Annotated in this window: 53 protein-coding genes and 1 riboswitch (2 of these 54 only partly in view); of the genes, 23 read left to right on the top strand and 30 right to left on the bottom strand. The window is 71.9% G+C overall.

The window, feature by feature from the left end:
- Nucleotides 1-30, bottom strand: the 5' portion of a protein-coding gene (locus F4558_RS29045) for an NUDIX hydrolase (protein ID WP_167946843.1). The gene continues 804 nt to the left of window position 1, outside the view; the window shows 30 of its 834 coding nt (coding positions 1-30); it begins with the start codon at nt 28-30; its stop codon lies off the left edge, out of view.
- A 151-nt stretch (nt 31-181) separates the two neighbouring features.
- Here F4558_RS29045 and F4558_RS29040 point away from each other — a divergent pair, with 151 nt between their 5' ends.
- Entirely contained in the window at nt 182-1,150 is a 969-nt protein-coding gene (locus tag F4558_RS29040; protein ID WP_167946841.1) for a Gfo/Idh/MocA family protein, read from the top strand.
- Nucleotides 1,151-1,219: 69 nt separating this feature from the next.
- On the opposite strand, the gene F4558_RS29035 is transcribed toward F4558_RS29040, so the two are convergent.
- From F4558_RS29035 to F4558_RS29025, 3 genes are all read right to left on the bottom strand, one after another.
- Nucleotides 1,220-2,227, bottom strand: a complete 1,008-nt coding sequence (locus tag F4558_RS29035) for an inorganic phosphate transporter (protein ID WP_053655018.1) — start codon at nt 2,225-2,227, stop codon at nt 1,220-1,222.
- A 10-nt stretch (nt 2,228-2,237) separates the two neighbouring features.
- Nucleotides 2,238-2,864 (bottom strand): DUF47 domain-containing protein, encoded by a 627-nt coding sequence (locus F4558_RS29030; RefSeq protein ID WP_053655020.1) that lies wholly within the window; start codon nt 2,862-2,864, stop codon nt 2,238-2,240.
- 126 nt (nt 2,865-2,990) lie between these two features.
- The gene (locus F4558_RS29025; RefSeq protein WP_167946839.1) at nt 2,991-3,929 is read right to left on the bottom strand and encodes a PPK2 family polyphosphate kinase; all 939 of its coding nucleotides are present in this window, start codon (nt 3,927-3,929) and stop codon (nt 2,991-2,993) included.
- A 199-nt stretch (nt 3,930-4,128) separates the two neighbouring features.
- Here F4558_RS29025 and sigJ point away from each other — a divergent pair, with 199 nt between their 5' ends.
- A complete protein-coding gene (gene sigJ / locus F4558_RS29020) occupies nt 4,129-5,094 on the top strand; it encodes an RNA polymerase sigma factor SigJ (protein WP_053654310.1) in 966 nt (321 codons plus the stop codon).
- Nucleotides 5,095-5,106: 12 nt separating this feature from the next.
- On the opposite strand, the gene F4558_RS29015 is transcribed toward sigJ, so the two are convergent.
- On the bottom strand, nt 5,107-5,613 hold the full coding sequence (locus F4558_RS29015; RefSeq protein ID WP_167946837.1) for a DUF402 domain-containing protein: 507 nt from the start codon (nt 5,611-5,613) through the stop codon (nt 5,107-5,109).
- A 102-nt stretch (nt 5,614-5,715) separates the two neighbouring features.
- Between F4558_RS29015 and F4558_RS29010 the strand changes: the two genes are divergently transcribed.
- Entirely contained in the window at nt 5,716-7,920 is a 2,205-nt protein-coding gene (locus F4558_RS29010) for an ATP-dependent DNA helicase (RefSeq protein ID WP_197281490.1), read from the top strand.
- Nucleotides 7,921-7,998: 78 nt separating this feature from the next.
- On the opposite strand, the gene F4558_RS29005 is transcribed toward F4558_RS29010, so the two are convergent.
- A complete protein-coding gene (locus tag F4558_RS29005) occupies nt 7,999-9,303 on the bottom strand; it encodes an AI-2E family transporter (RefSeq protein ID WP_312877410.1) in 1,305 nt (434 codons plus the stop codon).
- 152 nt (nt 9,304-9,455) lie between these two features.
- On the opposite strand from F4558_RS29005, the gene F4558_RS29000 reads away from it, so the two are divergent.
- Complete coding sequence (locus tag F4558_RS29000) at nt 9,456-9,794, top strand: GroES family chaperonin (RefSeq protein WP_053654316.1); 339 nt, start codon at nt 9,456-9,458, stop codon at nt 9,792-9,794.
- A 103-nt stretch (nt 9,795-9,897) separates the two neighbouring features.
- Nucleotides 9,898-10,065, top strand: coding sequence for a hypothetical protein (locus F4558_RS28995; protein ID WP_167946833.1), 168 nt, complete (start codon nt 9,898-9,900; stop codon nt 10,063-10,065).
- Nucleotides 10,066-10,108: 43 nt separating this feature from the next.
- Here F4558_RS28995 and F4558_RS28990 read toward each other — a convergent pair whose 3' ends face one another.
- Both F4558_RS28990 and F4558_RS28985 read right to left on the bottom strand, forming a co-directional pair.
- Nucleotides 10,109-11,620 (bottom strand): PrsW family intramembrane metalloprotease, encoded by a 1,512-nt coding sequence (locus F4558_RS28990; protein WP_167946831.1) that lies wholly within the window; start codon nt 11,618-11,620, stop codon nt 10,109-10,111.
- 39 nt (nt 11,621-11,659) lie between these two features.
- Entirely contained in the window at nt 11,660-12,895 is a 1,236-nt protein-coding gene (locus F4558_RS28985; RefSeq protein ID WP_167947727.1) for an FUSC family protein, read from the bottom strand.
- Nucleotides 12,896-13,002: 107 nt separating this feature from the next.
- Between F4558_RS28985 and F4558_RS28980 the strand changes: the two genes are divergently transcribed.
- Complete coding sequence (locus tag F4558_RS28980; protein WP_167946829.1) at nt 13,003-13,659, top strand: HD domain-containing protein; 657 nt, start codon at nt 13,003-13,005, stop codon at nt 13,657-13,659.
- Here the strand turns inward: F4558_RS28980 and F4558_RS28975 are convergent.
- Complete coding sequence (locus tag F4558_RS28975; protein ID WP_167946827.1) at nt 13,631-13,915, bottom strand: DUF4031 domain-containing protein; 285 nt, start codon at nt 13,913-13,915, stop codon at nt 13,631-13,633. The genes F4558_RS28980 and F4558_RS28975 overlap by 29 nt on opposite strands.
- A gap of 67 nt (nt 13,916-13,982) precedes the next feature.
- Here F4558_RS28975 and F4558_RS28970 point away from each other — a divergent pair, with 67 nt between their 5' ends.
- Nucleotides 13,983-15,386 (top strand): FAD-binding oxidoreductase, encoded by a 1,404-nt coding sequence (locus F4558_RS28970; protein WP_053654322.1) that lies wholly within the window; start codon nt 13,983-13,985, stop codon nt 15,384-15,386.
- Nucleotides 15,387-15,404: 18 nt separating this feature from the next.
- Here F4558_RS28970 and F4558_RS28965 read toward each other — a convergent pair whose 3' ends face one another.
- Nucleotides 15,405-15,941, bottom strand: coding sequence for a hypothetical protein (locus F4558_RS28965; RefSeq protein ID WP_167946825.1), 537 nt, complete (start codon nt 15,939-15,941; stop codon nt 15,405-15,407).
- Between the two features lie 86 nt (nt 15,942-16,027).
- On the bottom strand, nt 16,028-17,842 hold the full coding sequence (locus tag F4558_RS28960; RefSeq protein WP_197281504.1) for a glycerol-3-phosphate dehydrogenase/oxidase: 1,815 nt from the start codon (nt 17,840-17,842) through the stop codon (nt 16,028-16,030).
- 79 nt (nt 17,843-17,921) lie between these two features.
- On the opposite strand from F4558_RS28960, the gene F4558_RS28955 reads away from it, so the two are divergent.
- The 3 genes from F4558_RS28955 to F4558_RS28945 all read left to right on the top strand — a co-directional run bounded on the left by F4558_RS28955 (nt 17,922) and on the right by F4558_RS28945 (nt 21,957).
- The gene (locus tag F4558_RS28955; protein WP_167946823.1) at nt 17,922-20,555 is read left to right on the top strand and encodes a S8 family serine peptidase; all 2,634 of its coding nucleotides are present in this window, start codon (nt 17,922-17,924) and stop codon (nt 20,553-20,555) included.
- Between the two features lie 136 nt (nt 20,556-20,691).
- Nucleotides 20,692-21,630, top strand: a complete 939-nt coding sequence (locus F4558_RS28950) for a GNAT family N-acetyltransferase (RefSeq protein ID WP_053654330.1) — start codon at nt 20,692-20,694, stop codon at nt 21,628-21,630.
- An 87-nt stretch (nt 21,631-21,717) separates the two neighbouring features.
- Entirely contained in the window at nt 21,718-21,957 is a 240-nt protein-coding gene (locus tag F4558_RS28945; RefSeq protein WP_167946821.1) for a hypothetical protein, read from the top strand.
- 70 nt (nt 21,958-22,027) lie between these two features.
- Here F4558_RS28945 and groL read toward each other — a convergent pair whose 3' ends face one another.
- The 3 genes from groL to F4558_RS28930 form a co-directional block, all read right to left on the bottom strand.
- Nucleotides 22,028-23,650, bottom strand: a complete 1,623-nt coding sequence (groL, locus tag F4558_RS28940; RefSeq protein WP_167946819.1) for a chaperonin GroEL — start codon at nt 23,648-23,650, stop codon at nt 22,028-22,030.
- Nucleotides 23,651-23,921: 271 nt separating this feature from the next.
- Nucleotides 23,922-25,199, bottom strand: coding sequence for a hypothetical protein (locus tag F4558_RS31335; RefSeq protein ID WP_209273435.1), 1,278 nt, complete (start codon nt 25,197-25,199; stop codon nt 23,922-23,924).
- A gap of 128 nt (nt 25,200-25,327) precedes the next feature.
- Nucleotides 25,328-25,531 carry a cold-shock protein gene (locus F4558_RS28930; RefSeq protein WP_053654337.1) on the bottom strand — a complete coding sequence of 68 codons (204 nt, stop codon included), beginning with the start codon at nt 25,529-25,531 and terminating at the stop codon, nt 25,328-25,330.
- A 359-nt stretch (nt 25,532-25,890) separates the two neighbouring features.
- Between F4558_RS28930 and F4558_RS28925 the strand changes: the two genes are divergently transcribed.
- Nucleotides 25,891-26,421, top strand: coding sequence for a GNAT family N-acetyltransferase (locus F4558_RS28925; protein WP_167946817.1), 531 nt, complete (start codon nt 25,891-25,893; stop codon nt 26,419-26,421).
- A 161-nt stretch (nt 26,422-26,582) separates the two neighbouring features.
- Here F4558_RS28925 and paaN read toward each other — a convergent pair whose 3' ends face one another.
- The 6 genes from paaN to F4558_RS28895 all read right to left on the bottom strand — a co-directional run bounded on the left by paaN (nt 26,583) and on the right by F4558_RS28895 (nt 35,703).
- Complete coding sequence (gene paaN / locus F4558_RS28920) at nt 26,583-28,256, bottom strand: phenylacetic acid degradation protein PaaN (protein WP_167946815.1); 1,674 nt, start codon at nt 28,254-28,256, stop codon at nt 26,583-26,585.
- A gap of 50 nt (nt 28,257-28,306) precedes the next feature.
- Nucleotides 28,307-29,326, bottom strand: a complete 1,020-nt coding sequence (locus F4558_RS28915) for a GNAT family N-acetyltransferase (RefSeq protein ID WP_053654344.1) — start codon at nt 29,324-29,326, stop codon at nt 28,307-28,309.
- Between the two features lie 289 nt (nt 29,327-29,615).
- Nucleotides 29,616-30,902, bottom strand: a complete 1,287-nt coding sequence (gene thrC / locus F4558_RS28910; protein ID WP_053654345.1) for a threonine synthase — start codon at nt 30,900-30,902, stop codon at nt 29,616-29,618.
- A gap of 10 nt (nt 30,903-30,912) precedes the next feature.
- Nucleotides 30,913-31,048: riboswitch (SAM riboswitch) on the bottom strand.
- A gap of 156 nt (nt 31,049-31,204) precedes the next feature.
- The gene (locus F4558_RS28905) at nt 31,205-31,654 is read right to left on the bottom strand and encodes a DoxX family protein (RefSeq protein WP_053654347.1); all 450 of its coding nucleotides are present in this window, start codon (nt 31,652-31,654) and stop codon (nt 31,205-31,207) included.
- Nucleotides 31,655-31,942: 288 nt separating this feature from the next.
- The gene (locus tag F4558_RS28900) at nt 31,943-32,839 is read right to left on the bottom strand and encodes an ABC transporter permease (RefSeq protein ID WP_053654349.1); all 897 of its coding nucleotides are present in this window, start codon (nt 32,837-32,839) and stop codon (nt 31,943-31,945) included.
- A complete protein-coding gene (locus tag F4558_RS28895) occupies nt 32,839-35,703 on the bottom strand; it encodes an alpha/beta fold hydrolase (protein ID WP_167946813.1) in 2,865 nt (954 codons plus the stop codon). The genes F4558_RS28900 and F4558_RS28895 overlap by 1 nt, the downstream gene beginning before the upstream one ends.
- Before the next feature lie 373 nt (nt 35,704-36,076).
- Here F4558_RS28895 and F4558_RS28890 point away from each other — a divergent pair, with 373 nt between their 5' ends.
- Genes F4558_RS28890 through F4558_RS28860 form a run of 7 tightly spaced genes read left to right on the top strand, consistent with a single transcriptional unit; the run spans nt 36,077 to nt 44,461 of the window.
- On the top strand, nt 36,077-37,270 hold the full coding sequence (locus F4558_RS28890) for a hypothetical protein (RefSeq protein WP_053654353.1): 1,194 nt from the start codon (nt 36,077-36,079) through the stop codon (nt 37,268-37,270).
- Nucleotides 37,257-39,932 carry a sensor histidine kinase gene (locus F4558_RS28885; RefSeq protein WP_167946811.1) on the top strand — a complete coding sequence of 892 codons (2,676 nt, stop codon included), beginning with the start codon at nt 37,257-37,259 and terminating at the stop codon, nt 39,930-39,932. The genes F4558_RS28890 and F4558_RS28885 overlap by 14 nt, the downstream gene beginning before the upstream one ends.
- Nucleotides 39,929-40,402: a roadblock/LC7 domain-containing protein gene (locus F4558_RS28880; RefSeq protein ID WP_053654358.1), complete on the top strand. Its 474-nt coding sequence runs from the start codon at nt 39,929-39,931 to the stop codon at nt 40,400-40,402. Before F4558_RS28885 ends, F4558_RS28880 begins: the two co-directional genes overlap by 4 nt.
- Complete coding sequence (locus tag F4558_RS28875) at nt 40,399-40,872, top strand: DUF742 domain-containing protein (protein WP_053654360.1); 474 nt, start codon at nt 40,399-40,401, stop codon at nt 40,870-40,872. Before F4558_RS28880 ends, F4558_RS28875 begins: the two co-directional genes overlap by 4 nt.
- Nucleotides 40,850-41,608 (top strand): GTP-binding protein, encoded by a 759-nt coding sequence (locus tag F4558_RS28870; RefSeq protein ID WP_197281491.1) that lies wholly within the window; start codon nt 40,850-40,852, stop codon nt 41,606-41,608. The genes F4558_RS28875 and F4558_RS28870 overlap by 23 nt, the downstream gene beginning before the upstream one ends.
- 45 nt (nt 41,609-41,653) lie before the next feature.
- On the top strand, nt 41,654-42,175 hold the full coding sequence (locus tag F4558_RS28865) for a hypothetical protein (protein WP_167946809.1): 522 nt from the start codon (nt 41,654-41,656) through the stop codon (nt 42,173-42,175).
- A gap of 36 nt (nt 42,176-42,211) precedes the next feature.
- Nucleotides 42,212-44,461, top strand: a complete 2,250-nt coding sequence (locus F4558_RS28860; protein ID WP_167946807.1) for an AAA family ATPase — start codon at nt 42,212-42,214, stop codon at nt 44,459-44,461.
- 52 nt (nt 44,462-44,513) lie between these two features.
- On the opposite strand, the gene F4558_RS28855 is transcribed toward F4558_RS28860, so the two are convergent.
- The 9 genes from F4558_RS28855 to F4558_RS28815 all read right to left on the bottom strand — a co-directional run bounded on the left by F4558_RS28855 (nt 44,514) and on the right by F4558_RS28815 (nt 51,417).
- Entirely contained in the window at nt 44,514-45,023 is a 510-nt protein-coding gene (locus F4558_RS28855) for a GNAT family N-acetyltransferase (RefSeq protein ID WP_157552408.1), read from the bottom strand.
- 140 nt (nt 45,024-45,163) lie between these two features.
- Nucleotides 45,164-46,060: a hypothetical protein gene (locus tag F4558_RS28850; protein ID WP_167946805.1), complete on the bottom strand. Its 897-nt coding sequence runs from the start codon at nt 46,058-46,060 to the stop codon at nt 45,164-45,166.
- On the bottom strand, nt 46,029-46,682 hold the full coding sequence (locus F4558_RS28845; protein ID WP_167946803.1) for a DUF3618 domain-containing protein: 654 nt from the start codon (nt 46,680-46,682) through the stop codon (nt 46,029-46,031). Before F4558_RS28845 ends, F4558_RS28850 begins: the two co-directional genes overlap by 32 nt.
- 23 nt (nt 46,683-46,705) lie before the next feature.
- Nucleotides 46,706-47,101 carry a phage holin family protein gene (locus F4558_RS28840; protein WP_053654373.1) on the bottom strand — a complete coding sequence of 132 codons (396 nt, stop codon included), beginning with the start codon at nt 47,099-47,101 and terminating at the stop codon, nt 46,706-46,708.
- Nucleotides 47,098-47,745 (bottom strand): hypothetical protein, encoded by a 648-nt coding sequence (locus F4558_RS28835; RefSeq protein ID WP_053654375.1) that lies wholly within the window; start codon nt 47,743-47,745, stop codon nt 47,098-47,100. Before F4558_RS28835 ends, F4558_RS28840 begins: the two co-directional genes overlap by 4 nt.
- Before the next feature lie 187 nt (nt 47,746-47,932).
- Nucleotides 47,933-48,367, bottom strand: a complete 435-nt coding sequence (locus F4558_RS28830; protein ID WP_053654378.1) for a DUF3263 domain-containing protein — start codon at nt 48,365-48,367, stop codon at nt 47,933-47,935.
- Nucleotides 48,368-48,487: 120 nt separating this feature from the next.
- Nucleotides 48,488-49,504, bottom strand: coding sequence for an ABC transporter permease subunit (locus F4558_RS28825; protein ID WP_053655030.1), 1,017 nt, complete (start codon nt 49,502-49,504; stop codon nt 48,488-48,490).
- Nucleotides 49,501-50,511 carry an ABC transporter ATP-binding protein gene (locus F4558_RS28820; RefSeq protein WP_167946801.1) on the bottom strand — a complete coding sequence of 337 codons (1,011 nt, stop codon included), beginning with the start codon at nt 50,509-50,511 and terminating at the stop codon, nt 49,501-49,503. Before F4558_RS28820 ends, F4558_RS28825 begins: the two co-directional genes overlap by 4 nt.
- A 120-nt stretch (nt 50,512-50,631) precedes the next feature.
- Nucleotides 50,632-51,417, bottom strand: a complete 786-nt coding sequence (locus F4558_RS28815; protein WP_053654382.1) for a DeoR/GlpR family DNA-binding transcription regulator — start codon at nt 51,415-51,417, stop codon at nt 50,632-50,634.
- 195 nt (nt 51,418-51,612) lie between these two features.
- Between F4558_RS28815 and F4558_RS28810 the strand changes: the two genes are divergently transcribed.
- Genes F4558_RS28810 through nagA form a run of 3 tightly spaced genes read left to right on the top strand, consistent with a single transcriptional unit; the run spans nt 51,613 to nt 54,669 of the window.
- Nucleotides 51,613-52,542 carry an SIS domain-containing protein gene (locus F4558_RS28810; protein WP_167946799.1) on the top strand — a complete coding sequence of 310 codons (930 nt, stop codon included), beginning with the start codon at nt 51,613-51,615 and terminating at the stop codon, nt 52,540-52,542.
- A 55-nt stretch (nt 52,543-52,597) separates the two neighbouring features.
- Nucleotides 52,598-53,563, top strand: coding sequence for an ROK family protein (locus F4558_RS28805; protein ID WP_312877409.1), 966 nt, complete (start codon nt 52,598-52,600; stop codon nt 53,561-53,563).
- Nucleotides 53,560-54,669: an N-acetylglucosamine-6-phosphate deacetylase gene (nagA, locus tag F4558_RS28800; protein ID WP_167946797.1), complete on the top strand. Its 1,110-nt coding sequence runs from the start codon at nt 53,560-53,562 to the stop codon at nt 54,667-54,669. Before F4558_RS28805 ends, nagA begins: the two co-directional genes overlap by 4 nt.
- A gap of 13 nt (nt 54,670-54,682) precedes the next feature.
- Here the strand turns inward: nagA and F4558_RS28795 are convergent, their stop codons facing one another.
- Complete coding sequence (locus F4558_RS28795) at nt 54,683-55,906, bottom strand: DUF4032 domain-containing protein (RefSeq protein ID WP_053654390.1); 1,224 nt, start codon at nt 55,904-55,906, stop codon at nt 54,683-54,685.
- A 119-nt stretch (nt 55,907-56,025) separates the two neighbouring features.
- On the opposite strand from F4558_RS28795, the gene F4558_RS28790 reads away from it, so the two are divergent.
- Together F4558_RS28790 and F4558_RS28785 are read left to right on the top strand one after the other, a co-directional pair.
- On the top strand, nt 56,026-56,763 hold the full coding sequence (locus tag F4558_RS28790; RefSeq protein WP_197281506.1) for a phosphatase PAP2 family protein: 738 nt from the start codon (nt 56,026-56,028) through the stop codon (nt 56,761-56,763).
- 11 nt (nt 56,764-56,774) lie between these two features.
- Nucleotides 56,775-56,887: the start of an APC family permease gene (locus tag F4558_RS28785; protein ID WP_053654392.1), read on the top strand. The gene runs 1,135 nt beyond the window's last position; 113 of the gene's 1,248 nt are visible here — the first part of the coding sequence; the start codon lies at nt 56,775-56,777; the stop codon falls past the right edge of the window.

Raw genomic sequence — 56,887 nt, 5'->3', positions numbered from 1 at the left:
TGCGGCGAAGCCGTCGCTGTCGATCGTCATGGCGCGAGCCTAGTTGCCCGACGCGGCGACGCCGATCGACAGGTGTGCCGGCCGGGCACGCTCGACCGCCGACCAACCACCCGATCCCGCTGGATGCGCTGGCGGCGACCGGACATCGGGGCAGCGCACCGGCTCGGCTAGCGTTGCTGACATGACTCGTTGGGGCATCCTCGCCACCGGCCAAATCGCCAGCCGTTTCGCCGAAGACCTCCGGCTGGTGCCGGACGCCGAACTGGTCGCTGTCGGCTCCCGCAGCGTCGAGACCGCCAAGCTCTTCGCCGAGCGGTACGGCGCACAGCGCGCGCACGGTTCGTGGGTGGAGTTGGCCGCCGATCCGGACGTCGACGTGATCTACGTGGCGACTCCGCACGCCGCGCATCACGAGGCAGCCCTGACCTGCCTGACCGCCGGCAAGCCGGTGCTGCTGGAGAAGCCGTTCACCCTCGATCTCGCCACCAGCACCGACGTGGTGGACACCGCCCGCGCCGCCGGGGTCTTCCTCATGGAGGCCATGTGGATGCGGGTGAATCCGCTGATCCTGCGGGCGGTACAGCTCATCGGGGACGGGGCGATCGGCACGGTGCGCAACGTCCGCGCCGACTTCGGGGTGGCCGGGCCGTTCCCGCCGGAGCACCGCATGCGCAACGCGGCGCTGGGCGGAGGTGCGCTGCTCGACCTGGGGATCTACCCGATCAGCTTGGCCCACCTGCTGCTCGGCGTGCCGCAGCACGTCCGTTCGTGGGCGAAGCTCGGCCCGGAGGGCACGGACGAGAACACCGGCATCCTGTTCGGCTACGACAGTGGGGCGCTTGCCACCCTGAGCTGCGGCATGGTCGGCGCGAGTGAGCTGACCGCCTCGATCACCGGCAGCACCGGCCGCATCGACCTGCCGGAGCCCTTCTTCCGGCCGGGTTCGTTGACCCTGCACCGGGACGGCGTCGAGCCGGAGACGATCACCACCGAGATCGTCGGCAACGGCTACCAGCACGAGGCGATCGAGGTGCAGCGCTGCCTGGCCGCCGGGCTGACCGAGAGCCCGCTGGTGCCGCACACCACCACCCTCGAGGTGATGGCCCTGCTGGACGCGATCCGCGAGCAGATCGGCGTGCGCTACGAGTGAGTGAAAGGAAGGGCCCCTTCCTAACGCTATGCGTTAGGAAGGGGCCCTTCCTTTCACGAGCGGCGGGGATCAGCCGAAGATCGGCCGGACCAGCAGGTAGGCGACGCAGGCGATGAGCGCGGCCGCCGGGAACGTGATGATCCAGGCGAGCACGATGTTGCCGGCGACGTTCCAGCGGACCGCGGAGAGCCGCTTCGTCGCGCCCACACCCATGATCGCCGAGGTGATCGTGTGGGTCGTGGAGATCGGCGCCTTCAACACAAGCGCGTTGAAGTAGAGCACCGCGCTGGCCACCGTCTCGGCGGCGAAACCCTCCGGGGGGCCAAGGTCGATGATCTTGCGACCGAGCGTGCGGATGATCCGCCAACCACCGGCGTACGTCCCCAGTGCCAGCATCGTCGCCGAGGTCCAGAAGACCCAGCCGGGGATGTGCGTCTTGCTCTCCTGGAAACCGCCGGTGTAGAGCGCGAGCACCACGATGCCCATGGTCTTGGCGGCGTCCTGCATGCCGTGGCCGACCGACATGGCGGCGGCCGAAGCGGTCTGCGCCCAGCGGAAGCCCCGGTTGAGCTTGCCCGGCTGCCCCTTACGGAACAGCCAGAGGATGGCGAGCATCACCAGGTAACCGAGGGTCAGACCGACGATCGGCGACAGCACCATCGGCAGGATGACCTTCTCGCCGATTGTGACCCACTGGACGATGCCGCCGGTGGACAGCAGGGTCGCGCCGACCAGACCGCCGAAGAGCGCGTGCGAGGACGACGACGGCAGGCCGAAGTACCAGGTGATCAGGTTCCAGGCGATGGCACCGAGCACCCCGGCGAACACCACACCGAGACTGCTGACCCCGGTGGGCAGGGTCACCAGGCCGTCGCCGACGGTCTTCGCCACCCCGGCGCCGAAGTGGGCGCCGATGAAGTTACCCACCGCGGCGAGCCCGAGGGCGATCCGAGGTGTCAGCGCCCGGGTGGAGACGCTTGTCGCGATCGCGTTGGCAGCGTCGTGGAAGCCGTTGGTGTAGTCGAACACCAGGGCCACCGCGATCACCGCCAGCACGGCGATGAGTTCGGGCGTCAGAGTCACCGGCTCAGGACTCCTTGACCGCGATGGTCTCTACGGTGTTGGCCACGTGCTCGAAGGCGTCGCAGGCGGCCTCCAGTTCGTCGGCGACCTCCTTCATCTTGAGCACCGTCAGCGCGTCGTACTCGCCGGAGAAGAGCCGGACGAGCAGCTGCCGGTTGATCCGGTCGCCCTCGTTCTCCAGCCGGTTGCACTCGATCCAGTAGTCCTCGAGGTCCTTCATCGACTTCAGCCGGGGCATCGCGTCGGCGGTGAGCTTCGCCTGCTGGTCGAGGACGTTGACCATCTCGTGCAGCTCGCGGGGCAGCGCCGGCAGCTCGGTCAGCCCGTACAGGTAGAGCAGGTCGCCGACGGCCTCGAGGTGGTCCATCACGTCGTCGAGCAGCGAGCCGAGCCGGTAGATGTCCTCCCTGTCGAACGGCGTGATGAACGTCGAGTTGATCTTCTTGTAGAGATCGTGCGTGATCTGGTCGCTGTCGTGCTCGACCTCGGTCAGCCGCTCGCTGACCGACTGGACGTCGACACCTGGAAGGGCCAGTTCGTTAAGCAGCGCCGTGCCCCGGACCAGGTTCTGCGCAGCCCTGGTGAAGAGCTCGTAGAAGGCGCCCTCGGTGGGGCGGAAGGAAAACTTCACAGCACAGACCTCGTCGTGTCGGTGGAAGGTGGCGGCGTCCATCGGCGTCCGCCTGGTGAATGCTAGGAAACGCTCGAAGCGTGAATGCGTCGGCCCACCCCTGGTCAGACCTGATTCACCGCTCGTTCACCTGCTGTTCATCTGCGGTCCCGACCGCCCCGCTCCCCCGACACTCAATCGGTCGCGCTCGTGCGCCACGTCGAAATCGGCAGGCGGATACCCGAGATTCAGCGTGTCGAACGTCTCTCTCAGCAGGTGGGCCACCGCCCAGTCCCGGTACCACTTGCGGTCCGCCGGCACCACGAACCAGGGCGCGGCGTCCGTGCCGCACCGGCTCAGGGCCTCGGCGTACGCAGCCTGGTAGTCGTCCCACTGCGCCCGGGCATCGACGTCCGACGGGTTGTACTTCCAGTGCTTACGCGGGTCGGTGAGCCGCTCCAGCAGGCGCTCGCCCTGCTCGGCGTACGAGATGTGCAGCATCACCTTCACCAGGGTCACCCCGCCGTCGGCCAGCTCCCGCTCGAAGGAGTTGATTTCGTCGTAGCGGGCTCGCCAGGTGGCCTCCGGCACCAGCGAGCCGACCCGGGCGATCAGCACGTCCTCGTAGTGTGACCTGTTGAACATTCCGACGTACCCGGGCGGCGGCAGCGCCCGACGGATCCGCCACAGGAAGTCGTGCCGTAGCTCCTGCGGCGTCGGCGGACCGAACGACCGGATGTGCAGGCCCAGCGGGTTCATCGCGCCGGCCACCCGCTTGATCGTGCCGTCCTTGCCGCCGCAGTCCATCGCCTGGAGCACCAGCAGCACCCGGTGCGCCGGACGGTCCGAGGCGGCCGTGGCCATCGCGTACAGCATCTCCTGCTGCCTGCCCAACTCGCCGCCGACGAGTTCGACCTGGTCACGGGCCCAGGTCTTGGGGCGTTCCCCGGTCACCTCGGTCGGCGGCAGCCCGGGGGTGGACCGGGGGTCGATCGCCGCGAGGTCCACCGGCGCGGTGACCCGCAACAGCTTCCGCACGGATCCGCCGTCCGGCGCCACGATCTGCCCGTGCTGGGGTGCGCTCATCCTCGGATCATCGCCCACCCGCCGGTCGTCCGCCCGTCGAGGGCCGCCCCAACCGCCGGGACCGGCGGAGCCGTCAGCACACCCCGACCGGGCCCGCCCGGTCACCGGGCCGTCATCAGTGGCGGCGGGGCTGCCCGTTCGTCCGGTTGGCGGGAGGATGGGCTCCGGGACACGTACCGGTCGGGGAGGGTGGTGGGTCGTGCGGGACCTGGCGACGGAGTTCGAGGCCGAGCGACGCCGCCTGCTCGCGGTGGCCAACCGGATGCTGGGCAGCCGCAGCGAGGCCGAGGACGCGGTGCAGGAGACCTGGCTGCGCTACGCCGGGGCGCTCGCCGATCCGACGGCCCGTGCCGAGATCCGCGACCTCTCCGCCTGGCTGACGACCACCTGCGCCCGGATCTGCCTCGACGTCCTCCGCTCGGCGAGGGTCCGGCGCGAGGCGTACCCCGGGCAGTGGCTTCCGGAGCCGGTGGTGAGCCCGCTGGACGCCAAGCCGCCGACCGACGGGTACGCCCCCGACCCCGCCGAGCGGGCGGTCCGCACCGACCAGGTCGGCACCGCGATACGGGTGATGCTGGAGCGGCTCGCGCCCGAACAGCGGGTCGCACTCGTGCTGCATGACGTGTTCGCTGTGCCGTTCGCCGGGATCGCCGACGTGCTCGGCACCACCGAGGCGGCCGCCCGGCAGCTCGCCTCCAGGGCGCGGCGGGCGGTCACCGCACCGGACGCGCCACGGCACACCGCCGATCCGGCCGAGCAGCGGCGGGTGCTGGAAGCGTTCGTTGCCGCCACCGAGTCCGGCGAGCTGGATCAACTGCTGCGGGTGCTCGCCCCGGACGTGATCCTCCTCGGCGACTCGGGTGGGCACTTCCCGGCTGCCCGCCGGCCGGTGGTCGGCGCGGACGCTGTGGGTCGCTTCATCCTCGGCCTGTTCGGTCGGGCCGGCCGGTACGGGCAGCGGGTGACGTCCCGGCCGGTGCTTGTCGACGGTGTGCTCGGCCTTCAGATGGAGACGGTGCACAGCGACGGGCGACCGATCCGCCTTGTCGTCGCCTTCGCCGTGCACGAAGGCCGGATCACCGGCGTGTTCAACCAGCTCAACCCGGAGAAGCTTGGCGACGTGCCGCCGCTGGGCGACGACGACGGGTGGCCGCCACGCCTGTGAGCCGGCGCCGGCTCAGACCACAAGCGCCAGCCATTTCCGGTACGCGGTGGCGAACGGCTCGGTGCCGTCACCGAGCGCCCCGAACAGCCAGCGGGCGGCCGCCTCGGCCTCGACGACCAGGTCCTCCGGGTATCCGAAGCGCGCCCGATGCTCAGCGAACTCGTCCTCGTCGAGCAGTTCCACAACGCCGGTGGCGCGACGGCGGACGACATCCAGGTCCAGGTCGATGAGGTGGACCGTGTCGTCGGACTCCCAGCGGGCCGGGGTTGCTATGTCGCAGTAGACCTCGCTGGTGCGCGGCGGCGGGTTGAACATGCACGTCCACCAGGCGTGGTGCGGCACCAGCAGGACGAAGGGGATCTTCTCCACCGACGGCCGGCCGTGGTAGACGGACTCGGTGCCGAACGGGACGCCGAGCCAGATGCCCAGGTCGTCCTCAGCGAGGCGACGAGCCGGGTAGTCACGGTGCGCTCTGCCGTCGTACTTGCGGTAGATCACTCGGACCACGTCGCTCGGCATGATTCGCACCTTAACCGATACCGCCCACGCCTCGTAGTGCCGCCGTAACCGGACGGCTACCACCGAAACGACCTACCGGTCGGCTGCGCGCCACGCGGGCGGATGGGCGCAGCCGGTGTCGGGCGCGGCGGGTACCGTCGCACGGTGACTCCGCCCCGCACCGCCACCGGTTCCGCCACCCCGTCGGCCCGTGCCGGAAGCCGGCGGCGGGGTGCCCGGCCCAGCGGCACCGAGCTGCTGGCGGCGGCGGTCGGCGCGGTCCCCGGCGGCGCGGCGCGCCCCGGCCAGCAGCAGATGACCACCGCTATCGAGGAGTGTGTGACGAGCGGCGAGCACCTGCTCGTCCAGGCCGGCACGGGCACCGGCAAGTCGCTCGCCTATCTCGCGCCAGCGCTCACCGTGGACGGCCCGGTCGTGGTCTCCACGGCCACGCTGGCGTTGCAGTCCCAACTCGTCGACCACGACCTGCCCCGGCTGGCCGACGCGGTCGAGCCGCTGCTCGGCCGCCGGCCCACGTTCGCGGTGCTCAAGGGCCGGCACCACTACCTCTGCCTGGCCCGACTGGACAACTCCACCGAGGACGAGCCGGAGGACACCCTCTTCGACACCCCGCCCGCCCGGCCCGGCGGCGGAACGAAATGGCTGGGCGAGGCGAGTCGGCTGGGCAAGCAGATCGAGCGGTTGCGCGGCTGGGCCGAGCGGACCGCCACCGGCGACCGCGACGAGCTGGACCCGGGCGTCGACGATCAGGCCTGGCGGCTGGTGTCGATGCCGGCCCGCGAGTGTGTCGGGGCGACCCGCTGCCCGTTCGGGCAGGAGTGCTTCGCCGAGGCGTCCCGGGCGCGCGCCCGGGAGGCCGACATCGTTGTGACAAACCACAGCCTGCTCGCCGTCGACATGCTCGCCGAACGCCACATCGTGCCGCCGCACAAGCTGCTCATCGTCGACGAGGCGCACGAGCTGGCCGACCGGGTCTCGTCGGCCGCCCAGGCGGAGCTGGTCCCGGAGCTGATCGACAGGTCCACCCGCCGCGCCCGCCCGCTGCTGCGACCGGAGACCGCCGAGGCGCTCACCGCAGCCGGTGACGCGCTCGCCGTCGGGCTGGCCGAAGCACCGGCCGGGCGCCTCACCGCCGGGCTGCCGACGCCGCTACGGGAGGCGTGCACGCTGCTCGACGCGGCCACCCGCGCCGCCCTGGACGCCATCGGCGACGTCAAGTCCGACGACCCCGACCCGGTCCGCAAGCAGCAGGCCAAGGCCGCGTTGGACGACCTGTCGACGACCGCCCAGCGGCTGCTGGAGGAGGCCGACCACGACGTGGCCTGGGTGGAGAAGAACGACAGCGGCAGCCGCCGGGCCCTGGTGGTCGCGCCGCTGTCGGTGGCCGGCACGCTCGCCACCCACCTGTACGACGAGCGCACAGTGGTCGCCACGTCGGCCACACTGGCGCTCGGCGGCCGGTTCGACACCGTGGCTCGCGCCCTCGGCCTGGACGCGCCCCCGCCCGCACCGCCGACGCCGGCCGCCGCCGCGCTGGCCGCCCGCACCGCACCCGGCCGCCCCGCCGCCGAGGCGCCAGGCCGTCGCCTGGCCGGCGACACCAACCCGGGCGCGGTAGTGCCGGCCACCGAAGGTCCGGGCTGGCGGTCGCTGGACGTGGGGTCGCCCTTCGACTACGCCCGGCAGGGCATCCTGTACGTCGCTGCGCACCTGCCCCGCCCCAGCGTCTCCGGGCTGCCCGAGGCCGCCGGGGAGGAACTGCTCGGGCTCGTCGAGGCGCTCGGTGGACGTACCCTCGGGTTGTTCTCGTCGCGGCGGGCCGCGCAGCAGGCGGCGGAGCTGCTGCGCGCGCGCACCGACCTGCCGGTGCTGTTGCAGGGCGAGGAGGCGTTGCCGCTGCTGGTGCGTCGGTTCCGCGAGGAGCGCTCCAGCTGCCTGTTCGGGGTGATGTCGCTGTGGCAGGGGGTGGACGTGCCGGGCGACGCCTGCCAGTTGGTGGTCATCGACCGGCTGCCCTTCCCCCGGCCGGACGAGCCCCTGGCGGCGGCGCGTGCCGCAGCAGTCGACGCGGGCGGCGGTTCCGGCTTCGCCGCGGTAAGCGTGCCGATCGCGGCGGTCCGGCTGGCGCAGGGCGTGGGCCGGCTCATCCGGGCGACAGGCGACCGGGGGGTCGTCGCGGTGCTCGACTCCCGGCTGGAGACGGCCCGGGGCTACGGGCCGTTCCTGCGTCGTTCGCTGCCACCGTTCTGGTACACGACACGCCCCGAGGTCGCCCGCGGCGCCCTGGAACGCCTAGCCAGCTCCTGACGGCGCGCCCCGCCCACTGCACGCCCCGCGGCCGCGCGACGCGCGCGTCGGGCTTGTGCGGCCGGCGCGGCGCCGGCCTCAGGGAGCTTGTGAGGCGACGACCACGGCGTCCGGTGGGGTGTCCGGCACGGTACGGGCGGCCAGTCGGCGCACGGCCGTGTTGAGGACGGCGATCAGGGGCACCGAGACCAGCGCGCCGGTGATGCCGGCCAGTACCACGCCGGCGGCGATACCGATGATCACCGCGAGCGGATGGATGGCCACCGCCCGACCCATGATCAGCGGCTGGAGCACGTGCCCCTCCACCTGCTGCACACCGATCACCACACCCAGGATGATCAGCGCGGTGACCGGCCCGCTGTCGACAAGCGCCACCAGCACCGCCACACCGCCGGAGAGCGTGGCGCCGACGATCGGGATGAACGCGCCGAGGAACACCAGCGCCGCCAGCGGGAACGCGAACGGGATGTCGAAGATGACAAGGAAGATGCCGATGCCGACCGCGTCGATGAACGCCACGAGCACTGTCGCGCGGACGTACGCCACGAGGGTCTGCCAGGAGGCCCGACCGGCGTCGTCGACCTTCCAGCGGGCGGCCACCGGCAGCAGCCGTACGAGGAAACGCCAGATCCGGCTGCCGTCACGCAGGAAGAAGAACGTGGCGAAGAGCACCAGCAGGGCGCCGGTCAGCACCTCCGCCAGCGTCGCGGCGGTGCTCAGCGCGCCGCTTGTGAACTTCGAGGTGTTGTCGTTGATCCAGCTCTGCGCCTCGGCGATGTAGCGGTCGAACTGGCTGTCGGAGAGGTGCAGCGGGCCGGTCTTGAACCAGTTCTGGATCTGCCGGACGCCCTCGGAGGACTTCGCGCTCAACTCCGGTACACCCTGAATGAACTCGTTGACCACGAAGGTCAGCGTGCCGATGACAGCCGCCAGGCCGCCGACCAGCACCACCGCGGTCGCCAGCGACCGGGGCAGCCGGGCCCGCAGCAGCCAGCCCACCGCCGGCGCGAGCAGCGCCGACAGCAGCAGCGCGATGGCCAGCGGAATGATCACGATCTTGATCGTGCCGACGACCCGGAGCAGCGCCCAGGCCACCACCCCGATGACGATCAGGCGCCAGCACCAGGCCGCGGCGATCCGCAGCCCGTGCGGCACATCCGCGTCATCGCGGCTGGACGTCGAGCTGTGCAGGTCCATCGCGGGCTCGGCACCGACGACCGTGGCTGCCGGCGGCGCGACCGGCCCCGGTACGGCGGGCGAGGCCACCCCGGCCGTCTCCGGCACGTCGCTCGGCTTCTGCTGGTCGGAGCGTACGGAATCCCGGCTCGACTGGTAGGCGCGGCGGAGCCGCCCGCGTACCTGCTCGAAGCGGCTCAAGCGCACCTCCTGGCAGAAAAGTCCGGCCCGCCCACGGTGACAGGTCGCACAGCATACGTCCGTCCCGACACCCTAGGACAGTTCCGCCACACAGTGCCCCCGCCACCTCTGGCGTAACCATCGGCGGCGGGTCGCCGGCGACACGGTAGCGTCTCCCCGTGACCGCCGACCAGGATTTCGACTCCGGCCTGCCGATCCGCCTGCTGCACGACCGCGTGCTGGTACGGATGGACGGCAGCGAGGGCGAGCGGCGCTCCACCGCTGGCATCGTCATCCCGGCGACAGCGGCGGTCGGCAAGCGTCTCGCCTGGGCCACCGCCGTCGGTGTGGGGCCGAACGTCCGCGCCATCGTCTCCGGCGACCGGGTGCTCTTCGACCCCGACGACCGCTCCGAGGTCGAGCTGCACGGGCGCGGGTACGTGCTGCTGCGCGAGCGCGACGTGCACGCCGTGGCGGCCGAGCGCGTCGAGAACGACTCGACCGGCCTCTACCTCTAGGCACTTTTCGGCCACCGAGCCGCGCAGGCACTCTGCACCCTGCACCGTTTGCCCGGCCCCACGTGGGGAAGCCAGCCGGCGACCGTTGCCCTGGGGAGGGACGATGCCGGTATTCGTAAAGAAGCTGCTGACCTGGGGCAGCGTCGCGTTCCTGATCTACTTCATGGCGTTCCGGCCGGATGGCGCCGCGCAGTTGTTCAAGGCGATCGGGGCCGCGCTGATGGCGATGGCCCAGGGGCTCGGTGACTTCCTCACCACCCTGATGACCTGAGCGCCGCTCGCCGCCGCACCGACCGCCGCCGCACCGACCGCCGTCAGCGGTGAGCGGGCGGCCAGGGCGCCGGCGGGCGTGCACCGGGCCAGCCGGGCGGCGCGTACCCGGGCGGTCCGTATCCGGGCGGTCCGTATCCGGGCGGAGGCGGCGGCGGGGCCAGCACCACGGGAATCGGCACCACCGGCTCGTCGGGAGCGTCCACCGGTCGCTGCGTACCGTCCGGGAAGCGCAGGTGGTAGCGGCTTCCGTCCCAGACCCCTACCGGTGCCTGCGGGTCCCGGCCCACGAAGAACGACCGGTACGCGGTGATCTGCTCCAGCAACTGCCGCTCCTCGGCGGCGGTCCGCTCCTGGTCGGCGGGCTTGCGGTCCAGGCCCCGCAACGTGCCGTCGCGCAGCAGAGCCAGTCGGGTGGCGGCGAACTGGTACCCCCGCATCGCCCGTACACCGGCGTCTCCGGCGACCCGGCGTGCCCAACTGCGGGCCGCGTGGCGACGGCCGAGGCTGCTGAGCGCGGCCACCTCGGGTGGGCTGAGCCAGCCCGCGCGCACGTAGTCAGGCAATCTCCGCTCGGTGAGCCGGCCCTCCCACGCACGCAGCCACAGCGCGAGCCCGACCATGCCGAAGAACACCGGGACCATGAGGCTGAGGAAGCCGTACAACATGATCACCACCTCGCCGGTGGCCTGGGTCAGCGTGGGCAGCAGGTTCCAGGTGCCGTGCAGGATCATCGCCAGCAGCAGGCCGGCGATGGGGGCGAGCACCCGGACCCGACGGTCGGCGGTACGGGCCGCGATGCCCAGCCCCACACCGGCCATCGAGGTGAAGAGCGGATGGGCGAACCCGAACAGGAGGATCCGGACGATGAAGATGGCGATGACCTGTTGGGTGCCGGTCGCCGGGCCGTACTGGTCGGCGCCTGCCGCATAACCGTGCCCGCCCAGGTAGAGGATGTTCTCCACCATGGCGAAGCCGACAGCGGAGAGCCCGCAGTAGACGAGGCCGTCGGTGATCCCGGACCACTCACGGCGGCGGAACACCAGCAGCAGGATCGGGCCGAGGGCCTTCGTCAACTCCTCGATGAACGGCGCCACAAGCACCCCGGTGAGCGCGACCGGCAGCCCCCTGTCGGCGAACTGGGCGGCCGAGAACTCGTTCACTGTGAGCGAGGCGGCGGTGGAGACGAAGGCTCCCCAGGTGAAGCAGAAGATCAGGTACTTCAGTGGTTCGGGCTCGTACCGGTCCAGCCAGAGGAAGCAGGCGACGAGCACCGGCACCGGCAGGATCGCGGCGACCACACCGATCAGCAGCGCCTGCGCGCCGAGCGACTGCCCGAGCGTGAAGAGCATGAAGACCGCGCACGCGGCGATGAGCAGCACCACCCCGGCCAGCACCAGGAACCGTCGCCAGCCAAGTCGGCGCAACGGCATCCGGGGCGCCTCGCCGCCGGGTGGGGTCGCGGGCGCGGGCGGCAACGACGGCAGGGGTGCACCGGGCGGGGTGTCGGCCATGCGGTCAGCGTAGCCATCCGCCGCCTGCTGTTCCGGTCGCATCCACAGCCATGCGGCCGGCACTGACGCCGGGCTGCGCGCTCAGCCGATGGGCGGCGCGGTGGGTGGCTTCGGTGCCTCGCCCGGCTCGGCCGGCTCACCGACCGGCCTCTCCTGCTCGCCGAACGCGGTGCGGATCCACCGGTTCGCCTCGTCCTGCTCGATCCCGGACGCCACGAGCAGGTCACTTGCCGTCGTACGGATCTGCGCGACAACCACGCTGCCGGAGAAGCCCACCCCGGCGCCGTACGCCCGGCCGGCCTCGCTTACCGCCCGCAACGACCGCTCCCGTGCCTTCTGCGGCTCCTGGCTGGACGCGAACTCATGCTTGAGCAGCCGGACCGCCTCGGCGAGGTGCTCGATGCCGTCCGGCATCGGCTCCGGCACGGGCTCGTCGTCCTCGATAAGCGTGACGGACCGGCGGATGAGTGTGCCGGTGTTGCGCATCGCCCGGTCGATCGGGTCGGCCGCCTCCGCGTAGTGGGTCAGCTCGCTACGGCGGTGCCAGCGGGCCGGCGAGAGGGTGGCCGTCTCCTTCGCGCCCTCGATCGCCTCGGCCAGGGTGGCCAACTCCTCCTTGTTGTTGCGCATCCGGTCCAGTGCCCGTTGGGTGGCGTCGCGGTCCCGTTTGCGCAACCCGTCGGCGGCGGCGTCGAGTTGGTCGGCGAGCAGGTCCAGCGCCGGCCGGGCGGCGCGATTGATCACCCGCAGCGGGTTGAGCGGCAGCAGGACCGCCGTCACCAGCAGCGCGACCCCGCCGCCGAGGAACGCGTCGATGAAGCGCGGGATCTCCAGATCCTCCGTGGAAGGGCTCAGCGTCACGATCAGCACCGCCGTGGCCGCCGCCTGGATGACGATGGCCATGCTGGCGCCCGCGAAGATGGTGAGCAGGATCGCCACCGTGACCACCAGGCCGAGCTGCCACGCCCCGGTGCCGACCAGGTAGATCAGGATGTCGCCGATCGCCACCCCGATCGCCACTCCGAGGATCAGCTCCACGGTCCGGCGGAATCGTTGCCCGACAGACGCGGCCAGGGTGCCGACTGCGGAGATCGGCCCGAAGACCGGCTGCGGGTTGCCGAGAAGCTTGTGCGAGATCAGGTACGCCAGTCCGGCGGCCAGCCCGGCCTGGACGGCCAGCCCACCGGCCATCCGTACCCGGTGCAGCCGGTCGTGCAGTGTGGCCCGGCTGCGGTGGCGCAGTTCCTCGGTGACCTCGGCGATGCGGGCACCGTCGACGTCCACCAGACCTTCCCGCAACGGGGCGCGGCGCACCATCGGCGGTCTCTTGTCGCGGGCCACTGCCATGGGCGCGACTACCCGTGGCGGGCGCGCTGAATCCTCCCGCCCCGCGCACCGGGGACGGATTGCGGCAAACTCGGACGGTGACCGATCTGCTGGGCCGGTGGCGGGCGGCAGCCCGGGGTGCCGGGGCGACCTGTGACGATGCCGCGGCCCGGGCCGGGGAGCAGCTGCTCACCCGGTGGCGGGAACCGCACAGGCGCTACCACACTGTGGCGCACCTGACCGCCGTACTCGATGTGGTGGACCGGCATGCCGCGCTGGCCGAGCGGGCCGACCTGGTCCGCCTGGCCGCCTGGTGCCACGACGCGATCTACGATCCCCGGGCCGCTGGCGACAGCAACGAGCGGGCCAGCGCCGAGCTGGCCGCAGACCTGCTCAGCGGGCTCGGGGTGCCGGAGGCGGCCGCGGCCGAGGTACGGCGGCTCGTGCTGCTCACCGCCGGGCACGCGGTGGGGCCCGCCGACTCGAACGGCGCCCTGCTCTGCGACGCGGACCTCGCCGTGCTGGCCGCGCCGCCGGCCGCCTACGACCGCTACGCGGCGGCGATCCGCCAGGAGTACGCGCACGTGCCCGAGCCGGCCTTCCGGGCGGGTCGGGCCGGCGTCCTCACCGCGCTGCTGGCGCTGCCCGAGTTGTTCCGGCTGCCGCCTCTCGCCGACCGATGGGAGCAGCCGGCACGGGACAACCTGCGCCGGGAACTGGCCAGCCTCAACGGGCCGTCGATGCTCGCGGACTGACCAGGTGCTTCGGGCGGCGCAGGCCGGCGTCGCGGAGCAACCGGACCACCTCCCGGCTCGGCACCACCCGCGCTCCGAGCCACACCGCCGACTCGAACCGGTCGGCCGGTATGTCGTAGTGGTCCCGGTCGAAGCCACGCCGGGGTGCGCCCAACACCTCGGCGAAGGCGTGCAACTCGGCGTAGGAGACGTCGCTGATCAGGTGTGACCAGAGTCGGTCGCGCCACGGCCAGGCGGGCTGGTCCAGGTAGAGCATGTGCCCAAGTTATCCCGCAGAGTTGATCATGTTGATGATCGGCCACCGGCGACCTAGCCTCGGCTGCATGGCCTCCACCACCGGACTCCTCGACGACCTTCGCGCCGCTCTGGGCGAGAACGCCGTGCTCACCGACCCGGACCTGCTGCGCATGCACCAGCGCGACGAGGCCGACCTCTGCGCCGCCGGGATGCCGCTTGTGGTGACCCGCCCGAGCAGCACCGAGCAGGTCGTCGCTGTGGTCCGGGCGGCGGCGCGGTACGGCGTACCTGTGGTGCCGCAGGGCGCGCGGACCGGCCTGGCCGGCGCGGCGAACGCCGTGGACGGCGCGGTGGTGCTCAGCACCGTCGCGATGAACGAGATCCGGGAGATCGACCCGGTGAGCCGGATCGCGGTGGTCCAGCCGGGGGTGGTCAACGCGACGCTTGCCGCGGCGGTGGCCAAGCAGGGGCTCTGGTACCCGCCGGACCCCGGCTCCTGGGAGTCGTCCACCATCGGCGGCAACGTGGCCACGAACGCGGGCGGCATGTGCTGCGTCAAGTACGGGGTGACCACCGAGTACGTGCTCGGCCTTGAGGTGGTGCTCGCCTCCGGCGAGGTGCTGCGCACCGGCCGGCGTACCGCAAAGGGGGTTGCCGGCTACGACCTGACGCGGCTCTTCGTCGGCTCGGAGGGCACCCTCGGGGTGATCACCGAGGTGACTGTCTCTCTCCGGCCCGCACCGGCGGAGTCGTTGACCCTGGTGGCGGTCTTCCCGTCCACGGCGGCGGCCGGCGCGGCGGTGGCCGAGATCGCGGCCCGCGGGCTGACCCCCAGCCTGCTGGAGTTGCTGGACCAGACCCACCTGCGGGCGATCGAGGCGTACCAGCCGATGGGGTTGCGGACCGACGCCCAGGCACTGCTGCTGGCCGCCGCCGACACCGGCAGCCGGGCGGCCGACGACCTGGCCGCCCTGGCCGAGGTGTGCGAGGCGGCCGGCGCCGACGAGGTGTACGCGGCCACCGACGCGGTGGAGGCCGCAGCCCTGCTCCAGGCCCGACGGTTGGCGCACCCGGCGATGGAGAAGTTCGCGGCCGACGCCTACCCGGGCGGCAACGGCGGCCTGGTGATCGACGACGTGGCGGTGCCGCGCGGATCGCTCGCCGCGCTGCTGGACGGGGTGGCCCGGATCGCTGCTGAGTGCGCGGTGCCGATCGGCGTGGTGGGGCACGCCGGGGACGGCAACATGCACCCGAACATCGTTGTCGACCGGGCCGACCCGGCGAGCGTGGAGCGGGGCCGGCGGGCGTTCGACGAGATCATGCGGCTCGGCCTGGACCTGGGTGGCACCTGCACCGGCGAGCACGGGGTGGGGTTGCTCAAGCGGGACTGGCTGGCCGCGGAGATCGGGCCGGTCGGCGTCCGGGTGCACCAGGCGATCAAGTCGGCGCTGGACCCGGCCGGGCTGCTCAACCCAGGCAAGGTGCTCTGACCCGCGCAGAGCGGTGGATCAGCCCTCGACCTCGGCCGGGGTCGCCTGGGTGAGCAACAGCAGGATCTCCCCCGCCACTGTCGTGCGCTCCTCACCCGGGCAGTCCTGCGAGGTGATCAGCCCGGAGGAGGTGAGCAGGCTCGAGGTGAGCGCGTCGATGCAGGTCGTCCGGTACCGCCGGACCTGGTCGGTCTCGTTGGCCAGCGCCGGATCGGCCAGCAGCACCTGAAGCCGTGCGGTCTGCTCCGGCGCGAGCCTGCCCCGCGAGGTGACCCCGTCGCCGGCACAGTCGAGGCACCGCCAACTGCCGTCCCGCTCGACGCTCAGGGTGCGCAGCGGACCATCCGCGCCGAGCCGTTGCAGCAGGCTGACCTGTCCCACGGCGACAGTTGTCGGGATCTCGGGCTCCGACCCACCCGCCGCCGTACCGGCTGGTGGTTGCGCGGCCGGCCCGGCGGAGGCGTCCCTGTCGAAAAGCGAACAACCGGTCAGGATGCTTGTGAGCACCGCGGCGAGCAGGAGCGGAAGTAGGCGGGGGTGCGCACGGTAAGGCACGCGCGGAACCTACCCCACCGTAGGTAGGGTCCGAAACCGCCATTGGGGGGAGAATCGATAGTTACCCCTCGGTAACGTATTTTTCATCACCGAGCGGACGGACGCAACTCTGCCTGATCATCGCCACCCCGATCCGCGGCGTAACCCCTGACGTCCGGTGCGCCCAACCGTGCCGCGTCGGCGGCGGCGTCGTCAGGCATCAACTGGGACTGCCGCTCCGCCTGCACCCGCACGCGGTAGTGCTCGACCTCGCGGGCCCGGGTCGCCGCGTCCCAACCGAGCACACCGCCCATCAGCTCGGCGGCGTGCTCCGCCGACTCCAGGCCACGGTGACTCGTCTCGAAGGAGATCCGGGTCCGCCGGGTCAGGACATCCTCCAGGTGCAGCGCACCCTCGGCCCGAGCCGCGTACGCGACCTCGGCGGCCAGGTACTCCGGAGCCCCGGCCAGCGGCGACGCGAGCAACGGATCGGCGTCGATCATGGCGAGCAGGTCCAGTGTGAGGCTGCCGTACCGCTCGAGCAGGTGCTCCAGGACACCCACCGGCACACCGTGCCGGCGCGCCAGGTCGGCACGGTCGCGCCACAGCGCCGGATAGCCGTCCGCGCCGAGCAGCGGCAGATCGGCGGTACGCGACGCACGGCCGCCACCCAACCGGCGTACCGCCCTGTCGACAACGTCCGAGGCCATCACCCGGTACGTCGTGTACTTGCCCCCGGCGACAAGCATCAGCCCGAGCATCGGCTCGAACACGGCGTGCTCGCGGGAGAGCTTCGAGGTGGAGTCGGCCTCACCGGCCAGCAACGGCCGCAGCCCGGCGTAGACGCCCTCGATGTCGGCGGTGGTCAACGGCCTGTCGAGCACGGTGTTCACCTGCTGCAACAGGTACTCGATGTCGCTGGCCGAGGCCGCCGGGTGGGACCTGTCCAGTCGCCAGTCGGTGTCGGTGGTGCCGATGATCCAGTGCCCGCCCCACGGGATGACGAAGAGCACCGAGCGCGCCGTACGCAGGATGAGCCCCGTCTCACCGGTGATCGCCGAGCGCGGCACCACCAGGTGCACCCCCTTCGAGGCGCGTACCCGGATGCCGGGCCGCAGTCCCACGTCGTTGAGCATCCGGGACATGTCGTCGCTCCACACGCCGGTGGCGGCGATCACCGTACGGGCCTGCACCTCGAACTCGGCATCCGGCGACCCGGCCGGCGCCTCAAGGTCACGCACCCGGACGCCGGTGACCTCCCGCGCCTGCCGGATCAACCCGACAGCACGGGTGCTGCTGACCACCGTGGCGCCGAGGCTGGCGGCGGTACGGGCCAGGGTGACCACCAGCCGGGCGTCGTCGACCTGCCCGTCGTAGTAGCGGATCGCCCCGGCCAGCGCATCGGCCCGCAGGCTCGGGAAGATCCGCCGAGCACCCTCCCGGGTCAGGTGCCGGTGCAGCGGCATGCCTCGGCCACCGCCGAAGAGACCGGCGAACGCGTCGTACGTGGCCACACCGGCGCCGTAGTACGAGCGGCGGAAGATCCGGGCGGGCAGGTCCCGCAGACCTCGACCCGCCGGCAGCGGCACCAGGAACGGCACCGGGCGAACGAGGTGTGGCGCGAGCCGGGTCGCCAGCAGACCGCGCTCGGTAAGCGCCTCGTGGACCAGGTGGAACTCCAACTGCTCCAGGTAGCGCAGCCCGCCGTGGATCAGTTTGCTGGAACGGCTGGACGTGCCGGAGGCGAGATCGCGTGCCTCGACCAGGGCGACCTTGAGCCCTCGGGACGCCGCGTCCAGAGCCGCGCCCGCACCTGTCACTCCGCCTCCGATGACCAGCACGTCGAAGCGTTCCGCGCGCAGTCGGCGCAGGTCAGCGGTGCGGCGGGCCGGGGAGAGCTGTCCGGCGACCGATCGGGAGATGTTGGGGTCACGCACCCGTCCACCGTAACCGCCGTGGTCACCGGTCGACATGCGGCGCTCGCCCCGTACTGTGCGAGTCATGCAGGTCGGCTCTGCGTCACCCGCTGGTCAACCACCGCCCTACCAGCCGTGGGCGGCGCCCCGGCCCAGCCCGTGGCCGGTCGTCGCGGCCGTGCTGGCGGGCTGCTGGACGGTAGCGGTCACCGTGGGAACCCAGGCCGGTGGCTGGGTCACCGACCAGGTGCTGCTGGCCTTCGGGCTGGACCGGGTCGGCTGGCTCTGGCCGGTGCTGGGTCTGGCAACCGTCGTGCTGGTGGGCACACCCGCCCTGCTGTTGACCGTGTTGCCCCGCTCTGCCGCGGTCCGGGCCACCGGATGGGTCTGGCTGGTCGCCGCGCTGGCCAGTGGGGTGTTCACTGTGCTGCGGGTAGTGCCGCCGGTGCACCACGAGGCGTACCTCGCCGGGCTTGCCGGCTCGGCGCTGCTCGGCGCGTTCGCCGTGCGCTGGTCGGCGCGCCGTCGGGCGTACCCCAGGGATTCCGACCCCGTCGCCGTCGCGGCGCCCCACGGAGACGCCGACGCCACGCGGCCCGAGGTCGCCGACGCCGTTCCCCACGGCGACGTTCACAGCGCGCGGCCCGGGGTCGCCGACGCCGCTCCCCACGGAGACAGCCACACCGCGCGGCCCGAGGTCGGCGGCGTCGCGGAGCCGGTCGGGCGGCGGCGGGAGTCGCGCCGCCCCGGGCCGGTGCCGCTGCTCGCGGTCGCCGCCGGCTTGGCGCTGCTGCTGCCGTGGGTCTGGCTGGGCGCGCTCGGCGGGCTGCTGGAGACGGTGCTCGCCGTGCTGGCGGCAGCCGCAGTGGGTGTGCTGGCCGCGACGCTGTTCGACGCTGCGTTCTGGTCGACGTTCGCTGTCGGTAGGCCGCCCCGCCCAACCCGGTTGGTGCTTGTCGGTGGGCTGGTAGCCGGGGTGGCGTTGCTGCTGCTGGCTGCCGGCGTCGGTCAGTCCGGTGCGCAGTTGCCCGCCCTGCTGACCCTGCCACCTGCGGGTTTCGCGTTGGCCGCGCTGTGGGCGGCGACCTGGCGACCTACCGCCGACCCGGCCGACGCCACGCGCGCCGGTCGGGCCGCGACCGGGTGGCTGGTGGGCCTGGCCGTGCTCGGCCCGCGGGCGTTCACCGACCCGGAAGAGATCAGCCTGCTGCTGGTCGGCACCCGCGACGTTCCGTACTGGGTGGCGGTCGCCGCTGGTGCCGGGCTCGCCGTCGCGGTCCTGGTCGCCATCGGGTACGCGGTGCTGCTCGCCCGGCCGAAGGCACGCACCCCGAGCCGCCGGGTCGCGGCGGTGGCAGCCGTGGTGCTGCTGGTGACGGCGGTCGTCGTGGACGTCGGCCCCGGCCAGCCCGGCCTGCACGGCGAGCGGCTGCTCGTGGTCCTGCGCGAGCAGGCCGACCTGAGCGACCTGCCGGCCGCCACGCCTGGGAGGGCCGGGCGGGACGCGCGGGCGGTGGAGGTCTACCGGCGGCTGGTGGCCACCGCCGAGCGGACCCAGGCCGACCTGCGCCGCGACGTCAACCGGCTACGACTCGACCCCGTCTCGTACTACCTGGTGAACGCCGTGGAGGTGGACGGCGGCCCGTTCGTGCGGGCCTGGCTGGCCCGGCGGCCCGAGGTGGCCCGTGTACTGGTCAGCCAACAACTGCGACCGCTGCCCGCCCCGGCGGGACAGACCCGGGGCACCGCACCGGCGCCCACCGGCCCGGAGTGGAACATCAGGCAGATCGGCGCCGACAAGGTCTGGTCGCAGCTCGGGGTGACCGGCTCGGGCATCGTGGTGGGCAGCTCCGATTCCGGCGTGGACGGTGGCCATCCGGCGCTGCGAGCCGGGTTCCGTGGCGGGGACGACTCCTGGTACGACCCGTGGAACGGCACCCGCACCCCCACCGACAAGGGCGGGCACGGCACCCACACGACCGGTAGCGCTGTGGGACGGGCCGGCGTCGGGGTGGCCCCGGACGCGCAGTGGGTCGGCTGCGTCAACCTGGACCGTAACCTGGGTAGCCCCGGGCACTACCTGGACTGCCTCCAGTTCATGCTGGCCCCCTTCCCGGCCGGCGGCGATCCGTTCACCGACGGCCGTCCGGAACGCGCACCGCAGGTGCTTACCAACTCGTGGGGCTGCCCGCCCATCGAAGGCTGCGACCCGGCTGCGCTGCTGCCGGCCGCCACGGCGCTCGATGCCGCAGGCATCTTCGTGGTCGCCGCAGCTGGCAACACCGGCCCGTGGTGCGCGTCGATCGACGACCCGCCCGCGCCGTACGCGAGCGTGCTGACCGTGGGTGCTGTCGACGCGCAGGGGCGGGTGGCCGAGTTCTCCTCGCGCGGACCGGTTCCGGGCGGCGACGGCAAGCCGGATGTGGTGGCGCCGGGGGTGGGTGTGGTGTCGGCAATGCCCGGCGGCGGCTACGCGGCGCTGGACGGCACGTCGATGGCGACCCCGCAGGTCGCGGGAGTGGTCGCGCTCATGTGGTCGGCGAACCCGGCGCTGGTCGGTGACCTGCCCCGGACCCGGCAGATCCTGCGCGACACTGCCACACCGGTGACGGCGACCTACCGTTCCGGCAACCCGGCCGACGCCTGCGGCGGCGCGGCCAACGTTACGGGCGCGGGGCAGGTCGATGCCTTCGCTGCTGTCCGCGCCGCCCAGCCCTAAGGAAGGGCACCTTATTAACGCCTGGTGTATAGGAAGGGGCCCTTCCTAACGCGGCGGGCGGGAACGCGGCGGGGCGGGGCGGGAAGGCGGCGGGCGGGAACGCGGCACGACGCGCGGTGATCTAGGGTCGGCCACCATGACCGCCGAGATCGTCGTCACCGAGCTGACTCCCGACCTGGCTCCCAGCGTGGTACGCCTCTGCGCACAGGCTCTCGACCTGGCGGAGGACGCCACCGAGGCGGCAGCCATCGTGGACGTGCTGTGGCCCCGGGCCGCCACAGCCGGCCGGCCGGTGGTCGGGCTGGGCGCGTACCAGGGTGCTGACCTGGTCGGCGTGCTGCTCTGCTCGGTGTCGTCGAGCGACCCGTCCCTCGGGCACGTCGACCTGGTGGCCGTGCTGCCGGAGCAGCGTCGCCGAGGTGTCGGTCGCGCGCTCCTGAGGCGGGCCGAGCGGGTGCTCGCCGAACGCGGCGCGACCGAGGTGCTGCTTGCCGGCAACCCGCCGTACTACGCGTGGCCGGGCATCGACGTCCGCTACACGCCGGCGATCTGTGCCGCCCTCGCGCTGGGCTACCGGCAGGACCGGACCGCCTGGAACATGACGGCCGACCTGTCGTACGACGGTTCGCCGGCACTGCGGTCCACCGAGGCGGCGGAGCGGCGGCTTGCCGAGCAGGGCGTCACCGTACGCCGGGCGGAGCCGGCGGACCTGCCGGCGCTGACCGAGTTCGCCCGGTCCACCTTCGGCGGCACGTGGGACGGCGAGTTGGCAGGGTCGGTGGGTCGCGAGGGCGCCGGTTGCCACATTGCGGAGCGGGACGGCGAGGTGCTCGGTTTCGCCGCGTACGGGTCGTCCCGTCCGAGTTGGTTCGGGCCGATGGGCACCGCGCCGGCTGCTGCGGGTTCGGGCATCGGCGGGGTGCTGCTGCGGCGTTGCCTGCGTGACCAGCGGGCGGCAGGGCTGGACCGGGCGCAGATCGGCTGGGTGGGGCCGGTGCCGTTCTACTCGGGCAGCGCGGGTGCCCGGATCGAGCGGGTCTTCTTCCTGTACCGGCGGACACTCGATGTCGGTTAAAGGGCGAACAGGATATAGATCCATATAACGCGATTCGCCCGCATCGGTGATCGACACCCCCTACCGTTTCGGTAAGAGGAGGCAGCCATGACCACGGATGATGACCAGACCGAGGACGGCCCGCCGATCACCTGGAAGCCTGTCGCCGAACTGCCCGGCCAACTGCCGTTCGACAGGCTCGACTACGGCGACGCCGAACAACTGGCCGAGATGGCCACCGACGACCCGGCGGCGGAGTCGCACGAGATGGTGGACGCGCCGATCCAGCTGCCTCCGCCGTACGACCAGGCGAAGAAGCGGCGCAACCAGCGGCCACTGCCCACCTGACGACAAGGGCCAAACGACGAACGGGGCGGACCGCGTCAGCGGCCCACCCCGTTCGGTGTCGGGACTGGACTCAGAAGTCCATCTCTCCGCCACCCGGGCCAGCCGGGGCAGCCGGGTTCTTCTCCGGCTTGTCCGCGACGACGGCCTCGGTGGTGAGGAAGAGCGCCGCGATGGAGGCGGCGTTCTGCAGCGCCGAGCGCGTCACCTTGGCCGGGTCGATGATGCCCGCGGCCAGCAGGTCGACGTACTCGCCGTTGGCGGCGTTGAGTCCGTGACCCGCTTCGAGGTTACGGACCTTCTCCACCACGACGCCGCCCTCGAGGCCGGCGTTGACGGCGATCTGCCGCAGCGGGGCGTCCAGCGCGACCTTGACGATGTTGGCACCGGTCGCCTCGTCGCCGACCAGGTCCAGCTTGTCGAAGGCGGTCTTGCCGGCCTGCACCAGCGCGACGCCACCACCCGGGACGATGCCCTCCTCGACGGCCGCCTTCGCGTTGCGAACGGCGTCCTCGATGCGGTGCTTGCGCTCCTTGAGCTCGACCTCGGTGGCCGCGCCGACCTTGATCACCGCGACGCCACCGGCCAGCTTGGCCAGCCGCTCCTGCAGCTTCTCACGGTCGTAGTCGGAGTCGCTCTTGTCGATCTCGGCCCGGATCTGGTTGACCCGACCCTGGATCTGCTCGGCGTCACCGGCACCGTCGACGATCGTGGTCTCGTCCTTGGTCACCACGACCTTGCGGGCGCGGCCCAGCATGTCGAGGCCGACGGCGTCGAGCTTGAGGCCAACCTCCTCGCTGATGACCTGACCACCGGTGAGGATGGCGATGTCGGCGAGCATGGCCTTGCGGCGGTCACCGAAGCCCGGCGCCTTGACGGCGACCGACTTGAAGGTGCCCCGGACCTTGTTGACGACAAGGGTGGCCAGGGCCTCGCCCTCGATGTCCTCGGCGATGATCAGCAGCGACTTGCCCGACTGCATGACCTTCTCGAGGATCGGGAGCAGGTCCTTGACCGACGAGATCTTGCTGTTGACGATCAGGAGGTAGGGGTCGTCGAAGACGGCCTCCATGCGCTCCGGGTCGGTCATGAAGTAGGCCGAGATGTAGCCCTTGTCGAAGCGCATGCCCTCGGTGAGCTCAAGCTCCAGCCCGAAGGTGTTGCTCTCCTCGACGGTGATGACGCCTTCCTTGCCGACCTTGTCCATCGCCTCGGCGATGATCTCGCCGACGGTGCTGTCACCGGCGGAGATGGAGGCGGTGGAGGCGATCTGCTCCTTGGTCTCGACGTCCTTGGCGAGCTTGGACAGCTCCTCCGAGACGCTCGCGACAGCAGCCTCGATGCCCCGCTTCAGGGCCATCGGGTTGGCGCCAGCGGCCACGTTGCGCAGACCCTCGCGAACCAGAGCCTGGGCCAGGACGGTCGCCGTCGTCGTGCCGTCACCGGCAACGTCGTCGGTCTTCTTGGCGACCTCCTTGACCAGCTCGGCGCCGATCTTCTCGTACGGGTCCTCGAGCTCGATCTCCTTGGCGATGCTCACACCATCGTTGGTGATGGTGGGGGCACCCCACTTCTTCTCGAGCACCACGTTGCGGCCCTTCGGGCCGAGGGTCACCTTTACGGCGTCGGCGAGCTGGTTCATGCCTCGCTCGAGGCCGCGGCGAGCCTCTTCGTCGAACGCGATCATCTTGGCCATACGGCGTTGTCCTCCTGGACACTCACGGGCCACCCGAGATTGTGCCCCGGATGGGCCGCCTGGTGTACGCACCTTGGGACGTCGCCACCTGGCGACGACGACGTCCTTCGGCCGGGCCGGATAGCCCGCGACGACCGGCCATGTGCCGCCCCGGTGTCTCCACACCGGTGCAACCTGGCCCCACCGTCCCGACCATTGGCACTCACAGTGTGCGAGTGCCAATGCCTTTTTTAGCACTCTCACCTGCCGAGTGCAAGCACGATGGGGCCGCTCAGCCGAGTTCCGCGGCCAGTCCGGCGCTGTTCACCGGCCCCTCATGGGCCCGCTGCTCGGTGTACGTGACCAGCAGGCCGACCAGCTGGACGAGGTAGGCCGGCAGGGCCAGGACCGAGGTGACCGCGATCACGACCACCACGCCCACTGCGGAGCCCGGCGACCCGAATGGATCCGTACCGAAGGGGGCGGTGCCCACCGACTCCAGGGCACCGGAGATCAAGCTGACGACGAGCACCACGCCGCCCACCAGCGCCACCCGGCCGAGCATCATCCCGAACCGGTCGTGGAACATCCGGAACGACCGGCCGATCGGGTTCTGCCGTTCGAAGAGGTAGACCGGGCCGGCCATGCTCAGCGCAAACGCCAGATAGATGCCCGGCAGTAGGCAGAGACAGAGACCCACACCGACGAGCAGGCCCATCACCAGCGTCCAGCCCCACAGACCGAGCGCCCGGCGTACGCCGTACCCCAGCGCCGCGTCGAGGCTGGCCGGCCTGCCGGCGGCCTGCTGGGTGATCACCCAACTGCCTGCGGCCCACCCGATGGCCTGCACCGCACCGATAAGCAGGCTGCCGACGATCAGCACCACGGCGAAGGTCAACAGCTCTGTACCGAAGTTGTCCGGCAGCCCGGCAGCCGGGTCAGGGGGCTGCGTGTCCCACCCGGCTGACGGGTCCAGGGCCAGCGAGATGATCGCCAGGGCGGCTGCGGGCAGCACCTGGGTGAGCAGCAGAATCGGCACCAACTGCCGCCAGCCCCGCCGCAGCCCGCCGTTGAACCGTTGAAGCCAGCCCGGAAGACCGGCACCCGGTGGCGTGACCAGCGGGTCGTTGGGGTCGATGCCGGGTGGGTACCAGCCGACCTGCGGCCCCGGATACCAGTACTGGCCGCCGTAGGGACCAGCGCCGGGCGGGTAGCCGCCGGTGGGCGGGAAGACCCAGCCCTGCGGGGGTGGACCAGCCTGCGGACCCCAGCCGGCCTGCGGGTCACCCCAGCCCTGCGGCGGCGGACCGGCCTGCGGACCCCCGCCCGCCTGCGGGGCACCCCAGCCCGCCGGCTGACCCCACCCACCCTGCGGGGCACCCCACCCTGGCGGCGGGCCGGCGGGCAGCTGACCTGCCGGTTGGCCCCAGCCACCCTGGGCGGCGTCCCACCCGGGCTGCTGACCGGGGTACGCGCCGGATGTGGGCGTCGCACCGGGCTGGAGCGGATCGGACGGACCCGGCTCCCCCGGCCCGATGGGCGGGTTGGGCGGGGGCGGCTGGTCAGTCATGAACCCTCCTCAGCATTGGCTGGAACGGTTCACGATCTTCCAGGGTGGGCTTCGTCGGCGCAGCCCCGACCCGCCGACGACCGGGCATGATTCAGCGCCCGGCCGGGCGGATGGGTGCGGGGCTGCGCTCAGGCGACGACGCGCACGTGCTCGGCCTGCGGACCCTTCTGACCCTGGGCGATCTCGAACTCCACCCGCTGACCGTCGTCCAGCGCCTTGTAGCCGTCCATCTCGATCGCGGAGAAGTGGACGAACACGTCCTGACCGCCGTCGACGGCAATGAAGCCGTAGCCCTTTTCGGCGTTGAACCACTTCACGGTGCCCTGTGCCACGGTGCACTTCCTCACTCTGCGCGGCGTTGCCTGGCCCCGGCGCACGGCAGGGCCGGACGCCTCCGGCCCACCGCTTCAGCGATCGACGACGGCCGCTGAAGGGGGTGACCGAAATCGCACGCTACACGAGGAGTGACGGCCGCGCACGACCACAAATCGGGCATATTCCTGACCCTTCCCTCAGCACGCCTGACGGTGGCGACAACCCCCGCTTGATTTACGCCCGTCGTTGCGCAGGTGGCCGCTGCCGGCCCTGATCAACCACCGCGGGATGCGCGTGGGCCTGCCGAGGATCCGGGTGGGAACGGGTCAGGCGCGGTCCGGAAAACGGCTTCTGCCCCTGTGGTAGGCATGCAGACATGACCACCGACACCGACTCGGCCGCCGTTCGACAGGCGAAGATCCGTCGGGTCCGGCCGGAGGATGCCGGCCGGATGCGGGCCCTGCGCCTGGAGATGCTCGCCGACGCGCCGTTGGCCTTCCTGGAGACCCTGGCGGAAGCGGCGGCCCGGCCGCACGCCGAGTACGCGGCCCGGATCGCGTACACCTCGATCGGGTCCGACACCGCGCAGTTCGTCGCCGATCCCGGAGGTCGGCTGGTCGGGCACGCCGGTGGCACTGTGGCGCCGCGCGAGGCCGACCTGACAGTGATCTACGCGGTCTATGTCACGCCGACCTGGCGGGGCAGCGGCCTGCTCGGTGATCTGATCGACGAGGTGGCGGCCTGGTCGCTGGCCTGCGGCCGGCCGGAGTTGATGCTTGAGGTGGTGGTCGGCAACGACCGTGCCTGTCGCGCCTATCAGCGGCTGGGCTTCAAGGACACCGGGGTACGCGTGCCCCACCCCACGATCCCGGCCCTGACCGAACTACAGATGCGCCGCCCCGCCTGATCCCACTGCAAAACCGCGTGCTGATCTGATCCACCCCAAGCCCGCAGGCTTCGACAAGCGTGCCCACAAAGGGTTTCCGGGGCAGCCCGACCCGCGCAGGGATCAAGCCTGACCGCCCGGAGCGGGTCGGGCTGCCCCGGAAACCCCAACCGCAACCACAATCAGACGTGACGCCGCGACTGCACCACCCGGAACCGGTTGGCGACATAAGCCCCGTCGGTCAGCGCCGAGTTGGCCGCCGCGTTCGCCCCGCTGCCGTGGAAGTCGGAGAACGCCGCGGACTGGTTCACGAAAACCCCACCGGTCAGGTTGCAGGACAGGTGCACCCCGACGTCGACGGCCACCGCCTCGGCGGCGTCCAGCACTGCTTCGTCGGTCGAGTAGACCGCCGCCGTGAGCGCGCCCTTCTCGCCGACGGTCCGGCGCATCAGCTCCAGGCTGTGCGCCGTGGAGTCGGTCGCGATGGCGAACGAGATGGGCCCGAACCACTCCCGGCCGTAGGTGTCCGCGTCGTCCGCGGCCAGCTTCACGATCGTCGGGGTACGCACCACGGCGTCGGCGTACGACGGGTGCGCGACGGCCCGCGACTCCAGGATGGGCTCGCCGACCTTTGTCACCTCGGCCAGCCGCTCCAGCACGCCGTCGTTGACGATGGCGCCGGTCAGCTCGACGCCCCGCGCCGGGTCGGCGGTGAGCTTGCCGACCGCCGCGGCGATGCCGCCGGCCACCTCGTCGAAGCTCTTGTGGCCCTGGTCGGTCTCGATGCCACCGGCCGGGATGAGGATGTTCTGCGAGGTGGTGCACATCTGGCCGCTGTAGAGGGTCAGCGTGAAGCCGAGGTTGCGGCACATGCCGGCGAAGTCGTCGGTGGAGTCGATCACCACCGTGTTCAGCCCGGCCTTCTCGGTGTAGACCGACGCCTGCCGGGCGTGCGTCTCCAGCCAGTCGCCGTACTCAGTGGACCCGGTGAAGTCGACGATCTTCATGGACCGGTGCAGGGCCAGGTCGCTGGCTAGCTTTTCGCCGGGCGCCTCGGCGGCCAGCAGGATCAGGTTCGGGTCGAAGCCGGCCTCGGCGAGCACCTCCCGGGCGTACTTCACTGTGACGGCCAGGGGCAGCACCGCGCGCGGGTGCGGCTTGACGATCACCGGGTTGCCGGTGACGAGCGAGGCGAACAGCCCGGGGTACGAGTTCCACGTCGGGAAGGTGTTGCAGCCGATCACCAGCGCCACTCCACGGGGCACCACGTGGAAGGTCTTCGTCATCCGCAGCGGGTCGCCCTTGCCCGCGGGCTTCTCCCAACCGGCCGTCTGCGGGTGCCGGGTCATCTCGGCGTACGCGTACGCCAGCGACTCCAGCGCCCGGTCCAGCGCGTGCGCGCCGCCGGCCTGGAAGGCCATCACGAACGCCTGCCCGCTGGTGAACTGCACAGCGTTGGCAAGCTCGAAGATGTGCTTGTGCAACCGGTCGAGGATCTCCAGGCAGACGCCCACCCGGGCCTGCGGGCCGGCGTCACGCCAGGCCGGCAGCGCCGTCGAGGCAGCCCTGATCAGCTCGTCGGTGCCGGCGTGCGGGTAGCGCACGGCCAACTCCACACCGAACGGGCTCGCCTCGGTGGCGATCCGCCGGCCCGTGCCGGGCTGGTCGAGGGGGAAGTCCCCACCGAGGTACGCCTCGAAGGCGGCCTTGCCGTCGGCGGCGGCGGTCTCGCCGTACACCCGGGGGCTTGGGGATTCTGGGTACGCGGACCAGTAGCCCCGCTCCGTGATCGCGGTCAGCGCACGGTTGAGGGTGTCGGCGTGCCTGTCGTACAGGGGATGCGGGGTCTCCGTCATGCCGCCATCATGCCTGAGGACCCCGCGCGAGCAGTAGCGCCGATCGCCCGTCAGAGGGTGAGCTGCCAGTTGTTCCAGGAGTCCACCGGGCGGAAGCCGAGCCGCTCGTTGATCGCCACCATGTAACTGTTGCTTGCCGCGTTGAAGGTGTCGACGACGCGTACCGCCGGCTCGTGGGTGAGCAGGTGATGCAGATTTTCGATCTTGGCGAGCAGACCGAGCCGGTGCCCACGGTGAGCGGGGTCGACGATGGTGATCTGCTGGAAGGCGTGCCAGTCTGCGCTGGCGCCCACGTCGAGCAGGGTCCAGGCGACAAGCCGACCGGACGCCTCGTGTCGCATCCCGAGGTGGTAGCGCCGCCGGCCCCTGGCCTCCAACGCCCGGTCGGTGCCCCGGATGCGTTCGGCGTCGACCTGCTCCGGCTCCCACTGCACGTCGCCCATTGGCGCGTCGATGAGCAGTCGGCCGTCCAGATAGGCGATGTCCGCCAGGTACTCCGTCGGGGTCGCACCCTGCCAGGTGACGGACTGATAGCCCTCGGCCATGGTGTGGGCCTCGGCGAGCGCAGCGCGCAGCGCGACCCGGTCGATGCTGTCGATGTCGAGTCGGCGACGCACGTCGACAAGCGCGGCCTGGGCTCCTATCGTGGCGGCGAACGCGTCACCCGCCACTGATCGGGGCGGCCCGTCGGGCATCGTGGAGACGGTCATCCCGACCACCCGCTTGCGTCCGTGCTCGCGCAGCAGGCGTACCCCGTACTCGTGCAGTGCCCGGCCGACGCCGCGACGCCGCAGCTCGGGATGCACCGTCAGCTCGACTGTCGCGTTGTCGGTGTTGTCGAGCTGGGGCAGGTCCAGTTGCAGGTAGCCGGCCGGTACGCCGTCCAGCCGGGCCAGCGCCCAGAGCGACTCGGTGCCGGGCATCGGCGTGTGGAACAGCGCGTCGAAGCGACGCCGGCAGAACGGCGGGAAGTCCGGCATGTCGACGTCGTTGGCGGCCGCGCCGATCCGGTACGCCTCGTCGACAGCGGCCCGGTCGGCGCCGTCGAAGGACGCGATCGTGATGCTCATGCCGGCGAGCCTGTCACCGGGAAAAGCGATCGGGCCACCGAATTAATCCGGTGGCCCGATCGGACGTGGTCGGGAGGGACACTCGCACAACGCCTCCGGCGTTGGGTCGCAAGAACTTCAAAAGTCTCCGGCGAAATGCCCTCCCGCACGGAGCATCTTGCGCCGTCCGGTTCCTGTCGTCAAGTCCGCAGCGGCGGGTTTTCTACACTCACTGCGAAAAGCCAGTTACAGGGCGGATCGGCCCGATCCCCCGTCCGGGCGATCCCCCGCCCCCGACCGGCGGTGGACGTCAGCCGAGGAGACCGGCGTCGCGGGCGGCGCGCAGAGAGGGCTTGATGTGGTGGGTCGGGCCGACCTGACCGGCCACGGCGTCGATGGTCTTCAGCCCTTCGCCGGTGTTGAACACGACAGTCTCGGCCGTCGGGTCGAGCCGACCGGACTCGACAAGCTTGCGCAGTACCGCCACGGTGACGCCACCCGCGGTCTCGGCGAAGACCCCGGTGGTGCGGGCCAGGTCGCGGATGCCGGCACGGATCTCGTCGTCGTCGACGTACTCCATCCAGCCGCCGGTGCGACGGACCGCCTCCAGCGCGTAGAGGCCGGCGGCCGGGTCACCGATGTTGAGGGACTTGGCGATGCCTGTCGGCTTGACCGGGGTGATGGTGTCGGTGTCGGCGTGCAGCGCCGAGGCGATCGGGTTGCAGCCGGCCGACTGGGCGCCGAAGACCTTCCAGCCACCGGCCGGCGCCTCGACCAGGCCGATCTCGACAAGCTCGGAGAACGCCTTGTCAATCTTGGTGAGCAGCTCGCCGCTGGCCATCGGGATGACCACCTGGGCGGGGATCCGCCAGCCGAGCTGTTCGGCGACCTCGTAGCCGAGGGTCTTGGAGCCCTCCGCGTAGTACGGCCGGACGTTGACGTTGACGAACGCGGTGTCCTCGAACTCGTCGGTCTCGACCAGCTCGCCGCAGAGCCTGTTCACGTCGTCGTACGAGCCGTCGATGGCGACGAGTTCGCCGCCGTAGACGGCGGTGGTGATGACCTTGCCCTGTTCCAGGTCGCTGGGGATGAAGACAATCGAGGGCACCCCGGCCCGGGCGGCGTGCGCGGCCACCGAGTTGGCCAGGTTGCCTGTCGACGCGCAGGCGAACCGGGTGAAGCCGAGCGCCTTGGCGGCGGTGAGCGCCACCGACACGACCCGGTCCTTGAACGAGTGGGTGGGATTGGCGCTGTCGTCCTTGACCCAGAGCGGCGCGGTGATGCCCAGCTCGGCGGCGAGGTGCGGGGCCGCCACCAGCGGCGTCAGACCGGGGTTGACGGTGACCCGGGTGGCCGGGTCCTGACCGGCGGGCAGCAGCGCGGCGTACCGCCAGATGTTGTTCGGGCCGGCCTCGATCTGCTCGCGGGTGACGGTGGCTAGGGCGGCGGTGTCGTAGTCGACCTCCAGCGGGCCGAAACACTCGTAGCAGGCGTGCTGCGCGGCGAGCGGGTAGCGGGCCGAACAGGCGCGGCAGACCAGGGCGCGGGCGGGGCTGGCGGAGGTGTCGATGCCGGAGGCGGCGAGCGTCGACGTCATGTCGAGAGTCCTCTCATCTTTCCCCGCATCGCACGGTGCGGCAGGGACGGAATTGGCACCTGCCCCACGGGTCGCTCAGCGGTGAGCGCGCGGGGTGGTTGCCGGGGCGTCGTCGGGCCGTATCCCTCAGCCCCTCTGGATGAGGTATTCAGTTGTGCCGCCGATTCTAGGCACCGGCGGCCGTCGCATCCAGCGCTGATCCCACGCTGTGAGCTAACCGACCAGGCCAGGACGGGTGACGAGCACGGCGCGTCGCCGGGGCCGCCTCGTCGAGGCCCCGGCGACGCGCGGTGGGAGTGCGGTCAGACCGGTACCGAAGTGGGCTCGGCGATCGGCGCGGTCAGAGTGGCGGGGCGACGCCGGGCCAACAGCGAGTCGAGCGCCCAGGAGCCTGGGCCGAGCACCGCGACCAGCAGGAAGGACCAGCAGAAGAGCGCGGACAACTCACCGCCGTTCTGTAGCGGCAGCAGGCCGTCCGGCTGGTGCACGACGAAGTAGGCGTACGCCATCGAACCGGAGGCGAGAATCGCGGCCGGTCGGGTGAAGAGACCGACAAGCACCAGCGCACCGCAGATCAGCTGAATCAGCGCGGCCCACCAGCCTGGCCACGTGCCGAGGGGTATCGCCTTGCCGGTCACGGGGTTGCCGCCGAACAACCCGAAGATCGAGGACAGGCCGTGCAGCGCGAACAGCAGGCCGGTCACGATGCGGAACAGGGACAGGATCGGCCCGCCGAGCCGAGAGACGTTCATGGAACCTCCCATAGATGGATATCGATACCACCCATCATGGAGCATGAATCCATCGAAGTTAATAGATTCCTTGCTAGTGGGAAAATCCCTGCTCGGAACAAGCCGGGCGTGATCGCCTCCTGTGGGAGCGCTCCCGCAACCGACGGTACCGCTCCGCGCGCGGTCCGTACACCCTGTCGGCCTCGTCGATAGTTGCGGCGGCACGTTTCCGGCTTCCCGGAAATCGCGCATCCCACCCGACCGACGCCCCAGGAAGCGAGTCGATCGAGCGGTGGCGTCAGGTGGCCGCTACGACGTGATGTCCTTGCGGGTGAACCGCCAGAACGCCAGCCCCCAGAACAGCGTCGCGTAGCAAATCGCCGAGATGCAGCCGCGCACCACGTCGTCGGTCTGCACCGGGGTGGAGAGCAGCCCCAACCAGGCGGTGCTGAAGTGGGTGGGCAGGAAGTCGCGCAGAGCCCCCAGGGCGGTGATCTGGTCCAGGATGCTGGACAGGATCCACAGCAGCACGGCGCCACCGACAGCGCCGAGCGCGGCGTCCGTCGTCACCGACAGCAGGAACGCCAGCCCCGCCACCACCAGGAGTACGACCGCCAGGTAGCCGAGCACGGCGAGCAGCCGGAGCAGCCCCTCGGTCGGCTCCAGCTCGGCGGCGACAGTGCTGCGCAGCGGCGACCAGCCGTAGCGCAGGGTGCCGGCCACCAGCGCGGTGCCGGCCAGCAGGAGCAGGGCCAGCCCCGAGTACGCGAGCGCGACCACGAGCTTCACCGTGAGCAGCCGGGCACGGGGCACAGGGACGGCCAGCAGGTAGCGCAGACTCCCCCAGCTCGCCTCGCTGGCCACCGTGTCGCCGCAGAACAGCGCGACGACCACCACCAGCAGGAACGACGCCGACACGAAGATCGAGAACAGGGTGAAGTTGAGCCCGCCCGAGGTGGCCAGCTCGACCAGGCTGGAGAACTCGTTGCGGCCGTTGTCGTCGTCACCGCCCGAGTCGAACTGGAACGCGATCAGGATGATCAGCGGCAGCAGCACCATGAACCCGAGCGCCAGCTGGGTGCGCCGCCGGGACGCCTGCCGGCGGAACTCCGCAGCGAACGGCATGGTGGCCGACGGCCGGTAGCCCCGGGCCGCACCGGCCGGATCGGTGACGCCCGACGGCGTGTCGACGGAAGAGCCAGCCATCACCGGTCACCGCTTCCCCGAGAGTTCTCGCCCACCAGGGCGAGGAACGCGTCCTCCAGGCGGCGCCGGGGCACCACCCGGTCCACTCCGATGCCGGCGCGTACCAGCTCGGCCACCACCTCGCTGCGGGCCGTGCCGTTGGTGTCGACCACCAACTGCCCGTCGCTCTCCGGCAGCACCCGTACGCCGTGCAGGCCGTCCAGCACCTGCCGCGCCGCCACCGGGTCGCTGACATCGAACAGCACGCTCGGCGACTCCCCCACGATCTCCTCCACCGGCCCGGACGCCACGATCCGGCCCTTGTTCACCACCACCGCGTGGGTGCAGGTCTGCTCCACCTCGGCCAGCAGGTGACTGGAGACCAGCACCGCGCGCCCGTCGGTGGCGTACCGCTGGAGGACTCGGCGCATCTCGGCGATCTGCGGCGGGTCGAGCCCGTCCGTCGGTTCGTCGAGCACCAGCAACTCGGGCAACCCGAGCATGGCCTGGGCGATCGCCAGTCGTTGGCGCATGCCGTGGCTGTAGTTCTTGATCTTCCGGTGCACCGAGTCGCCCAGCCCGGCGATCTCCAACGCCGCGTCGAAGTGCGCGTCCTCCCACGGCCGCCCGGTCGCCCGCCAGTACGCCTTCAGGTTGTCCAGGCCGGACAGGTGCGGCAGGAAACCGGGCCCCTCCACGAGCGCGCCGATGCGGGAGAGCACCGGTGAGCCGGGCACCAGCCGCCGACCGAAGACGTAGATCTCACCGGCGGTCGGCTGGGTCAGCCCCATCAGCACCCGCAGGGTCGTGGTCTTACCGGCCCCGTTGGGCCCGAGCAGGCCCACCACCTGCCCCGGATGCACCTCGAAGTCGACGTTCGACACGGCCACGAAGCCGTCCGCGTACTCCTTGCGCAGGGCGCGCACGGCAAGCGGCGTGTCCGCGTACTCCGGATGCACCGAGCGGTCCTGGCGGCGGTGGCGGCGGCGGACAACTGCGACGACCACGACGAGCCCGATCGCGATGGCCGCGAGCAGGCCGGCGAGCACCCAGCGCCACACGGTCGCGGCAGTGGGGATCGGCTCTCCGTCGATCGTGGGCAGGCTCACCGCGCCGTCCACCGCAACCGTGTAGACGGTGGGCTCGGCCGGAGTGGTGTACGCCTGGTCGGACGTGGCGACCACAAGGCGCAGCCGGTGTCCGGCCTCGACACGGTGGACGATGCCGGGCAGCGTCACGGTGACCGGGCGGGCATCCTGCACCTGCTCCGGCAGACCGGTGAGCCGGACCGGCGCGACCAGCCCGTTCGACAGGGTCGCGGCGCCGTCCTTGTCGACGTCGTAGAGCTTGACGAAGAGCACCGCCTCGCCGGTCGGCGACGCGGCCCGCACTGTGACTGTGGGCGCGCCCGCCACGTCCACCGCCTCGGTCAGCGGCGTCGACTCGAACCGGGCGTGCTGGCCCGGAACGTCGCCGGCCACCCCGCCGAGCAGCGAGGTGAGCCCGCCGGCGAACGGGATCGAGGAGATCGCCGCCGGATTGCCGTTCGGCGGGTTCGCGATCGGCTGCGGCGGGCCGGCGACGGTGACCTCTCGGCGGCTGTCGCCGTCCAGGCCCGGATAGTCGGTGGCGCGGAAGCCGGTGGCGACCAGACCCCTGTCGAGCGCGTCGAAGCCGGCGATGCGCGACCAGGTGAAGTCGTCACCGGGCGCGTCGCCCTCGCCCTTGACGTAGTGGTCGAGCCACTGGACGGTCAGGAACTTCACCCGGTCCGAATCCGAGCGGGGGCCAGCGCCGCCGTCGTGACCGCCGGTGAACCAGGCGACCCGCACCGGGGTGCCGGCGGCGGCGATGCCCTTGGCGTTGGCGTCCGCCTCGCCCAGGGGAAAGAGAGTGTCCGCCTCGCCCTGCACCAGCAGGGTGGGTGCCGTGATCCGGTCCAGCACGCCCGCCGGGCTGGACCGGCGCAGCAGGTCCACGGCGGCCTGGTCGGCCTGGCCGGTGGTGGCGATCCGCAGGTACGCGGCGCAGATGTCGGCGGCGAACCGGCCGCACGCAGGGTCGGCCGCTCCGGACGGTGCGCCACCCGGACCGGTGCCCGGCCCGCTGCCCGGCCCCGGGCTGGGCGGTCCGGCCGACGCGGGTGCGCCCTCCGGCTGGGCGGCTGTCGTCCCGGAAAGCCCGGCCGGGCCGCTGCCCACGTTGCCGCCCCCGCCGAAGAAGAGGCCCGCCCAGCCCTTCTTGAACACGCCCTCGGTCGGCGAACCGCCGGTGCTCTCCGGCAGGAACGCGCGGGACAGGTCGTTCCAGGTGATCATGGGGACGATCGCGTCCACCCGCCGGTCCTGGGCGGCCAGCAGCAGCGCCAGCGCGCCACCGTACGAGCCGCCGACCACGCCTACCTTCGGATCGCCAGGAGCGTCGGTGCGCACCTCGGGCCGGTCGGCCAGCCAGTCCAGCAGCCGCTGCGCGTCGCGTACCTCGTAGTCCGGGCTGTCCAGGTGGATCTGACCACCGCTGCGACCGAAGCCCCGCGCGGTCCAGGTGAGCACCGCGTACCCGCGCCCGGCGAACTCCTCCGCGTCGGAGCGCACCGAATCCTTTGTGCCGCCGAACCCGTGCGCCAGCAGCACGGCCGGCACCTTCCGTCCGGACGAGGCGTCGTCCGGCAGGTACAGGGTGGTGTCCAGGTCGACGGGCTGGTCACCGGCCGGTCCAGAGCGGACGGTGAGCATCGCGCTCTCGGTGCGTACCCCCGATCCCTGCGGCCACACCGCCCAGGTCACGGCGGCGGCCAGCAGGACGACGACCGCCGTCGCGGCGATCGCGCGACGGCGGGTGGGCAGGGCACGCCGGAACCACGCGGCCGGCGACGGCGATCTCATGCGGCACACGGTACGGCCCCGAGCCTGAGCGCTGGCTGAGATCCGCCGTACGTCCGTTCGGTTACTCCGATCGGTGATCGAGACGGGTGCGACCGCGCAACGTCCAGCGCTGGCCAGTGAGTTGAGTTCGCATTCCGTGAATTCCGATCTTCGTCGGAAATCCACCTCGATCCCTCCATGTCACACCCGCCAATGCCACGCAGCGTGTCTACAACCCGGACGAATGGTGACATCGCTCGAACTGACGCAAACCTGACTCTGCGCCAGCGACCCCACCTCGACGGCTTCGGTTAGTTTTCCGGTCCGGCGGACGGGACTCATCGATGAACCCGAAACCGCGTCGACCCCCGCCCGACGCCGGAGGAGACACACCATGACAGTTCCCGCGCCGCGGGCCCGTCGACGGACGTCCACGCTGGGCCGAATGCTGCCGCTGCTGCTCATCGCCGCGCTCCTGGCCCCGGTGGGCTTGCTGCTCACCCAGAGCTGGCAACACACCGGCGAGAATCGGGACCAGGCCTCCCGGGCACGGCTGGGCGTGGAGTACCTGCGCGCCCTCGCCCCGATCACCGAAGCCCTTGTGGAGGCCCAGTCGGCCGCCGTCAGCGGCCGGCCCGTCCCCGGTGAGCCGCTGACCCGCGCCGTCGAGCAGGCCGCCACGCTGGACGCCCGCATCGGCGTCGAACTGCGCAGCCAGGAACGCTGGGCCGGGCTCCGGGCCAAACTGGAAGCGCTGCGCGACCGCCGCCCCGCCGACCCGGAATCCGCCTACACCGCGTACGGCGAGGTCACCGACCTGCTGCTCGACCTGCACGACAAGGTCCGGGAGAGCTCCGGGCTGGTCCGTGATCCCGGCGCCGACTCGTACTTCCTCCAGGACAGCGTCGGCCAGGAACTGCCCGAGGCGATGGTGGGCGCCGGCCGGCTCGCCGACCTGGGCACGCTCGTCAGCCGCCGGCCCGCCGCCGAACGGACCCGCGGCCTCATCGAACTGACCAGCGTGCGGGTATCCGCCCTCGCCCCCGCCAACGGCGTGGTGGACAACCTGCGATCGGCGGTGGACAGCTCGGAGAGCACCGACCTGGGCGCGAACGTGCTGACCCCACTTGACGCCTACCAGCGGTCGGTGGAGGCGCTTGCCGCGTACTCGACCCCGGCCGCCGGCACCGGCGCGGTGGATCCCGGTCAACTGGCCGCCGCCGCGCTCAACTCGCGCAACGCCGCCCGGCAACTTCAGCCGGTCGTCCTCGCCGAACTCGACGCCCTGCTCGTAGAACGGCTCGACGGGCTGGACCGGGACCGCTGGATCACAGTCGGTGCCGCAGCCGTCGCCGTGCTGCTGCTGGGCTGGCTCGCCACACTGCTGATCGCGGCCGCCCGCCGGGCCCACCGACGCGCGGCCACGCCGACCACTGACGTGGACAGCTCGGGCGACCTGACGACGGGTGATCCCTGGCAGCCGCCGGGTGGCACGGGCAGACCCGCCGACCAGCGAACGCTGCAACCCGTCGGCGCGACCCAGCACACGGAGATCGCGCAGTGGGGGCCCTTCGATGCTTCTCGGTAGGCTCCGGATCCGCGGCAAGCTCGCGCTGCTCGTGGTGATCCCCCTGCTCAGCCTGGTCGGCCTCGCCGTTCCCGTGGTGCTCGACCGGGTTGCCGCCGCGCAACGCGCCGGCGAGATCACCGACCGCGTACGGCTCGCCAGCCAGGTCGGCAGTCTCCTTCAGGACCTTCAGCAGGAACGCGTCCTCTCGATCGGCTTCCTGCTCCGCCGGGTCGACCGCTCCGAACTGATCCGGAAGTCCGCAGATGTGGACGACCGGGTCGCCGACCTGCGATCCGGAGCCGACACGAAGCTGACCGACCGGGTCGAGCACGCCCTCGACGCGGTGTCCAGCCTCATCGATCTACGCTCGGCAGTGCTGACCGGCACCGCGAACCCGATCCAGGTGATGGAGGGGTTCGGCCCTGTCAACACCGGGCTCATCGAGTCGCTCCGGCTGAACTTCGGCGTGGACACCGACACGCTCACCGGCCGCCAGGTGCTCGCCCTTGACGGGCTGCTGCGCGCCGACGAGGGTCTGGGCGCCTGCGCCACCCTGAGCCTGGTGGTCAAGGCGACAGGCGCACCGCAGGCCAGCGCCGCGTACGTGGCGTGCATCGCCGCCCTCCAGGTGGACAGCCGACGCTTCCGGAGCCTGATCACACCCGATCAGCTCAAGGTCGCCCAGCTCCTGGACTCGGCTGTCGCCGCGCGTACCAGCCCCGACTTCCTTGTCACCAGCGCCCGGGACCCGGCCGGCGCCGTCCGCGACGTGCCGCTCGACGCGCTCTTCCCGTCCGTCCGCTCGATGATCCGACTCGGACAGTTCGTCGAGAAGAAGCTTGTCGCCGACGTGGTCGCCGAGGTCACCGCCGAGCGACGGCGGGCACTGACCGCCGCGCACCTGGTCGGTGGTGCCGCAGTGCTGATCATTGCGCTGGTGGTGCTGCTGAGCGCGGCTGTCGCGCGGACCGTGGCCCGGCCACTGACCCGCCTCACCCGCTCCGCCGACCGGGTCGCAAGGACCGCGGAGGCGGAGCTGATCCGGGTCACCGACGACGAGGCGGAGAGCGCACAGTCGGTACGTCTGGAACCTGTCGACATTCGGGCCAACGACGAGATCGGCGACCTGGCCCGGGCCTTCGACCGGGTGCAGAACACGGCGGCGCAGCTGGTCGAGCGGCAGATCGCCGGCCGGCGCAACGTGGCACAGATGTTCGGTCACGTCGGGCGGCGTACCCAGAACCTGGTGGGCAGGCAGATCGCCCTGATCGACCGGCTGGAGGAGCAGGAGGCCGACCCGGGCCGCCTCGAGCACCTGTACCGGCTCGACCACATCTCCAGCCGGTTGCGGCGCAACGCCGGCAGCCTGGTGGTGCTCTCCGGTTCGGCCGGGGCCGACCCGCACACCGCGCCGGTGCCGCTGGCGGACGTGGTGCGGTTGGCGCTCGGTGAGATCGAGGACTACACCCGGGTGGAGGTGCAGGTGCCGCCGGGCATCTCGGCCGCACCGGCAGTGGTCGGCGACCTCGTCCTGGCGCTGGCCGAGCTGATGGAGAACGCGACGGTGTTCTCCCCGCCGCACACCCGGGTGCTGGTGGCCGGTGAGCCGTCCGAGGTCGGTGCCCGGCTCACAGTGGTGGACCGGGGCATCGGCATGACCGAGCAGCGGCTGTTCGAGGAGAACGCACGCCTCACCCGGCGGGAACGCCTCGACCTCGCACCGACCGAGGTACTCGGCCTCTTCGTGGTGGGCCGGTTGGCCCGCCGCCACGGCTGGACGGTGCACCTGACCGCCACGGTGGGCGGTGGGGTGACCGCCCAGTTGGACATCCCGTCGGCGTCGCTTGTGGTGCGCCGTGCCGACCGGGCCGGGGCGACAGTGGCTCGGGCCGCGGTGCCGGACCGGAGCCGACGCCCCTCCGCCGCCGTCGACCCGGCGCCGAGCACCCCTTCCCGTGTCGCCACCGTCACCGCGGCCACCGCCGCGCCGGCCAGCCTGGAGACGGACCTGCTCAGCAGGGCCACCCGCAGCCTGGAATCCGGCGAGTCCTGGGACGCGTTCGGGGCCCGGGAGCCCGGCGACGCCCCGGTCACCGTCGACGCGGCGCACGCCCCCGCGCCGCCGGCCCCGGCCGGTCTGACGGACCCCAGCACCGGCCTGCCCCGTCGGCCAGCACAGGGAACCGCGCGCGTCGGCACGGGCCAACCCCGTCCGGCCACGGCCCCGGAGGCCCGGGAACCGTCGGGCAAGCCCGGCGGACCCCGGGTCCGGCAACGGGTTCCCGGTGCCAGTCTGGCCAGCACGGCCGCGCCGGTCGGGCCGGTCGACGCCACCGCCGCCGACCCGACCGCCGCCCGCGCACTGGTCGAGGCGGTCCAGGCGGGCGTACGCCGAGCCGAGCAGACCGTCACAATCGACCTGCCCGCCACGCCGGGCGACCCCATCCACCCGATAGTGGGCACCGGCGCCCCCGCAGACGCCACACTGGACCGTCCCCACCTCAACAGGCGGGTGCCCGGAGCGAACCTCACGGTCACCCCGCCCTGCCCGCCGACCAGCCCGCACCCCGGCGACCCGGCCGAGGTTCGCAACCTCATCACCGAGTTCGAGGCGGGCGTCGCCCGCGCTCTCCGTGAAGTCAGTCCAGACCGCCGGAACGAAGAAGGATCATCACGGTGACCAGCCCCTTCCTGCACGAAAACGTCGACCAGAGCCAGCCCGGCGCCGCGGGGGACCTCAGCCCGGAGGCCCGTACGTTCAACTGGCTGCTGGACTCCTTCACCTCCAGCACGGCCGGGGTCCTGGAGGCGATCGCCGTCTCCTCGGACGGGCTGCTGATGGCCATGTCGGCCATCAAGGACCGGTCCAACGCCGAGCGGCTTGCCGCAGTGGTCTCCGGCATGACCAGCCTCGCCGGTGGGGCGGCCAGTTGGTACGCGCTCGGCGGCCTGAACCGGGTGATCGTCGACATGGCCGACGGTTACCTGCTGATCAGCGCGATCAGCAGCGGTTCGGTGCTCGGCGTCGTCGCCGACCGGTCGGCCAACCTGGGCACCGTCGCCTACGAGATGACGCTCTTCGCTGGGAGGGCCGGTGGGGCACTCACCCCGCGGCTGATCGTCGAGCTGAAGAACTCCGTCCAGCAATGACTCCGGAGGTCCCCGGCGACGATCCGGATCCGGACCCGCGGGTCCGGATCCGCCCCTACCTGCGTACGCCGCACCCGGGTGGGGGCGGTACGCCGGCGGCGCCGGAGCCGGACGACGGCCGTCCGGCGGGTCCACGCCCGTTCGTGCTCACCTCGGGACGGGTGGAGAGCGTGGACCCGGCGATCGGGCTGGAGACGCAGGTGACCCTGCGCGCCGATGACGGCCGGTGGACCGGTACGTCGACAGCCCTGCTGGCGCCGGAGCTTCAGGCGATCATCGCGCTCTGCGCAGAGCCGATCTCCGTGGCCGAGTTGTCGGCCCGGACCCGGCTGCACTTCGGCGTGACCCGTGTCCTGGTCGGCGACCTGCGCGCCGCCGGTCACCTGGACGTGCACGTCACCGATGGCAACGACGCCTTCAACCCCGACCTCATCCTGCGAGTGATTGATGGACTCCGTGCGATCTCCTGAATGGCCGGTCGCCCCGATCGGGGGTCTCGCCGGCAACAGCGCCGCCGCCCGTTACGGCACGTCGCCAGGTACCGATCCCATGCTCGGGCGCGTCGGCCCGCCGCCGACCGCGCCTCCGCCACCGCCGTACCGGCCGGTGCCGAGTGCCGCGCCGTCGCTGCCGCCCGGCCGCCCGCCCGCGTCTCCACCGATACCTGTGAAGATCCTCGTCGCCGGCGGTTTCGGGGTGGGTAAGACCACCACCGTGGGGGCGATCTCCGAGATCGCGCCGTTGACCACCGAGGCCGAGATGACAAGCGCGGGGATCGGCGTGGACGACCCCGGCATCCGGTCGGCCAAGACCACGACCACGGTGGCGATGGATTTCGGTTGCGTGACCATCGACCGCAGCCTGAAGCTCTACCTGTTCGGTACGCCGGGGCAGGCGCGGTTCGGCTTCATGTGGGACGACCTGGCCCGGGGCGCGCTCGGTGCGCTTGTGGTGGTCGACAGCGCCCGGCTTGACGACTGCTTCCCGGCGGTCGACTTCTTCGAGCAGGCCGGGTTGCCGTTCGTGGTCGGCGTCAACGCGTTCGACGGTCGACTGGCCCTGGAGTTGGGTGAGATCCGCTGGGCGCTCGCCATCGGTGACCACGTACCCCTGGTGCAGTTCGACGCCCGGGATCGACTGTCGGTGCGGGACGCCCTGCTGGTCGTCCTGGACCGCGCGTTGGACCGGGCGACCCGGGACAGGTAGGGCCTGAGCCGACCGGCTCCGGTCGTGGCGGGAAGGGGTGATCGGGTGAGAGGCGACCTGGGCGACACACTGGCCCGGCTGGCCCGGCGCGAGGAGGCACTGCGCCGCAGGACCAGTGACCGTGACGACGCCTCGACGCCGCGTCCGGCCGGTGGCCCGGAGCATGGCCCGGGTGGTCGGGTCGACGCCACCGGGTCGGGCCGCCATGACGCTCGACACGCCGGGCGGGACGACACCGCCGACGTGGCCGGTTGGGGGCCGGTCGAGGCAGTGGTCGAGGCGGTGCGCGAGGTCGTCGGCGCCCACCCGGGGCTGGCGGTGACAGTCCACGTCGAGCACGACGGCCGGACGTACCCGCTGCGGGTCGACTGGGACAGCCAGGACGTCACTGTCGGTCCGGCACCGGCGGCACCAGTGGAGCCGCCACCGTCGTGGCCGCTGTCCGGCCGGACGGTGGCGGCCTGGACACCCGGCCCGCACGGGTTGACGCCGGACCCGGCGGCCCGCCTGGCTGAGTTGATCCGGCGCGATCCGACGCTGCTTGACGATGTGGATCCGGGACGCTGATCGTCACGGCTGGCCGGCGGCGGCTACGGTCGGGCGGTGGCGCAACCCGACCTGACTCTGATCGCGAGCCTGCGGCCCGCGGCGCTGGACGCCCGACGGGGCATCGTACGGCTGCACCCGGAGGCGCTGACCGCGCTGGGGCTACGCCCCGGTGACCCGGTCCGGCTGGACGGCCGCCGGGAGACCGCCGGGATCGTCGCGGCGGCCGACGCAGGCGCGAGCAGTGCCCTGCTGTATGCCGATGACCTGACACTCGGCAACCTCGGGCTGCGCGACGGCGGTCAGGTGCGGGTGTCGCCGCTGCCGTTGACCCCGGCGGGCCGGGTCACACTGGCCGGGCCTGTGGAGGTGGTCGCGGCGGTCAGTCCGGAGATGCTCCGGCTGGCCCTGCTGGGCAAGGTGCTCACGGTCGGCGACGACGTGTCGCTGCTGCCGCAGGACGTGCTGCCGGACGCCTCGGTGCGCAGCCTGGTCGAGGCGGCCCGCCGCAGCCTGTCCACGACGATCGGGTTCGCCTGGACCAGCACCCTGCTCACCGTTGTCGCCGTCGAGCCGTCCGCCGGGTCGCTGGTCACCATGGACACGCAGGTCGGCTGGGAGTACGGCCGGGCCACCCACGGCCCGACCGCCGGCCGGTCCTCCGCTCCAGCCGACGCCGGCCCGACCGCTCGGCGTGACGCCACGGCGGACGCGGCCCCCGCGCCGGAGACGGATGACGTGGACGACGCGCCCGACGTGGACGAGCTGCCCGGGCTGCGAGCCCAGGCCGAGGAGCTGACCGAGCTCCTGGATCTCGGCTTCCACCACCGGGAGGTGCTGGGCCGGTTGGGCACCACCATCTCGCTCGGTGTGCTGCTCGGCGGGCCGGCAGGCTCGGGCAAGTCGGCGCTGGTCCGGGCCGTCGCGGCCAAGGTCGGTGCACGCGTACACCCTCTGTGGGCGCCGGAGGTGGCAGCGCTGAGCAACCAGGCGGCCGCCGACCGGCTGCGGGCCGTGGCGACGGCAGCCCGCGCCGACGGGCCGGCGGTGCTGCTGGTCACCGACCTGGAGGCGCTGGCCCCGGCGGACGAACCCGGCCCGCTGGCCACTGTGTTCCGGCAGGTGCTCGCGGAGAGCGTCCGGGCTGGCGTCGCAGTGGTCTGCACCACCAGCCGGCCCGAGGCTGTCGACCCGGCGCTGCGCGCACCCGACCTGCTGTCGCTGCGGATCAGCATCCCGCTGCCCGACCCGGCCCTGCGCCGCGAGCAGCTCGGCGTCCTGACCCGGCAGGTGCCGCTCGCCGACGACGTCCGGCTCGACGAGGTGGCCGGGCGTACCCCTGGGTTCGTCGCGGCGGACCTGGCCGCGCTGGTCCGGGAGGCCGGGGTACGCGCCGCGCTGCGGCAGAAGTCCGCCCAGACGCCGACCGTGTCGATGGCCGATTTCACCGCCGCCCTGGAGGTGGTCCGGCCCACGACGATGGCCGCGTCGACACTGGAGTTGGCATCGGTGACCCTTGACGACGTGGGTGGGCTCGACGAGGTCAAGCAGACGCTGACCGAGTCGGTGCTGTGGCCGCTCACGTACCCGGACACCTTCGCCCGGCTCGGCGTGCAGCCGCCCCGCGGTGTGCTGCTCTACGGTCCGCCGGGCTGCGGCAAGACGTACCTGGTGACGGCCCTGGCCGGGTCGGGGCGGGCGAACGTGCTGTCGGTGAAGGGTGCCGAGCTGCTCTCCAAGTGGGTGGGTGAGAGCGAACGCGCCGTACGTGAGCTGTTCCGCCGTGCCCGGGAGGCGGCGCCGACGCTGATCTTCCTGGACGAGATGGACGCGCTGGCCCCGGTACGCGGGCAGTCCACCGACGGGGGCACGACGGACCGGGTGGTCGCCGCCCTTCTCACCGAACTAGACGGGGTGGAGACCCTGCGCAACGTGGTGGTCATCGGCGCGACGAACCGTCCGGACCTGGTCGACCCGGCGCTGCTGCGGCCGGGCCGGTTGGGGCGGCTTGTCTACGTGCCGCCGCCGGACGCGGAGGCGCGCGCGGAGATCCTGCGGGCCGCGTCCCGACACGTGCCGCTGGCACCCGACGTCGACCTGGCCGCCCTCGGCGAGGAGCTGACCGGGTTCTCGGCGGCGGACTGCGCGGCGCTGGTCCGGGAGGCGGCGCTCGCGGCGATGCGGGAGTCGCTGGCCGCCGCCACCGTCACCGCCGCGCACGTGGCCATCGCGCGGGAACGGGTCCGTCCGTCGCTGGACCCGGCTCAGGTGGAGTGGCTCGCCAGGTACGCCGCCGAGCGGGGGTGACAGGCGCGGCGGCCAGTCACGCGGGGCCTCAGCGCGCGGGCGGCGTCGGGCTTCAGCGCGCGGGCGGCGTCGAGTCGAGGCAGATCTCGGCGTGCACCTTCCCGCCGGCCTCGCGCAGCGTCGCGCCGCACTTCTGCAGGACCGCGATCGCCCCGGCGTTGTCAGGGGTCGTCTCGGCCACCACGTTTCGCATGCCTGCCCCGGCCGCGGCGATGAGCAGCCCCCGCAGTGCGGCGGCGCCGATCCCCTGCCCGCGCGCGGACCTGCCGAGCCACATCCCGGCCTCCACCGTGCCCGGCTCGTCACAGCGAGTCATCCTGATCATGCCCAGCACCTCGCCGCCGACAGTGACGGCGTACATCTGCGAGCCGGTCGGGCCGTCCAGGCCGCCGAAGCTTCCCCGGTGGTAGTTCCGGAACGCTTCCCGACGGGCGAGCGACCAGCCGGCAGGCGCCTCGACCGGGGGCATCACGTCATGGGGTTCGGCTTCAGCAGCCGCTACTGAGAGCAACGACTCGAGGTTCCGCTCGTCCACCGGCTCCAGCCGGACCGCACCTGGCACGTGCCGCAGTCTGCCGTCCTCATGGGCTGAAGTCCACCCCATTGGCCTTGCACTGGCGGTCCGGTCACCGGTACCGGCCGGTCGGGCGCTCGAGGTGTTCCTCCTCACGCTCCGTTGCCACCCTTCGGGGTGACAGGAGTTCAAACGGCGGACTCGAACTCGCAGAACACCACCGAGGCGTCGTCGGTCGCCTTGTGCCGGCGTAGCCGGTCGGCGTACTCGCGCTCGGCGGCCCGGACCCGGTCGATGAGCGCCGCCGGCCCGTCGGCGCTCAACTGGTCCAGCAACCCTGGCCAGTCGGTCAACCCGAACTGCTCGACCGCGCTGGACGCGCCGTCGCTGAGCAGCGCCGCCCGGCGCAGCGCCCCCGGGCCGTGCCGGGGCACCGAACCGGTCACCGCGTGGAACGCCGCGTCCGGGTCGGCCGCCGCGACCCAGTAGCCGTGGGTACGGTTCATCCGCTCCCGCTGGACGCCCACCGCGTGCCGGAATCGGGTGACCGGGTCCACAGCCCCGGCCGGCACGGTCGCGACCATCTGCCGCAGTTCGGCCATCGCCACCTCCAGCCGGTCGTCGGTCACCACGCTGATGTGGCCGCCTTCGTCGAGCACCAGCGGGCTGTCGCAGAGCACCAGGTAGTCCACCTGGTCACCACGGTCCCGCAGCAGGCACACGGTGCTGGACGGCGTACCAGGGTGGTCGAGGTCGCACTGCCCCCCGTGGTCGGCGCGGACGGCGAGGATGGCCGCGGCCAGGTTGCTCGTCAGCCGGGCCGCTGGGCGTACCGCCTCGGCCACCGCGATCCGGGCGGCCAGGTGCCTGACGTACCACTCCGGCCCGTGCACGCATCCGGTGTCGAAGCCGTCCGGCACTGTCGCCCCGTCCAGGACGCCGACCAGCGGGCCGACCTGGAAGGCAAGATCCTCGTTCACCTCGCGGCCGGGGGCCGGCGCGGACGCGGTACGTACCCGCATCATCGGCGCCGACCCCGCCCGGCCGACCGGGTCATCGCTGCCGGAGGTCGTCGACGGCCGCATGCGTCTGCCCCTGCACCTGCCCGGCGGAGGACCGGCCCTGCTCCCGAACCGTGGACATCCCCTGCTCGGCGGAGGACCGCACCGACTGCGCCGCCTGCTGGGCAGGCTCCCGCAGGTTGTCCCGGACCTGGTGGCCGACCTGGCTCGCCTGGTCGCGCAGCTGATCGGAGTGTTCGCTCACCATGTCGCGGGCCCGCCCGGCCAACTGCCGCTCCCGCCCGCTCGGCGGGACCAGGGAGGCGGCCAGCAGGCCGACACCGAAGGCGACAAGCCCTGCCGCGAGTGGGTTGCCCTGCGCCTGCTCGCGGGACTGCCGACCGAGTGACCGGGCCTCGTTCCGGGCCGAGTAGACCGCACCCTGCGACTGGTGCCCCAACGACCGGGCCTCGTCGCGGACCGAATTGGCCATGTGCGACATCCGCTCGCTGGACTGCTGACGGTTGTGGCTCGTGCTGCCCATCACCTTCTCCTTCGCTCGGGTGAACGCGCCACGGGCCTCGCCCACGCGGTCACCGGCGATGCGACGCGGGTTCATCTTGTCGGTCAACGCGTCGATGTCGTTGCTCAACTCGTTGCGGGTCGTCTCGATCTCCCGCCGGATCTGATCCGGATCACTCGACATGACCTGCTCCCCTCGCGACGTGGTCACCGGCCCCGCAGGGCGTCCGGTATTTCCTGTGCGCTCTGCTTCGTCCGCGGCAGTACGGCACGCAACTGGCGCGCCTGGTTCCGCGCGTTGACGAAGAGGCCGCCGGCGATGACGCCCCAGATGATCGCGACGATAAGCGCGGCCCAGCCCTCGTCCATCGTGTTGGACAGACCCCACCAGACGGCGTACGACACGAACAGCACGGCCAGGAACCCGGCCAGCCCCGCCCCGCCGAACATGCCACCGGCCTTGCCAGCCTGGGTGGCCTCCTCGCGGAGTTCGGCCTTGGCCAGTTCGACCTCCTTGCGCATCAGCGTGGAGAGGTCCCTGGTCACGTCACCCATCAGGTCGCCAACGGACGCCTGGGTCCGTTCCTTCTCCGGGGCGCTCACGGTGCCACCCCACCCGGCACGTCCCGTTCCGGCTGGCCAGGCGGCGAGGTGTTCTGCGCCCGAGCAGCCCCGCTGTACGGCTGCGGTCGCGCGCCGGCTGTCTCGCCCTGTGGTGGAGGTGGCTCGCTGGACATCGCCACGCCGCCGCCACCGCCGGTCAGGCCACGGGTAAGCCGTCCGACCAGCAGCCCGGCCACGGCCGCGCCAGCGAGGAAGGTGCCGGGATGCTGCCGGGCGTACGTCCGCACGTCGTCCAGCACCTCACCGGGCTCCCGTCCGTCGAGCCAACCGGCGGCGCGGTCGGCGGCGTCGGCTGCCCGGCGGACCGCCTGGCCTGCCAGGCCGGAGTCACCGTCCCGTTCGGCCATGTTGTGGAACCCCTGGCCCAGGCCGCGCAGACCGTCGACGGCCCGCTGCTGCTGAGACCGGGCCTGTTCCTGAAGCTGATTGGTGGCCTCCCCGGTCAGGTGCCGGGCCTGTTGGCGCGCCTCGGCGGCCACCTGCCCACCCTGCTCGGCGGCGGCGTGGGCAACCTGGCCGCCGGCCTGGGCGGCCTGGTGTCCGACCTGGGACGCCTCCTGCCGCGCCTGTTGGGCTCTGCCGGTCGCACCTTGCGATGGCCGGCTCGGGTTGGCACCCGTCATGATCCCTCCCCCCGTCGGACCGCAGCCGCTGAGCAGCGGCTCGGTCTCCCCGGTGCCTACCCGTCCGGCTTGGCGACATGCTTTGGTCGACTGCGGCGGACCGGGCACCGGGGACGGCGTACTCAACCGGGCATGGTCGGTACGAATGCGACGCCCGCTGCGGGGCGCACGGAGGACGGATGTCCGCTCAGCGGCGGCGGTTACGGGCGCGTGACGAGCGCAGCCGGCGGAGACGGCCGATCAGCACGGGGTCGGCCGCGAGCGCCGCCGGATTGTCCAACAGCCCGTTGAGCAGCTGGTAGTAGCGCGTCGAGGAGAGGCCGAACGTGTCCCGGACGGCCTGCTCCTTGGCACCGGCGTGCCGCCACCACTGCTGCTCGAAGGCGAGGATCGCCAGTTCCCGCGCTGTCAGTCCCGCGGCGGCCGGTTCGGCGAGTTCGGCGGGTTCGGCCGCAATCTCGTCGTCCAGCCCAATGTCGTCGTCCAGCCCGGCGTCGTCGGTGCTCTCGACCTGTGGTGCCGGCCGGGGCGTCGGAACGCTCGGCGAGCCGGCGCCCGTCGTGTCGCCCGGACGAGCGTCGATGGACGGCTCGGGGGCGGCCGGGGAGGCGTCGGCGGGCATGACGTTCAGCCTAACCAGGGACGACCAAGGTCGCAGCAGCCGGCACGGCCGGCCCCGCTCGTCGGATGACCGACGGCCGGACCGGCCGCGCGCTGTTGTTTCCTGTCGGGCTGACGCTGGTCAGGAGATGTCGCGCCGCCGCATCGCCCAGAGCGCCGCGCCGAGGATCACCACGACGCCGACCGAGAACAGCACAGACGACTGCTGCCAGGTGATGTCCATGGTGGCCGGATTGCACTCGCCGTAGTAGTTCGCGTTGCAGGAGTTCCAGTCCTCCAGGGTGATCTTCTTGGTCATCCACGCCAGCGCGTACGTGGGCAGCAGCCATGCCTCGGCGAACCGTACGCTCGCCATCTCAAGGAGGATGCCCAGCCCGAACTGGCCGACCACCATCAGCGCGACGACACCACCGAGGGCCATCGCCGTGTGCCGTCCGAGCGAGGCCAGCGCGAATCCGATGGTGGTGACCGCAAGCACCAGCACCACGCCGCGCAACCCGGTCAGGGCGAACGACTGCCAGGCCCCGGAGGTCATCTTCTCGGTGCTGCCGCGGAATGTCGCGACCGCCCAGAACCCGGCGAACCAGAGCACCGCGGCGGGCAACGTCACCGCCAGGACGCCGGTGAGCAGCGCGGCCAGCTTGGTGAGCAGTACGGTGAGCCGCTTCGGTCGCCAGAGCAGCAGGTTCATCATGCCGCCGGTGCTCCACTCGGCGCCGATGAAGGACGCGCCGATCACGAATCCGACAAGCGCGAGGATCGCCGCGAACGGGACCAGCGTCTCGTCGAACGTCTCGCGGAAGTTGAAGGTCGAAGGCAGGAACCACTTCGCCTCGATCTGGTCGCGGCTCGGCGCCGTGATCACCGAGCAGTCGGCGGGGTAGCGGCCGTCGTTCGGTGTGCCGGCTGCCTTGGCCCGCTCGCACTCGACACGCTCCTGCTCGCTCCAGCGCACCTGCTCCTGGTGCTGCTGGTCGGCCTGACGCTCGGCCTTGGCGAGCTGAGCAGCGTCGATCTTCTGGTTGGTGAAGAAGACACCGACCACCACTGCGGCCAGCACCAGCAGGCCGAGCAGCGACATGTAGCGGGTGAAGCGCCGCTTGGCGAGCCGGCGCAGCTCCGTACGATAGAGGCTCACGCGCCCCACCCTCCTGCGGCGGCACCGGGCTGGCCCGTCCCACCGACCTTTGCGGACTGGTCGACCTGCCGGTTCTGACCGGGTACCGGCGCGGTGGCGGTGAGTTCCAGGAAGACGCTCTCCAGGTCGACCGCTATCGGAGCCAGCTCGCTGACGTAGAGGTGCTGCTCGGCGAGCAGACGTGTGACGGTGGCCGGCTTGTCGACGCCGGTCAGGATCAGGTGGTCCGGGTGCCCGGTGACCCGGACGCCGGCCCGGGTGAGCGCGTCGGTGGCCGCCGGCAGGTCGCTGACCGCCTCCAGCCGGACCCGGACTCCGCCGGACGAGTGCTGTGCGAGCACCTCGTCGACCGGCCCGAAGGCGACCCTCCGACCGAGCGAGATGATGGTGACCGAGTCGCAGATCAGCTGGATCTCGCCGAGGATGTGGCTGGACAGCACGACTGTCATGCCGTGTTCGGCGAGTGTCCGCATCAGCGTGCGCATCTCGCGGATGCCACCCGGGTCGAGGCCGTTCGCCGGCTCGTCGAGGATGAGCAGCTTAGGGTCCTTCAGCAGGGCGGAGGCGACGGCGAGCCGCTGCTTCATTCCAAGCGAGTACGTCTTGACACGCTCGCCGGCGCGGTCGCGCAGCCCGACCATCTCCAGGGCCTCGTCCACGCGGACGGCGGGCACCTCGCCCGCGCTGGCCAGCAGGGACAGCGTGTCGCGGGCCGTGAAGTGCGGGAAGAACTGCGGGCTCTCGACGATCGCGCCGACCTGGCTGGCGACTGTGGACAGCGCGTGGGGCACCTCGTGGCCGAGCAACGCCATCCGACCACCGTCGGGCCGGATCAGACCGAGCAGTGTGCGCAGGGTAGTCGTCTTACCGGACCCGTTGGGGCCGAGGAAGCCGTGCACCTGCCCTGCCTCGACCCGCATGTCGAAGCCGTCGAGCGCGTTGCGGGTGCCTCGTCGACGACTCTTGTACGTCTTACGTAGACCTTCGATCTCCAGGACAGCTGGCAAGCTGCACCTCCCCCGATGGTGGGCGTGACAGCCGACACCATACGCGGTATGCAGGCGCGCGCAATACCCGGTATGCATCGACGCGCCGATCGATGTATTCCATTGACGGAGCGTGACCGCTCAGGCGCAGACGACCTGCACTCCCGCCGCCCGGAAGGCGTCCACCACCTCGGGTGCGGCACCGGAGTCGGTGACCAGGGTCTCGACCCGCTCGACCGGGCAGATCCGGGCGAAGGCGTGACCACCCAGCTTGGACGAGTCCGCGATGATCACCACGCGCTTGGCGCGGGCCACCATGAGGTTGTTCATGGCGGCCTCGCCCTCGTGGTGGGCAGCCGCGCCGAGCTGCGGGTCGATGGCGTCGACGCCCAGCAACGCGACGTCAAGCGTGACCTCGCGCAGCAGCGCCCCGCCCAGCGGGCCGACGAGTTCGAACGACTTCGGGCGTACCACCCCGCCGGCCACAACCACCTTCATCCGGGACCGCACGAGCAGCTCGTTGGCGATGTTCAGCGCGTTGGTCACCACAGTGAGCTGGGCGCCCTCGGCGCTGGTGTTCAGATCCGGCCGTACGGCGAGCGCCCGGGCCACCTCGGTGCTCGTGGTGCCACCGTTCAGGCCGACCACAGTGCCGGGCGTGACGAGCGCGGCGGCAGCGGCGCCTATCCGCTGCTTCTCCGCCGAGTGCTTTGCCGTCTTGTAGCGCAGCGGCAGGTCGTACGAGACCCCGTTGGCGACCGCGCCACCCCGCGTGCGGGTGATCATCTGCTGCTGGGCGAGCTGGTCGAAGTCACGTCGGATGGTGGCCTGGGAGACGTCCAGCCGCTCGGCTGCCGCCTCGACGCTCACCCGGCCGTTGTCGGTCAGCATTTCGAGCAGGGCGTTCCATCTGGCGTACCGGTCCACCGAGGGCCCTCCACTGACTGCACGAACGGTGATTGATTGCGTGCACACTAGTGCGCGAAACTGGGTGGGCGCAAAAGACAGACCTGCGCGAACGGACGGCCGGTTGCCACAGCCACCCCGGTTCGCGCAGAATGACGCGCGAAATACGGATGTAACGAGCCGTATTGCGCACAGCTCGCTGCGAGGGAGTTTCCCATGACGTACGTGGACGCGGAGATCGCGAGCCAACCCGACTGCTGGCGGGAAGCGGCCCGACTGTCCGGCGTCGTACGCGGCGACCTTCCGCGCCCCGGCGAGCGGGTCGCGGTCGTCGGTTGCGGCACGTCGTGGTTCATGGCGATGGCGTACGCCGCCCGCCGCGAGCAGACCGGCCAGGGCGAGACCGACGCGTTCCAGGCGTCCGAGTTCCCCGCCGGCCGCCGCTACGACCGGCTGATCGCCATCACCCGCTCCGGCACCACCACCGAGGTGCTGGAACTCCTCGCCGCGCTGCGCGGGGTCACCCCCACCACAGTCATCGTCGGCGACCCGGCGTCCCCGGCGGTCGAGCTGGCCAGTGCCGCGGTGACAATGCCCTTCGCCGACGAGCGGTCGGTGGTGCAGACCCGCTTCGCGACCACAGCGCTGGCCCTGCTGCGCGCCCACCTCGGCGACCCGGTGACCGCGCTCGCCGCCGACGCCGAGGTGGCGGTGCGCTCCCCGCTGCCGATCGACCCGACAAGCATCGAGCAGGTCACCTTCCTCGGTCGGGGGTGGACGGTCGGACTGGCCCAGGAGGCCGCCCTGAAGTGCCGGGAGGCGGCCACCTTCTGGGCCGAGGCGTACCCGGCGATGGACTACCGGCACGGCCCCATCTCGATCGCCGGTCCCGGCCGGCTGGTCTGGGCGTTCGGTGAGCTGCCCGACGGGCTGCCCGAGGACGTGGCGGCCACCGGCGCGGCTTTCGTGCACAGCCGTACGCACGGCTGGCGCACGGTGCTCGGCAGCTGGTCGGCCGGTCGTACGCCGGTCGACCCGATGGCCGACCTGATCCTGGCCCAGCGCTTCGCCGTCGCGCTGGCGACAAGCCGCGGCCTCGACCCGGATGCGCCGAGGCACCTCACCCGGTCCGTGGTGTTGGCGTGAGCGCGAGGAGTGAGCCGGGTTTGCGAGCCCCGCAGTCGCGAACCGGGCTAGCACCGTGAGGGACGGCGTCGCCGTGGACGCCGACCAGGTGGTTGTTGCGTTGGACGTCGGCGGTACCGGCATGAAGTGCGCGCTGGTCCGGCCGGATGGTGTCGCTGTCCACACCGAGCGGCACCCCACCGACGCCGGGCGCGGCCCGGCCGCGGTGGTCGCCACAATCCTCGATGTCGCCGAAGGGCTGGCCGCCAAGGCGCGCGCCGACGGGCTCACTCCTGTCGCGGCGGGCGTCGCCGTGCCGGGGGTCGTTGACGAGGCGCGTGGGGTCGCTGTGTGGTCGGCGAATGTGGGCTTCCGGGACGTACCGCTGCGGGATCTTGTAGCGACGCGGCTCGGCCTGCCCACGGCGCTCGGTCACGACGTGCGCGTCGGTGGCCTGGCCGAGGCGCGGCTCGGCGCCGGGCGCGGCACCGGCCACGTGCTCTTCGTGGCGATCGGCACAGGCATCGCCGCCGCCCACGTCGTCGACGGTGTGGCCGCCACCGGCGCGCACGGCGCCGCCGGCGAGATCGGCCACATCCTGGTACGCCCCGACGGCCCGCGCTGCGGCTGCGGCCGGCCGGGTTGCCTGGAGGCGGTGGCTTCGGCCTCCGCGATCGGCCGCCGGTACGCGGAGTTGGCTGGCGGATCGCCCGAGGTGACGGCGGCCGGGGTGGTGGAGCGGGCTACGGCCGGCGAGCCGCTCGCCGGGCAGGTCTGGCGGGAGGCGGTCGAGGCGCTCGCGGACGGTCTGGCAACCGGTCAGGCGCTGTTCGACGTGGCGACGATAGTGCTCGGCGGCGGCCTGGCCCAGGCGGGGGACCGGCTCCTCGACCCGCTGCGGATGGCGCTGCGCGAGCGTTTGACCTTTCACCGGGAGCCGCGACTGGTCGTGGCGGCCCTCGGCGACGAGGCGGGCTGCCTCGGTGCCGCCCTGCTAGCCCTGGACGCCGCAGGCGTCGGTGACCCTCAGGAGGAACGATGACGGTACGGGTGAACGGCCGAGTGGTGACCCCTACCGGTGTGATCCGGCAGGGCTGCGTCGAGTGGGACGGTGATCGGATCACCGCAGTGGCCGAGTACCCGTCGGTCCGGGACGGGCACTGGATCCTGCCGGGTTTCGTCGACATGCACACGCACGGCGGTGGCGGGCACACCTTCACCACAGGCGACGCCGACCAGGCCCGTGCGGCGGCCGGGTTCCACCTGACGCACGGCACCACCACCCTGTTGGCCAGCCTGGTCAGCTCGCCGTTGCAGGTGATGCGTGCGGCCACCGAGGCGTTCGCGCCGCTTGTCGACGAGGGAATCCTGGCAGGTGTCCACTTCGAGGGCCCCTACCTCTCGGACGCCCGCTGTGGCGCGCAGAACCCGGAGCACCTGCGTGACCCGTCCACCGACGAGCTGGCCGAATTGATCGAACTAGGTCGCGGCGCGATCCGGATGGTCACGCTCGCCCCGGAGCGCGACGGCGCGCTGGAGGCGATCAAGCTGCTCACCGCCCAGCGCGTGGTGGCCGCCGTGGGCCACACCGACGCCACGTACGAGCAGACCCGCGCCGCGATCGCCGCCGGTGCGAGCGTCGGCACCCACCTGTTCAACGGGATGCGGCAGGTGCACCACCGCGAGCCCGGCCCGGTGGTGGCGCTGCTCGAAGCGCCCACAGTGATCTGTGAGCTGGTCGCCGACGGGGTGCACCTGCACGACGGAATGTTGACGTTCGCCACGACGACCGCCGGCCCTGACCGGGCGGCGCTGATCACCGACGCGATGGCCGCCGCCGGGATGGCCGACGGCGAGTACGAGCTGGGCGGCCAGGCCGTCACAGTGACCGACGGGGTGGCCCGGCTCGCCCGCGACGGTGCGATCGCCGGCAGCACGTTGACAATGGACGCCGCGCTGCGGCACGCAGTCGACGCCGGCATCCCGATGGCCGACGCCGCCCGGATGGTGGCCACCACCCCGGCCCGCGCCATCGGTCTCGGCGACCGGGTGGGTGCCCTTCAGGTCGGCCTCCGCGCCGACCTTGTGGTGCTCGACGATGACCTGAACGTGGTGCGCGTGCTGCGCGGCGGCTCCTGGGTGGAGTGAGAGCCGACGCGGATCAGCCTGCGGTGGGGACCTCGACGCCGAGGACTGCCTGCTCGTCGGGGCGGTGCACAAGCACGTCGGCCAGGTACGACTGGACGGCGTGGCGCATCCCGACGTCCCGGCCGGCCTGCTCGGAGAGCAGCCACTTGTGCTCGATGATCTGCGCGAACAGCTCCTGCGGCTCCAGCTTGCGGCGTAGGTGCGCGGGCACGGCCCGGACCACCGGCTCGAAGACCTCGGTGAGCCAGCGGTGTGCCGCCTGCTGCTCGTCGATCAGGTCGCTCTCCGCCCGGTAGGCGTCCAGGTCGTTGAGCAACTTGCGGGCCTGGTTCTCCTCGGCGTCCAAGCCGGTGAGGCGCAGCAGCCGCCGGGTGTGGTAGCCGGCGTCGACGACCTTCGGGCGGACCAGGTAGCGCCCGCCCTCGATCGTCGACATGGCGACCTCGGCCACGTCGAAGCCCAGCTCGTTGAGGCGGCGGATGCGGCCCTCGATGTCGTGCCGGGCCTCCCGCTCGATCGCCTGCTCGTAGGTGATCTCGTGCCAGAGCCGTTCGTAGCGCTGCACGACCTCCTCGCAGACCACCTCCGGGTCGATGGACTCGTGCAGCAGGCCGGCGGCCTGAAGGTCGAGCGCCTCGCCGAAGATGTTCACCCGGGCGATCTCCAGGTCCTCGCCGCGCTGACCGTTGGAGAGCGAGTTGTGCAGGGCGCCCGTCTCCGCGTCCACCAGGTAGGCGGCGAACGCGCCAGCGTCCCGGCGGAACAGCGTGTTCGACAGCGAGCAGTCGCCCCAGAAGAAGCCGGTCAGGTGCATCCGCACGATCAGGGCTGCGAGCGCGTCCAACAACCGGCTCATCGTCTCCGGGCGCAGGGTGTGCGAGAAGAGCGCCCGGTACGGCAGGGAGAACTGAAGGTGCCGAGTGATCAGCACCGATTCGAGGGGCTCCCCGTCGTCGGTCTGCCGGTCGGCGACCACCGCCACCGCCTCCACCGACGGGAAGTCGATCCGCTCCAGCGCCCGCAGCAGGTCGTACTCCCGCTCGGCGATCCGCTCGCGGGTCTCCTTGAACGCGTACACGTAGTCGCCGAGCCGGACGAACCGGACGATGTGCCGCGAGATGCCCTGCGGCAGGGCCACCAGGTGCTGGGCAGGCCACTCCTCCAGCGGTGTCGACCAGGGCAGGTCGAGCAGCGCCGGATCGACGAGGGCAGAGGTGATCCGCACGGGCACAAGCATGACGGTTCGCCCCCGCATCCGCCGCACATCGTGGCTCGGCCCACAGCGCCGAACACCGGGCCGCCCGCCGGGCCGGTAGCGTGGTCGCCGTGCTCAAAACCTCGGGGGTACGACGTGAGCTGCGGTTGCGCCCCGTCCGGCCGGCCGGCTGGTGGTTCGACGCCCTGCTGCTGGCCGGATTGGTCGGGCTGACCGTCGCGCTCGCCGCCGACCAGCTTTTCGGGCTGGACCGGGCGGTCGCCGACTGGGCCGACGGGCACCGGCCGGCTGTCGCGTACTGGGTGGCGCGGGTGTTCAACCTGCTCGGCCAGGGCACGCCGCTGACCCTGATCGCCGCCGGGCTGGGTGTGTTGCTGGCCGTCCGGCTCCGCTCGGTACGCCCCCTGCTGCCGCCCGTCGTCGGGTTCGTGCTGACGTACCTGACGATCGGTCCACTCAAGGTGTGGACCGCCCGCGCCGCGCCGAGCGCCAGCGTCAAGGAGCCGTTCCTGCCTCCCGAGCAGACGCTGCCCCTGTTCCACGACGACCTGCCGGTCCGGTTCGCCCAGTCCTACCCGTCGGGCCACGTCGCCAACGCCATCGTCTGGTACGGCGTCATCGCGCTGCTGCTCGCCCCGCTCGCGCGCACCTTCGGCCGGCAGCTCCCGACCCGGTTGGTCACAGTGATCCGGGTGGTGCCGCCGCTTGTCGTCCTCACCACCACCACCTACCTGGGCTGGCACTGGCTTACCGACTCGGTGGCCGGGCTGCTGCTCGGGCTGCTGCTGGACCGGCTGCTGCACCGGGTGCCCTGGGATGGTCTGCCGCTCCCCGGGCGGCTACGCGAATGGGACCGGCCGTTCACCTCGTACCCCTAAGGTTTCGGCTCGTGGGTCAACTGGCGCGGCGGCTCGGCGTACCCGATGCGGTTGTCATCGGGTTGGGCTCGATGCTCGGCGCGGGCGTCTTCGTGGTCTTCGGCCCGGCCGCCGCGGCGGCCGG

It is taken from the genome of Micromonospora profundi, assembly GCF_011927785.1.
GTDB lineage: Bacteria > Actinomycetota > Actinomycetes > Mycobacteriales > Micromonosporaceae > Micromonospora > Micromonospora profundi.
This window is presented reverse-complemented; position numbering and strand designations above follow the sequence as displayed.

What these genes read in the sequence shown, in the direction of transcription:
- F4558_RS29040 (WP_167946841.1), top strand. Translation starts at nt 182, where the DNA reads ATGACTCGTTGGGGCATCCTCGCCACCGGCCAAATCGCCAGCCGTTTC.
- F4558_RS29025 (WP_167946839.1), bottom strand. Translation starts at nt 3,929, where the DNA reads ATGAGCGCACCCCAGCACGGGCAGATCGTGGCGCCGGACGGCGGATCC.
- F4558_RS29015 (WP_167946837.1), bottom strand. Translation starts at nt 5,613, where the DNA reads ATGCCGAGCGACGTGGTCCGAGTGATCTACCGCAAGTACGACGGCAGA.
- F4558_RS29010 (WP_197281490.1), top strand. Translation starts at nt 5,716, where the DNA reads ATGGGCGCAGCCGGTGTCGGGCGCGGCGGGTACCGTCGCACGGTGACT.
- F4558_RS28995 (WP_167946833.1), top strand. Translation starts at nt 9,898, where the DNA reads ATGCCGGTATTCGTAAAGAAGCTGCTGACCTGGGGCAGCGTCGCGTTC.
- F4558_RS28990 (WP_167946831.1), bottom strand. Translation starts at nt 11,620, where the DNA reads ATGCGACCGGAACAGCAGGCGGCGGATGGCTACGCTGACCGCATGGCC.
- F4558_RS28985 (WP_167947727.1), bottom strand. Translation starts at nt 12,895, where the DNA reads ATGGTGCGCCGCGCCCCGTTGCGGGAAGGTCTGGTGGACGTCGACGGT.
- F4558_RS28975 (WP_167946827.1), bottom strand. Translation starts at nt 13,915, where the DNA reads ATGCTCTACCTGGACCAGCCCGCCTGGCCGTGGCGCGACCGACTCTGG.
- F4558_RS28970 (WP_053654322.1), top strand. Translation starts at nt 13,983, where the DNA reads ATGGCCTCCACCACCGGACTCCTCGACGACCTTCGCGCCGCTCTGGGC.
- F4558_RS28955 (WP_167946823.1), top strand. Translation starts at nt 17,922, where the DNA reads ATGCAGGTCGGCTCTGCGTCACCCGCTGGTCAACCACCGCCCTACCAG.
- F4558_RS28950 (WP_053654330.1), top strand. Translation starts at nt 20,692, where the DNA reads ATGACCGCCGAGATCGTCGTCACCGAGCTGACTCCCGACCTGGCTCCC.
- F4558_RS28945 (WP_167946821.1), top strand. Translation starts at nt 21,718, where the DNA reads ATGACCACGGATGATGACCAGACCGAGGACGGCCCGCCGATCACCTGG.
- groL (WP_167946819.1), bottom strand. Translation starts at nt 23,650, where the DNA reads ATGGCCAAGATGATCGCGTTCGACGAAGAGGCTCGCCGCGGCCTCGAG.
- F4558_RS31335 (WP_209273435.1), bottom strand. Translation starts at nt 25,199, where the DNA reads ATGACTGACCAGCCGCCCCCGCCCAACCCGCCCATCGGGCCGGGGGAG.
- F4558_RS28925 (WP_167946817.1), top strand. Translation starts at nt 25,891, where the DNA reads ATGACCACCGACACCGACTCGGCCGCCGTTCGACAGGCGAAGATCCGT.
- paaN (WP_167946815.1), bottom strand. Translation starts at nt 28,256, where the DNA reads ATGACGGAGACCCCGCATCCCCTGTACGACAGGCACGCCGACACCCTC.
- F4558_RS28915 (WP_053654344.1), bottom strand. Translation starts at nt 29,326, where the DNA reads ATGAGCATCACGATCGCGTCCTTCGACGGCGCCGACCGGGCCGCTGTC.
- thrC (WP_053654345.1), bottom strand. Translation starts at nt 30,902, where the DNA reads ATGACGTCGACGCTCGCCGCCTCCGGCATCGACACCTCCGCCAGCCCC.
- F4558_RS28905 (WP_053654347.1), bottom strand. Translation starts at nt 31,654, where the DNA reads ATGAACGTCTCTCGGCTCGGCGGGCCGATCCTGTCCCTGTTCCGCATC.
- F4558_RS28900 (WP_053654349.1), bottom strand. Translation starts at nt 32,839, where the DNA reads ATGGCTGGCTCTTCCGTCGACACGCCGTCGGGCGTCACCGATCCGGCC.
- F4558_RS28895 (WP_167946813.1), bottom strand. Translation starts at nt 35,703, where the DNA reads ATGAGATCGCCGTCGCCGGCCGCGTGGTTCCGGCGTGCCCTGCCCACC.
- F4558_RS28890 (WP_053654353.1), top strand. Translation starts at nt 36,077, where the DNA reads ATGACAGTTCCCGCGCCGCGGGCCCGTCGACGGACGTCCACGCTGGGC.
- F4558_RS28885 (WP_167946811.1), top strand. Translation starts at nt 37,257, where the DNA reads ATGCTTCTCGGTAGGCTCCGGATCCGCGGCAAGCTCGCGCTGCTCGTG.
- F4558_RS28875 (WP_053654360.1), top strand. Translation starts at nt 40,399, where the DNA reads ATGACTCCGGAGGTCCCCGGCGACGATCCGGATCCGGACCCGCGGGTC.
- F4558_RS28870 (WP_197281491.1), top strand. Translation starts at nt 40,850, where the DNA reads ATGGACTCCGTGCGATCTCCTGAATGGCCGGTCGCCCCGATCGGGGGT.
- F4558_RS28850 (WP_167946805.1), bottom strand. Translation starts at nt 46,060, where the DNA reads ATGCGGCCGTCGACGACCTCCGGCAGCGATGACCCGGTCGGCCGGGCG.
- F4558_RS28845 (WP_167946803.1), bottom strand. Translation starts at nt 46,682, where the DNA reads ATGTCGAGTGATCCGGATCAGATCCGGCGGGAGATCGAGACGACCCGC.
- F4558_RS28835 (WP_053654375.1), bottom strand. Translation starts at nt 47,745, where the DNA reads ATGACGGGTGCCAACCCGAGCCGGCCATCGCAAGGTGCGACCGGCAGA.
- F4558_RS28830 (WP_053654378.1), bottom strand. Translation starts at nt 48,367, where the DNA reads ATGCCCGCCGACGCCTCCCCGGCCGCCCCCGAGCCGTCCATCGACGCT.
- F4558_RS28810 (WP_167946799.1), top strand. Translation starts at nt 51,613, where the DNA reads ATGACGTACGTGGACGCGGAGATCGCGAGCCAACCCGACTGCTGGCGG.
- nagA (WP_167946797.1), top strand. Translation starts at nt 53,560, where the DNA reads ATGACGGTACGGGTGAACGGCCGAGTGGTGACCCCTACCGGTGTGATC.
- F4558_RS28795 (WP_053654390.1), bottom strand. Translation starts at nt 55,906, where the DNA reads ATGCTTGTGCCCGTGCGGATCACCTCTGCCCTCGTCGATCCGGCGCTG.